The sequence below is a fragment of the Propioniciclava sp. genome, from assembly GCF_047602245.1.
Lineage (GTDB): Bacteria > Actinomycetota > Actinomycetes > Propionibacteriales > Propionibacteriaceae > Propioniciclava.
Genome location: NZ_JASGHT010000001.1, coordinates 1818128 through 1874062, shown reverse-complemented (window position 1 = coordinate 1874062; position 55935 = coordinate 1818128). Strand labels below are relative to the sequence as shown.

58 protein-coding genes and 2 tRNA genes (1 of these 60 running past the window's edge) are annotated in these 55935 nt (G+C 69.0%); 32 read left to right on the top strand and 28 right to left on the bottom strand.

Annotated features, from left to right (window positions below):
• Positions 1 to 472, bottom strand: partial view of a mannosyltransferase family protein gene (locus tag QM708_RS08940; RefSeq protein WP_415107026.1) — the 5' end (the start) only. Its footprint begins 623 nt before the window's first position; only the first 472 of its 1095 coding nucleotides appear in the window; the start codon lies at positions 470 to 472; its stop codon lies beyond the left edge, outside the window.
• Between the two features lie 59 nt (positions 473 to 531).
• Positions 532 to 2775, bottom strand: coding sequence for a transglycosylase domain-containing protein (locus QM708_RS08935; protein WP_415107023.1), 2244 nt, complete (start codon positions 2773 to 2775; stop codon positions 532 to 534).
• Between the two features lie 223 nt (positions 2776 to 2998).
• Here QM708_RS08935 and QM708_RS08930 point away from each other — a divergent pair.
• Together QM708_RS08930 and QM708_RS08925 are read left to right on the top strand one after the other, a co-directional pair.
• Positions 2999 to 3071, top strand: a tRNA-Ala gene (locus QM708_RS08930).
• 368 nt (positions 3072 to 3439) lie between these two features.
• A complete protein-coding gene (locus tag QM708_RS08925; RefSeq protein WP_415107020.1) occupies positions 3440 to 3985 on the top strand; it encodes a putative immunity protein in 546 nt (181 codons plus the stop codon).
• Between the two features lie 52 nt (positions 3986 to 4037).
• Here the strand turns inward: QM708_RS08925 and QM708_RS08920 are convergent, their stop codons facing one another.
• The 7 genes from QM708_RS08920 to QM708_RS08890 form a co-directional block, all read right to left on the bottom strand.
• Positions 4038 to 4607, bottom strand: coding sequence for a dihydrofolate reductase family protein (locus QM708_RS08920; protein ID WP_415107017.1), 570 nt, complete (start codon positions 4605 to 4607; stop codon positions 4038 to 4040).
• Positions 4608 to 4637: 30 nt separating this feature from the next.
• A complete protein-coding gene (locus QM708_RS08915; protein ID WP_415107014.1) occupies positions 4638 to 5021 on the bottom strand; it encodes a VOC family protein in 384 nt (127 codons plus the stop codon).
• A 112-nt stretch (positions 5022 to 5133) separates the two neighbouring features.
• Positions 5134 to 5337 (bottom strand): helix-turn-helix transcriptional regulator, encoded by a 204-nt coding sequence (locus tag QM708_RS08910; protein ID WP_415107011.1) that lies wholly within the window; start codon positions 5335 to 5337, stop codon positions 5134 to 5136.
• A complete protein-coding gene (locus QM708_RS08905) occupies positions 5337 to 5813 on the bottom strand; it encodes a hypothetical protein (RefSeq protein WP_415107008.1) in 477 nt (158 codons plus the stop codon). Before QM708_RS08905 ends, QM708_RS08910 begins: the two co-directional genes overlap by 1 nt.
• A 133-nt stretch (positions 5814 to 5946) precedes the next feature.
• Positions 5947 to 7437 carry a hypothetical protein gene (locus QM708_RS08900; RefSeq protein WP_415107005.1) on the bottom strand — a complete coding sequence of 497 codons (1491 nt, stop codon included), beginning with the start codon at positions 7435 to 7437 and terminating at the stop codon, positions 5947 to 5949.
• A gap of 169 nt (positions 7438 to 7606) precedes the next feature.
• Positions 7607 to 7933: a glycine cleavage system protein H gene (locus QM708_RS08895; protein ID WP_415107001.1), complete on the bottom strand. Its 327-nt coding sequence runs from the start codon at positions 7931 to 7933 to the stop codon at positions 7607 to 7609.
• 66 nt (positions 7934 to 7999) lie between these two features.
• Positions 8000 to 8497, bottom strand: a complete 498-nt coding sequence (locus QM708_RS08890; RefSeq protein ID WP_415106998.1) for a hypothetical protein — start codon at positions 8495 to 8497, stop codon at positions 8000 to 8002.
• 184 nt (positions 8498 to 8681) lie between these two features.
• Between QM708_RS08890 and QM708_RS08885 the strand changes: the two genes are divergently transcribed.
• Together QM708_RS08885 and QM708_RS08880 are read left to right on the top strand one after the other, a co-directional pair.
• The gene (locus tag QM708_RS08885) at positions 8682 to 9134 is read left to right on the top strand and encodes a VOC family protein (protein WP_415106995.1); all 453 of its coding nucleotides are present in this window, start codon (positions 8682 to 8684) and stop codon (positions 9132 to 9134) included.
• Between the two features lie 133 nt (positions 9135 to 9267).
• Positions 9268 to 9990: a GntR family transcriptional regulator gene (locus tag QM708_RS08880; protein ID WP_415106992.1), complete on the top strand. Its 723-nt coding sequence runs from the start codon at positions 9268 to 9270 to the stop codon at positions 9988 to 9990.
• Here the strand turns inward: QM708_RS08880 and QM708_RS08875 are convergent.
• The 4 genes from QM708_RS08875 to QM708_RS08860 form a co-directional block, all read right to left on the bottom strand.
• Positions 9967 to 10911: a DMT family transporter gene (locus tag QM708_RS08875; RefSeq protein WP_415106958.1), complete on the bottom strand. Its 945-nt coding sequence runs from the start codon at positions 10909 to 10911 to the stop codon at positions 9967 to 9969. The two genes, QM708_RS08880 and QM708_RS08875, sit on opposite strands and share 24 nt — an antisense overlap.
• Before the next feature lie 18 nt (positions 10912 to 10929).
• Positions 10930 to 11703 carry an amino acid ABC transporter ATP-binding protein gene (locus QM708_RS08870; RefSeq protein ID WP_415106955.1) on the bottom strand — a complete coding sequence of 258 codons (774 nt, stop codon included), beginning with the start codon at positions 11701 to 11703 and terminating at the stop codon, positions 10930 to 10932.
• Positions 11704 to 11710: 7 nt separating this feature from the next.
• Positions 11711 to 12571, bottom strand: a complete 861-nt coding sequence (locus QM708_RS08865) for an amino acid ABC transporter permease (RefSeq protein WP_415106952.1) — start codon at positions 12569 to 12571, stop codon at positions 11711 to 11713.
• Between the two features lie 66 nt (positions 12572 to 12637).
• Positions 12638 to 13498: an ABC transporter substrate-binding protein gene (locus QM708_RS08860; RefSeq protein WP_415106949.1), complete on the bottom strand. Its 861-nt coding sequence runs from the start codon at positions 13496 to 13498 to the stop codon at positions 12638 to 12640.
• Positions 13499 to 13945: 447 nt separating this feature from the next.
• Here QM708_RS08860 and QM708_RS08855 point away from each other — a divergent pair, with 447 nt between their 5' ends.
• The 3 genes from QM708_RS08855 to QM708_RS08845 all read left to right on the top strand — a co-directional run bounded on the left by QM708_RS08855 (position 13946) and on the right by QM708_RS08845 (position 15758).
• Positions 13946 to 14293, top strand: a complete 348-nt coding sequence (locus tag QM708_RS08855; RefSeq protein WP_415106946.1) for a PadR family transcriptional regulator — start codon at positions 13946 to 13948, stop codon at positions 14291 to 14293.
• Positions 14290 to 14790: an HAAS signaling domain-containing protein gene (locus tag QM708_RS08850; RefSeq protein ID WP_415106944.1), complete on the top strand. Its 501-nt coding sequence runs from the start codon at positions 14290 to 14292 to the stop codon at positions 14788 to 14790. The genes QM708_RS08855 and QM708_RS08850 overlap by 4 nt, the downstream gene beginning before the upstream one ends.
• Positions 14791 to 14891: 101 nt before the next feature.
• A complete protein-coding gene (locus QM708_RS08845) occupies positions 14892 to 15758 on the top strand; it encodes a type II CAAX prenyl endopeptidase Rce1 family protein (RefSeq protein WP_415106941.1) in 867 nt (288 codons plus the stop codon).
• A 42-nt stretch (positions 15759 to 15800) separates the two neighbouring features.
• Here the strand turns inward: QM708_RS08845 and QM708_RS08840 are convergent, their stop codons facing one another.
• From QM708_RS08840 to QM708_RS08825, 4 genes are all read right to left on the bottom strand, one after another.
• Positions 15801 to 16817, bottom strand: a complete 1017-nt coding sequence (locus QM708_RS08840) for an LCP family protein (RefSeq protein WP_415106938.1) — start codon at positions 16815 to 16817, stop codon at positions 15801 to 15803.
• 348 nt (positions 16818 to 17165) lie between these two features.
• Positions 17166 to 17360, bottom strand: a complete 195-nt coding sequence (locus QM708_RS08835; protein ID WP_415106935.1) for a type II toxin-antitoxin system VapC family toxin — start codon at positions 17358 to 17360, stop codon at positions 17166 to 17168.
• A 61-nt stretch (positions 17361 to 17421) separates the two neighbouring features.
• Positions 17422 to 18612 (bottom strand): serine hydrolase domain-containing protein, encoded by a 1191-nt coding sequence (locus tag QM708_RS08830; RefSeq protein ID WP_415106932.1) that lies wholly within the window; start codon positions 18610 to 18612, stop codon positions 17422 to 17424.
• Positions 18609 to 19271, bottom strand: coding sequence for a TetR/AcrR family transcriptional regulator (locus QM708_RS08825; RefSeq protein ID WP_415106929.1), 663 nt, complete (start codon positions 19269 to 19271; stop codon positions 18609 to 18611). The genes QM708_RS08830 and QM708_RS08825 overlap by 4 nt, the downstream gene beginning before the upstream one ends.
• A 117-nt stretch (positions 19272 to 19388) precedes the next feature.
• Between QM708_RS08825 and QM708_RS08820 the strand changes: the two genes are divergently transcribed.
• Entirely contained in the window at positions 19389 to 20618 is a 1230-nt protein-coding gene (locus tag QM708_RS08820; protein WP_415106926.1) for a sensor histidine kinase, read from the top strand.
• 3 nt (positions 20619 to 20621) lie between these two features.
• Positions 20622 to 21278 (top strand): response regulator, encoded by a 657-nt coding sequence (locus tag QM708_RS08815; protein ID WP_415106923.1) that lies wholly within the window; start codon positions 20622 to 20624, stop codon positions 21276 to 21278.
• Between the two features lie 71 nt (positions 21279 to 21349).
• Here QM708_RS08815 and QM708_RS08810 read toward each other — a convergent pair whose 3' ends face one another.
• Together QM708_RS08810 and QM708_RS08805 are read right to left on the bottom strand one after the other, a co-directional pair.
• Positions 21350 to 22018 (bottom strand): hypothetical protein, encoded by a 669-nt coding sequence (locus tag QM708_RS08810; protein ID WP_415106921.1) that lies wholly within the window; start codon positions 22016 to 22018, stop codon positions 21350 to 21352.
• 325 nt (positions 22019 to 22343) lie between these two features.
• Complete coding sequence (locus QM708_RS08805; protein ID WP_415106918.1) at positions 22344 to 22748, bottom strand: hypothetical protein; 405 nt, start codon at positions 22746 to 22748, stop codon at positions 22344 to 22346.
• A 72-nt stretch (positions 22749 to 22820) separates the two neighbouring features.
• On the opposite strand from QM708_RS08805, the gene QM708_RS08800 reads away from it, so the two are divergent.
• The 11 genes from QM708_RS08800 to QM708_RS08750 all read left to right on the top strand — a co-directional run bounded on the left by QM708_RS08800 (position 22821) and on the right by QM708_RS08750 (position 34833).
• Positions 22821 to 24659 carry a threonine/serine ThrE exporter family protein gene (locus QM708_RS08800; RefSeq protein WP_415106915.1) on the top strand — a complete coding sequence of 613 codons (1839 nt, stop codon included), beginning with the start codon at positions 22821 to 22823 and terminating at the stop codon, positions 24657 to 24659.
• Positions 24660 to 25427: 768 nt separating this feature from the next.
• Positions 25428 to 25922: a beta-class carbonic anhydrase gene (locus tag QM708_RS08795; protein ID WP_415106912.1), complete on the top strand. Its 495-nt coding sequence runs from the start codon at positions 25428 to 25430 to the stop codon at positions 25920 to 25922.
• Positions 25923 to 26040: 118 nt separating this feature from the next.
• Positions 26041 to 27618, top strand: coding sequence for an FTR1 family protein (locus tag QM708_RS08790; RefSeq protein ID WP_415106909.1), 1578 nt, complete (start codon positions 26041 to 26043; stop codon positions 27616 to 27618).
• Positions 27615 to 28262: an iron transporter gene (locus tag QM708_RS08785; protein ID WP_415106906.1), complete on the top strand. Its 648-nt coding sequence runs from the start codon at positions 27615 to 27617 to the stop codon at positions 28260 to 28262. Before QM708_RS08790 ends, QM708_RS08785 begins: the two co-directional genes overlap by 4 nt.
• 22 nt (positions 28263 to 28284) lie before the next feature.
• Positions 28285 to 29553: a Fe-S-containing protein gene (locus QM708_RS08780; protein ID WP_415106903.1), complete on the top strand. Its 1269-nt coding sequence runs from the start codon at positions 28285 to 28287 to the stop codon at positions 29551 to 29553.
• Complete coding sequence (locus QM708_RS08775) at positions 29553 to 30833, top strand: ABC transporter permease (protein WP_415106900.1); 1281 nt, start codon at positions 29553 to 29555, stop codon at positions 30831 to 30833. Before QM708_RS08780 ends, QM708_RS08775 begins: the two co-directional genes overlap by 1 nt.
• 4 nt (positions 30834 to 30837) lie before the next feature.
• Positions 30838 to 31980: an ABC transporter permease gene (locus QM708_RS08770; RefSeq protein ID WP_415106897.1), complete on the top strand. Its 1143-nt coding sequence runs from the start codon at positions 30838 to 30840 to the stop codon at positions 31978 to 31980.
• Position 31981: 1 nt separating this feature from the next.
• Positions 31982 to 32707 carry an ABC transporter ATP-binding protein gene (locus QM708_RS08765; RefSeq protein WP_415106894.1) on the top strand — a complete coding sequence of 242 codons (726 nt, stop codon included), beginning with the start codon at positions 31982 to 31984 and terminating at the stop codon, positions 32705 to 32707.
• Positions 32707 to 33144: an FMN-binding protein gene (locus QM708_RS08760; RefSeq protein WP_415106891.1), complete on the top strand. Its 438-nt coding sequence runs from the start codon at positions 32707 to 32709 to the stop codon at positions 33142 to 33144. Before QM708_RS08765 ends, QM708_RS08760 begins: the two co-directional genes overlap by 1 nt.
• The gene (locus QM708_RS08755) at positions 33141 to 34115 is read left to right on the top strand and encodes an FAD:protein FMN transferase (protein WP_415106888.1); all 975 of its coding nucleotides are present in this window, start codon (positions 33141 to 33143) and stop codon (positions 34113 to 34115) included. The genes QM708_RS08760 and QM708_RS08755 overlap by 4 nt, the downstream gene beginning before the upstream one ends.
• A 40-nt stretch (positions 34116 to 34155) precedes the next feature.
• Positions 34156 to 34833, top strand: coding sequence for a response regulator (locus QM708_RS08750; protein WP_415106886.1), 678 nt, complete (start codon positions 34156 to 34158; stop codon positions 34831 to 34833).
• On the opposite strand, the gene QM708_RS08745 is transcribed toward QM708_RS08750, so the two are convergent.
• Positions 34775 to 36967 carry a histidine kinase gene (locus QM708_RS08745; RefSeq protein ID WP_415106883.1) on the bottom strand — a complete coding sequence of 731 codons (2193 nt, stop codon included), beginning with the start codon at positions 36965 to 36967 and terminating at the stop codon, positions 34775 to 34777. The two genes, QM708_RS08750 and QM708_RS08745, sit on opposite strands and share 59 nt — an antisense overlap.
• 430 nt (positions 36968 to 37397) lie before the next feature.
• Between QM708_RS08745 and QM708_RS08740 the strand changes: the two genes are divergently transcribed.
• The 4 genes from QM708_RS08740 (at position 37398) to QM708_RS08725 (ending at position 42434) form a co-directional block, all read left to right on the top strand.
• Positions 37398 to 38102, top strand: a complete 705-nt coding sequence (locus QM708_RS08740) for a response regulator (RefSeq protein WP_415106880.1) — start codon at positions 37398 to 37400, stop codon at positions 38100 to 38102.
• Between the two features lie 235 nt (positions 38103 to 38337).
• Positions 38338 to 39723, top strand: a complete 1386-nt coding sequence (locus tag QM708_RS08735) for an MATE family efflux transporter (protein ID WP_415106877.1) — start codon at positions 38338 to 38340, stop codon at positions 39721 to 39723.
• A 68-nt stretch (positions 39724 to 39791) separates the two neighbouring features.
• Positions 39792 to 40532 (top strand): phosphotransferase enzyme family protein, encoded by a 741-nt coding sequence (locus QM708_RS08730; RefSeq protein ID WP_415106874.1) that lies wholly within the window; start codon positions 39792 to 39794, stop codon positions 40530 to 40532.
• Between the two features lie 495 nt (positions 40533 to 41027).
• Positions 41028 to 42434, top strand: coding sequence for a sugar transferase (locus QM708_RS08725; RefSeq protein ID WP_415106871.1), 1407 nt, complete (start codon positions 41028 to 41030; stop codon positions 42432 to 42434).
• Between the two features lie 124 nt (positions 42435 to 42558).
• On the opposite strand, the gene QM708_RS08720 is transcribed toward QM708_RS08725, so the two are convergent.
• A complete protein-coding gene (locus QM708_RS08720) occupies positions 42559 to 43086 on the bottom strand; it encodes a glycine cleavage system protein R (RefSeq protein ID WP_415106868.1) in 528 nt (175 codons plus the stop codon).
• A 78-nt stretch (positions 43087 to 43164) separates the two neighbouring features.
• Here QM708_RS08720 and QM708_RS08715 point away from each other — a divergent pair, with 78 nt between their 5' ends.
• Entirely contained in the window at positions 43165 to 44406 is a 1242-nt protein-coding gene (locus tag QM708_RS08715; protein ID WP_415106866.1) for an MFS transporter, read from the top strand.
• Here the strand turns inward: QM708_RS08715 and serB are convergent.
• Entirely contained in the window at positions 44345 to 45547 is a 1203-nt protein-coding gene (gene serB / locus QM708_RS08710) for a phosphoserine phosphatase SerB (RefSeq protein ID WP_415106863.1), read from the bottom strand. The two genes, QM708_RS08715 and serB, sit on opposite strands and share 62 nt — an antisense overlap.
• Before the next feature lie 88 nt (positions 45548 to 45635).
• Here serB and ilvD point away from each other — a divergent pair, with 88 nt between their 5' ends.
• Positions 45636 to 47498: a dihydroxy-acid dehydratase gene (gene ilvD, locus QM708_RS08705; RefSeq protein ID WP_415106860.1), complete on the top strand. Its 1863-nt coding sequence runs from the start codon at positions 45636 to 45638 to the stop codon at positions 47496 to 47498.
• Between the two features lie 93 nt (positions 47499 to 47591).
• Here the strand turns inward: ilvD and QM708_RS08700 are convergent, their stop codons facing one another.
• Genes QM708_RS08700 through QM708_RS08690 form a run of 3 tightly spaced genes read right to left on the bottom strand, consistent with a single transcriptional unit; the run spans position 47592 to position 49556 of the window.
• Positions 47592 to 48404: a rhomboid family intramembrane serine protease gene (locus QM708_RS08700; RefSeq protein ID WP_415106857.1), complete on the bottom strand. Its 813-nt coding sequence runs from the start codon at positions 48402 to 48404 to the stop codon at positions 47592 to 47594.
• A 17-nt stretch (positions 48405 to 48421) separates the two neighbouring features.
• Positions 48422 to 48811 (bottom strand): hypothetical protein, encoded by a 390-nt coding sequence (locus tag QM708_RS08695; protein WP_415106854.1) that lies wholly within the window; start codon positions 48809 to 48811, stop codon positions 48422 to 48424.
• A gap of 25 nt (positions 48812 to 48836) precedes the next feature.
• Positions 48837 to 49556, bottom strand: coding sequence for a hydroxyethylthiazole kinase (locus QM708_RS08690; protein WP_415106851.1), 720 nt, complete (start codon positions 49554 to 49556; stop codon positions 48837 to 48839).
• 149 nt (positions 49557 to 49705) lie between these two features.
• Here QM708_RS08690 and QM708_RS08685 point away from each other — a divergent pair, with 149 nt between their 5' ends.
• On the top strand, positions 49706 to 51112 hold the full coding sequence (locus QM708_RS08685; protein WP_415106847.1) for a DUF2252 domain-containing protein: 1407 nt from the start codon (positions 49706 to 49708) through the stop codon (positions 51110 to 51112).
• A 70-nt stretch (positions 51113 to 51182) separates the two neighbouring features.
• Here QM708_RS08685 and pdxH read toward each other — a convergent pair whose 3' ends face one another.
• Entirely contained in the window at positions 51183 to 51815 is a 633-nt protein-coding gene (gene pdxH / locus QM708_RS08680) for a pyridoxamine 5'-phosphate oxidase (protein WP_415106844.1), read from the bottom strand.
• Positions 51816 to 51922: 107 nt separating this feature from the next.
• On the opposite strand from pdxH, the gene QM708_RS08675 reads away from it, so the two are divergent.
• The gene (locus tag QM708_RS08675) at positions 51923 to 52612 is read left to right on the top strand and encodes an NUDIX domain-containing protein (RefSeq protein WP_415106841.1); all 690 of its coding nucleotides are present in this window, start codon (positions 51923 to 51925) and stop codon (positions 52610 to 52612) included.
• Between the two features lies 1 nt (position 52613).
• Here the strand turns inward: QM708_RS08675 and QM708_RS08670 are convergent, their stop codons facing one another.
• On the bottom strand, positions 52614 to 52916 hold the full coding sequence (locus QM708_RS08670; RefSeq protein WP_415111359.1) for a beta-propeller fold lactonase family protein: 303 nt from the start codon (positions 52914 to 52916) through the stop codon (positions 52614 to 52616).
• Between the two features lie 38 nt (positions 52917 to 52954).
• Positions 52955 to 53635 (bottom strand): lactonase family protein, encoded by a 681-nt coding sequence (locus tag QM708_RS08665; RefSeq protein WP_415106838.1) that lies wholly within the window; start codon positions 53633 to 53635, stop codon positions 52955 to 52957.
• A 146-nt stretch (positions 53636 to 53781) separates the two neighbouring features.
• On the opposite strand from QM708_RS08665, the gene QM708_RS08660 reads away from it, so the two are divergent.
• The 4 genes from QM708_RS08660 (at position 53782) to QM708_RS08645 (ending at position 55866) form a co-directional block, all read left to right on the top strand.
• Positions 53782 to 54582: an META domain-containing protein gene (locus tag QM708_RS08660; RefSeq protein ID WP_415106835.1), complete on the top strand. Its 801-nt coding sequence runs from the start codon at positions 53782 to 53784 to the stop codon at positions 54580 to 54582.
• A gap of 7 nt (positions 54583 to 54589) precedes the next feature.
• Positions 54590 to 55042: an META domain-containing protein gene (locus QM708_RS08655; RefSeq protein ID WP_415106832.1), complete on the top strand. Its 453-nt coding sequence runs from the start codon at positions 54590 to 54592 to the stop codon at positions 55040 to 55042.
• A 64-nt stretch (positions 55043 to 55106) separates the two neighbouring features.
• The gene (locus tag QM708_RS08650) at positions 55107 to 55688 is read left to right on the top strand and encodes a DUF4203 domain-containing protein (protein WP_415106829.1); all 582 of its coding nucleotides are present in this window, start codon (positions 55107 to 55109) and stop codon (positions 55686 to 55688) included.
• Positions 55689 to 55792: 104 nt separating this feature from the next.
• Positions 55793 to 55866: transfer RNA gene (locus tag QM708_RS08645), tRNA-Ile, on the top strand.
• Positions 55867 to 55935 lie beyond the last annotated feature (69 nt).

Genomic DNA, 55935 nt, shown 5'->3' with positions numbered 1-55935 from the left:
GCAGCGCCGCCTGGCCCCAGCGACGCTCGGTGGCCCGCTCCCAGGCCCAGAAGGCGGCCGCGCAGAACGGAGCCTCGGTGTAGGCGACGGCGGTGAACACCGCGGTCGGGGCGAGCAGCCAGGCGATCGCCCCCCACAGCCCCGCGATTCGTTTGAGGGCGAAGGCCGCGAGCAGCGAGCACACCAGCGCGATCCCCGCACCGGCGAGCGCGGGCTGCAGACCGAGCGCGCTGAACCCGCGCAGGATCAGCGGCCACCCGGGAAAGAACGCCATCTCCTGCGGATCGGCGTACCCCTCGGCCGCGATGCGCAGGAAGTGCCCGACATCCCACCCGCCGATCACCGACTCCAGCCGCCGCCCGCCACCGAGGGCGATCGCGACCGCCATGATCGCGAACAGCAGCCGGGTCACCAGCCACACCTGGACGATCCGCAGGTTCTCGTCGCTCGGACGCCTCACCGAGGTCGCCACGATGCCTCCGTCCGGACAGTTACGGCGTCACCCGATCCGGACGCCGCACGACCGCCCATCTAGCCGCGTCCGTCGCGTCCGGTCTGCCCATTCTGGCCGCCGTCGGCGGTCTCGCCCTGCTTGGTTCCGCCGCCCGGGGCGGCACCTCGGTCGTTCGAGCGGGTGGGGCGTGCGGACGCCGCGGGGCTGGTCGCCGGCCCCGCGTTCTCGGCCGGGGCCGACGGCGGGGGCGTGGCGGGCGCCGCGCTCTGCTTCGGCGCCGACGACGCCGACGGGGCGGTGCTCTTGACGCTCGTCGAGGGCTTGGAGGTCCGGGGCGCCGCCGGGGCGGTGAACCGTCCGGAGCCCTTCTGCTTGGCCGGACCCGGGAACCGCTCCTTGGGCAGGTCCTTCATGGCGACGCGCATGTACTCCAACCAGCCCGGGGCGGCGTAGGTCGAACCGTAGATCTGGCCGAGGTTGCCGTACCCCGTGGGCCCCACCGTCAGGACGACCGCGGTCGAGATCTGCTTGGTCGAACCGATGAACCAAGTCGCTTTGGTCTCGCGGATAGCCGAGTTGTAATAGGTGCCCGTCTTGCCGGCCACCTGGTGGCCGAGGGCGCGGATGCTCGTCGCGGTGCCGTCCTGGACGACGCCGGTCAGCGCATGGACCGCGTTCTGCGCGACGACCGGATCGATCGTCTGTTCGGCGGCGATCATCGGCTCGTAAATCACCTTGCCCTGCAGATCTTTGACCTGCGCGACGATGTGCGGGGTCGTCCGCTTGCCCTCGTTGACGAGGGTGGCCAGCCCGCGGGCGGCCTCCAGCGGCGAGACCTCGGCCATGCCGAGCGCAACCCGGTCGGTGATCACCTCATCAGGCATCGGCGTGGTGATGCCGACATCGCGGGCCACCTGCAGCACCTTGGCCGGACCGTCCTTCATCTGCCGAACCAGGTCGACATAGGCGGAGTTGATCGAGGACGTGGTCGCCTTTTCCAGAGTGACCGGGCCATAGTTGCGGCCACCGTTGGTCACCGGCGTCCGGCCACCGCGCGGAGTGAACTCGTTGCCGTTGAAGCGATCGTAGAGGGTGGCGCCGTCCCGCAGACCGGCCACCAGCGCCCACGGCTTGAAGGTCGAACCGGTCGGACGCGGCACCTCGGCCCAGTTCTTCTGGTCGGCGCTGGCAGTGGCGTCCGCGCCGCCGTACATGGCGAGGATGCCGCCGGTCTTGGTGTCGATCGAAGCCAGAGCCGGGTTATAGGTGAGCGGATCCTGACGGCGCGGCTTCGCGATGCGCTGGGCCATATTCTGCGCGGCCTTGACCGCCGCCTCCTGCATGCGGGCGTCCACCGTGGTGACGATGCTGAGGCCGCCACCGCGAATCTGCGCGGGAGTGAAGCCCGCCTCCTGCAACTCTTTCTCCACCTTGAACAGCAGGAATCCCTTCGGGCCGCCGAAGCGAGAGTCGGAGGGAAGCTTCGGGAAGTCGGGCAGCGTGAAGTAGATCTCGTCCTTCTCGGCCTCGGTGATGTAGCCGACCTTGACCATCTGGTTGAGCGTGTACTGGTAGCGCTCGAGCAAGTCGGCCGCGTGCTTCTCGCCGCGAGCCGGATCGAGGTTGTTGGGCGAGTTGATCACCGACGCCAGCGAGACGGCCTGCTGCAGGTTGAGATCCTTGGCGTCGATGCCGAAGTAGGCCTGCGCGGCCGCCTGGATGCCGTACGCACCGCGTCCGTAATACACGGTATTGAGATAAGCCGCGAGGATATCCCCCTTGCTCATGTCCTGGCCGATCTTGAGCGACAGGATGATCTCGGTGAGCTTGCGGGTGAGCTTCTTGTCTTGGGTGAGGTAGAGCACCTTCACGTACTGCTGGGTGATCGTCGAGCCGCCGACGGTGTCAACACCGGGCGTCAGCGCCGTCTGCACCGCGCGCATCAGGCCGGGCAACGAGATGCCCGGGTCGGTCCAAAAACTCTCGTTCTCGCCGGCGACGACGGCCTGCTTGACGTTCTCGGGCATCTCGGACAGGGGGATCGAACGCCGGTTGTGCACCGCGAACTCGCCCATCTTCTCCGAGCCGTCGCGGTAATAGACGGTGGTGACGTTGGTCTGGAAGTCCTCGTTCGGATCCGGGATGCGCGTGGTGGCGTAGATGACACCGAAGACGCCGCCGCCGAGCACCGCGAGCGCGAGCGCGACGATGCCGATCCACTTGAACACGGACAGTGCCCTGTCGCCCGCCGTACGCGGGCGGTCGCCGCGCTTGGAGCGCCGGGCGCCACCGCGAGTACCGGTGTCCTTCGGATCAGCCATACACGTCCTTCTCTACTGCCCACCGGGCGCGGCGAAGCCCGCTCGCGCCGCCCGTGGATCGTGGTCGTGTGGCCCGAAACCCTTACCACACCCGTTCTAGCTTAGATGGCTGGCGCGCCATTACGAAGACGGACGTCCCCCGCCCCCGCGATTCACAGGTAACAGTCCGGACATCTCCCCGGTTGTCGAGCCGCCCGCCGGGTGCCGTACACTGGTCCGGCCAGGGCCCATGGCGCAATTGGTAGCGCACCTGCTTTGCAAGCAGGGGGTTGGGGGTTCGAGTCCCCCTGGGTCCACCCTTGTGATGTCTCGCGACATGTGTCTCATATGTCGCGAGACATCTGTCGTTTCTGGGGCCATCGGCCGGGTGTGGTGAGTTGGTTTCGCCAGTAGCCTCGGGTGTGCTCGATGGTGTGTTCGCTGAGGATTTCGCCGGTGTCGAGGTGGATGACGGATGACTGTGATGTCGTCGGCGAGGAGCCAGGAGCATCGTGCTTTGGCACGCAGAAGCCGTCAATGTAGAGATGTGGCGAGTAGACGCACCAGGATTTTGCATTGATGACGCGGACACCGTCGTGGTGTTCAAGCGATGACATTCACCCACGTCCCCATCGGGATGGACGCAGCGTTTTCGAGAGCACGCGCATCGTGCGAGAGTTGATCCGTGGCGTCACCGCAGGCTCTCAGCGAGACCGATCGACGTCTTGTCGCCTTGTGGGCGGCGGACTGCGCGGAGCGGGTTCTGCCTCTGTTCGAGGCTGAAGCTCCGGACGACGGCCGCGCACGCGACGGTATCGACCGCGCGCGGGCGTTCGGACGAGGGGAACTCGCCACGGCCGAGGAGATCCGCCAACGGTTCGTCGCCGGGCGCGCCGCCCAGTCGGCGAAGTCGCCCGCGGCGGCGGCCTCGGCCCGATCCGCCGGGCAGGCCTCGGGGGTCGCGCACATGGGCGCCCACGCTTTGGGGGCGGCTGCCTATGCGGCGATGGCTGCCGCACTCGCCGCGACCGACCCGGAAGCCGCCCGTCGCGATGAGGTTCGCTGGCAGCTGGATCACATGACGGCGGGCGTCCGTCACGCCTTGTCGCGCCTGCCCCTCCTCGGGGAGAACTCCTCCGGACCGTTGGGGCAGGGACTGCTGGCATCGGGAATGCTCGCCAGGACCATTCGCGAGATCCAAGCTGAGCTGGCAGCGCCGGCCTCCGGCTGACCAGCACCCAGGCCCGTGCCGGAGAGCCCGCAACAAACGGGAGGCGACGAGGTCAGTCCGCACTCTCCGCGGGCCGGTAGCGCAGCGCGATCGCCCCGGAGCGGAACTCCTGACGATCCACCAGCTCAAGCTGGATGCGCTCGCGCAGTCCGGCGAGCAGGGTCGGTCCGCGTCCGGCGAGGACCGGCTGCACCACGAATTCATACTCGTCGATCAATCCCAGATCCGCCAGCGCCAGGGGCAGGGTCACTCCGCCCACCCACAGGCCGCCGCCCGGCTCCTGCTTGAGCCGCCGGACCGCTTGCTCCAGGTCTCCGGTCACCAGTTCGGCGTTCCAGTCGACCTCGGTCAGCGTGCTCGACACGACATGCTTCTTCGCCCGGTCGATGGCCTCCGCGAACGGGATCTCCCATTCCTCCATCCAGCCGGGCCATCCGCCTGTGGCCGGCTTTCGCCACGCCGACTCCATCATCTCGTAGGTCACCCGGCCGAAGAGCAGGGCGTCGGCGCGCTCCATCTCCGCGGTCCAATAGCTCATCGACTCCTCGTTCGGCGGAATCCCCGCCTCGTGATGACAGCAGCCGTCGAGCGTCGTATTGATCGAGTATCGAAGTGGTCTCATCTGGTCACGCTCCGTCTCGTTGGGGTGATGTCAGCGCTCGTCGGCGAGGTAGCGGATGGCTCCGACCGGGTTCCCGGACGGGTCGGCCAGCCATACGAGGTCGCCGACGCCGTCGATGGTCGTCCGCTCGCTCAACACCTCGCCGCCGTTGGCCTGGGCCGCCGCAGCAGCCGCATCCACGTCGTCGACGGCGAAGGTGACCTCGAAGCCGACGACCCGGCGTCCGTCGGCGAAGTCGCGCCGCGCCTGCAAGGCGGCGAACAGCGGCACGCGCGCGGCGGCGTCCCGGATGTGGAAGAAACCCGGCGGGCCCCAAGCGTCGAATTCGAAGCCGAACACGGCGGCGTAGAACCGCTTGCTGGCTTCGGGATCGTCAGCGTTGATGGCGAAATGGGCGAACGGTGCGGCGGGCATGTCGACAGGATCGCGCACCGGGCGCGCCGCGTACAGACTCCGGGACGACGGGGTACCGGACGCCACGAGTGAGGGCGCCACCCGCGGTGGGTGACGCCCTCGGTAGTTGGGTTCAGTTCGTAGTGACATCGGGGAAGAAGATGTCTTCGATGGATCGTTCGAAGGTGGCCGCGATCCTGAAGGCCAGCGGGAGCGAGGGATCGAAGCGTCCCTTCTCGAGCGAGATGACCGTCTGCCGGGAGACCCCCAAGGAGTCGGCGAGATGCTGCTGGGACCAGCCTCGCTCGGCTCGCAGATCCGGGAGCGAGTTGCGCATCAGCGTTCCTTCCGCTTGATCAGCTGATACTGCAAGCCGAAGTCGGCAAGGGCGATCAAGGCCAGACCCAGCAGGACGTACTGGGTCGGGATGGCGACCTCAATGAAGGAGAAGACGCCAGCCCCCAGACCGATGATCGCGAACAGGTGGTTGAACGAGGTGGCGCCGGCGCGGTCGAGCCACTGTCCCTCGATGGACGACTCGGGATCGTCCGGCGCATCAGTCAAGGTCGTGCGGTCGATCAAGGCGATCCACACGATCATGGCCGACACGGGCAGCATCACGATCGCGCTGATGACGAACAGGACGCCGTCCAGGGCCGGCCCGGTCTGTAGGAAGGTGATCAGCAAAGCGAACAGGAGCGCGAGGACGGCCCCGGCGACCAGGCAGGTGACGATCAGCGCCCGGCTGCTGCCGCCGAACCGCGAACGCCCCCAGTAGGACCGCTTCTTCGGTGTGTTCTTCTCGGTGTTCATGTCAGTTCCCTCCTCCGAGGATCGGTGTCAAGTGAACTGTACAGTCAAGCTCGTTTGACGTCAAGCGTGCTTAACAAAACCCGAGGGAGACCCTTCCCACCTCACCCACGGACCGGGCAAGACGCCGCCTCGCTCAGAACCAGACGCTGTCGTACCAGCCGTGCCAGCAGGCGTTGTCGGTGCCGCGTCCGACGATGTCGAGGCGCTTGGGCCCCCACGACACCGCGTCGAGCCCGGACGAGAACTGGCCGCCGAGGGTCTCCCAGTCATGCCACCAGCCGTCGAACCACCTGTGCCAGCAGGCGTTGTCGGTGCCTCGCGCGACGATGTCGAGGCGTCCGGCGCGCCAGGACGCGATACCGGGCGAGCTCGTGATCACGCCGCCGAGCGACTCCCAGTCATGCCAGCCGCCGTCGAACCACGTGTGCCACAACGCGTCGTCGGTGCCGCGCGCCACGACGTCGATGCGCCGCTCGGCCCACGAGACCGCGGCGGGATCACTGGTGATCGTGCCGCCCAGCGACTCCCAGTCGTGCCAGCGCCCATCGAACCACCGATGCCACAACGCGCCGTCGGTGCCGGCAGCGAACACGTCCAGCCGGCCGGACGCCCACGACGACACCGCAGGCCCGGACGACAGCACTCCGCCGAGCGACTCCCAGTCGTGCCAGCGCCCATCGAACCATCGATGCCACAACGCGTCGTCGGTGCCGCGGGCGAAGACGTCGAGGCGTCCAGACCCCCAGGACACCGCCGCCGGATCGGAAGTGATGACGCCGCCGAGGGACTCCCAGTCGTGCCAGCCACCGTCGAACCACTTGTGCCAGCAGGCGTCATCGGTGCCGCGGGCCACGATGTCGAGGCGTCTGGAGGCCCAACTCGCGATACCCGGCCCCGAGCTGAGCCCTCCGCCGAGGGACTCCCAGCCGATCCCCACGGGCACCTGCGCCACCGAACCCGCGATCTGGTAGTCGACCCCGCTCGGCTGGTAGCGCAGATCCAGCGGGCGCGCTGCCAGCACCGGGACCGGCAGCGACATCGAGCTGTCGACGGCGACATAGAGCAGCGGCGTGATGCCGATCAGATCGTCGGGATCACCGAACGACTGCAGGAACAGTCCGATCTTCTCCAGCGTGGACGGCTCCATCGCCGCGCGGATCTTCTTGATCGCCGCGTCGATGCCCGGCCTCGGGTCGGCCAGGTTGAGGTTGCCGTCCTCGATGAGGCTCTTCAGTTGCGTCCGGGTGGCTGCCTGAAGGTCGTTGATCAGCCCGCGCACGGCGCTGAACGGGGTGGCGTCCGATTCGAAGACGAGCACGAGCGCACCGAGCACCTCCGGCAGATCGCCGGCCAGCACTTGCTGCGCGGTCGGCCGGGTCACGTTGTCGAAGCGCACCACACCCTGTTTCCTCGGGATCGCCTTCGACCGGTTGCCGTCGATGCCGTTGGCCCAGTCATCATCCAGGACGCCGCTCCAGAACACCGTGGTCGAGCCCGGCGTGCGGAAGCGCGACCGGAATCCCACCATCACGATGTACGGCTCGTCGCCATCGCTGAGGAAGCCATCCTCGTCCGCGTTGTGGACGTGCAGCCTGTCGAGCGAGATCACCCATGATTCAGCCATGTTCGTTCCTTTCTCCCGGCCGCCGCGCGGCGGTCCAAGCCCACGGGGGCGCGGCGGCGTCCACCGAAGAAGAGGACGCCAGAACGCAGCCTGATACACCGACGTGATCATGCGGTCGAGCTTGATCCGGTCGGTGTGCAAGCCGCCTCCGTAGCGGAGACCCGCTCACTCAGCTTTCACGACGCAGGCGCACGATCCAGCCGCTGCGGTAGGGGTCGTCGTTGAGCAGCCTCGGGTGCTCGCCGAGTTCCGCGTTCACCTCGGCCACCACGGCCGTCAGCGGAGAGGCGATGTCCACGATGGACTTCGTGGTCTCGACGGAGCCAAGCGGCTCGCCGGCACGGACGCGCCGGCCCACCTCGGGCAACTCGACGAAGATGAAGTCGCCTGCGGCGTCGGCCGTCTCCTGGGTGATGCCTACGGTGGCCACACCGTTCTCGATCACGATCCACAGGTGTTCGAAGCCCGGGATCGGGGCTGGGTTGGTCTCCGCCATCAACCTTCCTTCCACGACGACGAGGCGCCCGCCACCGTTGGGCGAGCGCCTGGCCATCATTCCTCGTCAGCGGCTGTCTGCTCCACGGCCCGGGCCGCCGGCCGGCATCGGGCGATCGAAGTCGGGGCACTCGGCGGAGTTCTCAAAAACATCCTGCAGGTGCTGCTGGTACTCGGCCTCGAACTCGCGCTCGGCGAACCCGCGCGGGATGCGCTCCCAGTAGTAGTGCGGCGGGCGCATGCGCTTGCCCGGATCGGTGAGGCGATAGGAGAAGCAATCGTAGTAGTTGCCGTCGTCGCCCTTCACGGTCAGGAAGAAGATCTCGAAGTCGTCGAAGTCGCCGTAGATGCGATCCTCATTCACCTCCATGACCTCGCCACGGGTGATCTTGCCGTAGGTGCCCACGCTGGAGAGGTGGCACCAGCCGCGATCCTCACGGCCACTCGCCGTGCGGAACTCGATCTCGTAGTTCACCGCGGTGGCCTTCGTGATGCGCTTGGCCTCGGGGTAGTACTTGTCGAGCTCATTCTGAGGCAGGAAGGTGCAGTATGCGAAGTAGTACACGTCATTCTCCTTGATCGATGATCATGCAGATCCAGGATACACACCCGTACTCAAATCTGTATACAGAGCGATGGCCCGCTTCACCCTTTCGTAACATACTGCCCACTCACATTCGGATCGCGGCCCCCTCTCAGCACGCCAATCCTCTTCCCAGTCGTCGGGCACCAAACGTATACTGATCTGTATGCAAACTGACCCGAGAGCCACCCCGTTCCGCCGCTTGCACCACATCTGCGTCATCGTGCGCGACCTGGAGGCGTCCGTCGCCTACTACGAGAAGATCGGAATCGGACCGTGGTTCGACTATCCCAAGTCGAGCCCGTACATCGAACTCGAAGTCCCGAGTGAAGAAGGCACCAAGGCCATGCGGTACAAGTGCTGCGACCTGGAGAACTTCCAGCTCCAGCTGTGCGAGCCTTCCGAGCACCCGACACCACAGCGACGGTTCCTCGACGAACGCGGCGAAGGGGTCTTCCATATTGGATTCGACGTGGATGATTTCGAAGCCGAGGTAAACGCCGGCCGCGAACTAGGGCTCGACATCATCTCCCGCGGGCTGCGCGCCAACGGCACCGGATTCTGCTATTTCGATACCACCGCCGGTGCGGGCACGATTCTCGAGATCCGGAAGAGTTGATCCCCACCCGGGCCGTGGGGGCCTCACCCTCCTCGACTCGGGTGATACCCTCAGCAGGCGTTCCACCTCATCGCTGCGGCGGTGACGGGAATATTCCTTGGCATGATGAACCGCGAAGGGCTGGGAGTAAGTGATGACGTCGCCACACGGTCAGGGCACGGGTGATTTCCGCCCGATCAATGGGAGGCGCCACGCGACGTCCGCCCACGCCGATCAGACCGAGACCTCGGCGGATGCCGCCTATCGACGCCTCCGCGACGCCATCCTCGCCGGAGACCTGAGGCCGAACGAACGGCTGGTCGAGGAAGACCTCGCCGAGGCGTTGGGCGTGAGCCGCACACCCGTACGCGAGGCATTGCTGCGACTCAAGCAGGAGGGCCGCGTGCTCCAGCGCAAGGGATGGGTGGTGCGGGACCACGACCCCTCCGAGGTGCTGGAGTATCTCGAGGCGCGCGCCGAACTCGAATCAGCGACCGCGGGCCTGGCCGCGACCCGAATCGACGATGACACCGTGGCACGCCTGGAGGAACTCCTCGACGAGATGCGACGCGCCCCGCACAGCCACGAACTCAATCGCCTCAACAGCCGATTCCACGCGCTCATCACCGAGGCCGGCGGAAACCCGCTTCTCGCCTCCTTTGCGCGGAACACCGACATCAACTATTGGACGTTCTCCACCCCTGTCCGGTTCAGTGAAGCCGACAACGCTGTCGTCGACCAACAACATCGCGAACTCCTCGAAGCCATCAAAGGCCGAGATGCGGTCACCGCGGCGCGCGTGGCGAAGGAACATGTTCTACACACGAAGAGTGTTCTCGCACGCTCCCTCAATCTAACTCCCCGTTCTGGTTGGTAGGCGCCCTCGGCGATCTCGAAGGCTCGTCCAGCCGAATGTGCCGATGCCGAGGACGATCACGCCGAGTGCGACCCAACTCGCCGAAGACATGCGTTCCCCCAGCACCGCCACACCCAACAGCACACCCACGACCGGCTGAAGATAGGTGTTGAGCGAGGTGGCCGTGGAACCCCAGGTGCGAATGAAGAAGAAAAAGAGGACATAGGCGAACCCGGAGCCGAGAATTCCGAGTTCGAGCAGGGCCACGACCGAGATGGGACCGACGGCGTCGATCACCCAGGATCCCGTCAGGGTGGTCACCGGAATCATCCACAGCGCACCGAAGCTCATTTGCAAGAACGCAACGACCATCGGATCGACGTGACTGACGAACACCCGTACATAGACATTCGCGATCGCGTAGATCGCCGAGGCCACCACCACCACGATCGGCCAGATCACACTCCCCTCGAAACCACCCCCGTCGAAAGTCAACAACACCACACCACCGAAACAGAGCGAGATTCCCAGCATTTTCGTCAACCGGAAACGCTCTTTCTTCAAGATCACGGCGGAAATCAGGAAGACGAAGACCGGCGTCGTCGAGGAGAGCACGATCGCCATCGATGAGGGAACCCAGACCTGTGCCCAGGTGAGCAACGAGAGCGGGAGCGCGATCCCGATCGCACCGAGCACGATGAAGTGCCACCACATGACCCAGGTCCTGGGCAGCGACCGCCGGGCCATCATCACGAACAGCCCGAGCACGGCGCCGGCCAGGATCAGCCTCAGCTCAACCAGGAGCAGCGGGTTGAATGATCGAAGCGCCAGGGAAGTGAAGAAGAAGCTGGAGCCCCAGATCGTCACCATCAAGGCGTACAAGGCGATCCTGCCGCCCGTCACCGACGAATCCGGGGCCACCAACCGTCCGTGCGCTGGCATCGAACCTCCTGGGCGCTCTCACTCGCCCATCGTTGTCAGGAACTGCAGCGTGCGCTCACTCTTGGGCGCGTGGAGCACCTGTTCGGCGGGACCGGACTCCTCGATCCGCCCATCGACCATGAAGATGATGTGATCGGCGATGTCTCGGACCAGGGGGATGTCGTGCGTGGCCATCAGCATGGTTCGCTGCCCGGAGGCCAGCCCCTTGATCACCCGCGCCACCTCCACGCGCAGTTCGGGATCCAGCGCGCTGGTCGGCTCATCGAGCAGGATCATCTCCGGATCCATCGCCAGAGCCCGCGCGATCGCCACCCGCTGCTGCTGCCCACCCGAGAGCTGAGCCGGATAGTGGCCGTCCTTACCCTGAAGGCCTACCTGGGCCAGCAACTGGAGGGACCTCTCCTTGGCCTCCTTCTTGGAACGACCCAGCACCTCCACCTGGCCATAGCTGACGTTCTCCAGTGCGGTCATGTGCCGGAACAGATTGAAGTTCTGGAAGACCATGCCCACCTTCGCCCGCTGTGCAGCGGCCTGCCGGTCGTTGAGTTCACGAAGGCTGTCACCCACCTTCGTGTAGCCGATCAGCTCGCCCCCGACCTCGATCGTGCCCGAGTCGATCGGCTGCAGGTTGTTCACGCATCGCAGGAACGTCGACTTGCCGGCACCCGAGGGCCCGATCAGCGCGACGACCTCACCCTCGTACACCTTCACCGAGACGTCCTTCAACACCGTGTGAGAGCCGAACGACTTGAAGATGTGCTTGGACTTCATTTTGAGAATACGTTCAGACATCGGACACCTATCTCGCGGGGAACTTGGTCTCGAGAATATGCTGCAGAGCCGTGATCACGGCGGTCAGGACGAGATACCAGAACGCTGCGACGAGCAACAGCTCCAGGTACTTGAAGTTCGCGTAGTAGACACGGCTCACATTGAGGAGAATCTCCATGTAGCCGATCGTGTAGGCCAAGGAGGTGTTCTTGATCATCATGATGTACTGGTTGGCCATCGACGGCATGACGATCCGCAGCGCCTGCGCCAACACGATCTGGAGCATGATTTTGCCCTTGGTCACGCCGAGCGCACGCGCCGCGTCCCGCTGACCCGCATCAACGCCCAGGATTCCCGACCGGATCACCTCCGCCATGTAGCCCGTCTCCGCGAAGGACAGCGCGAAGAGACCAGCCACGAAGGGCGTGAAGAACGTGCTCGCGGGCTGATCCACGAACACCGTGTTCGTGAAGGGGATACCGATGGTCACATGCCCGATGACGCGTGGGATCGCGTAGAACCAGATCAGAAGCTGAACCAGCATCGGGGTGCCACGGAACACGAAGACGTAGGCCTGCGCCACCGCGGAGACCACCTTGTTGTTGGAGATCCTCATCAGCGCGACGACCGTGCCGAGCACGATGGCGATCGCCGTCGACAAAGTGGCGAGCGTCAGCGTCGCCCATACGCCCTGAAGAATCTGAGGACCGAACAGGTACTGCCCGACTGTGGGAAGATCGAACACCCCTGATCCGACGAACGCGCTCAGAACCCAGACGACGATCACGACGACGATCACGGCCTGAACGATCTGGCCCCACGGAGTTGATTTTCGTACGGGGAAGTAGACCTCTTGGGTCAATGATTGCGATTCCGATGACGCAGTCATAGTTGTCCTTTGATCCTGGGTAGGGGCCCGCCCGACGGCAGGCGGACCCTCCACCAATCGGTCTGGTTAGGGAGTGGCGTCGTAGTTGCCGTTGAGGGCGGGCTTGGACAGGCGCCCCTGGTCGATGCCCCACTTGTCGAGGATCTTGTTGTACGTTCCGTCGCTCATCATGTCCTGAAGCGCCTTGTAGATCGCATCACGCAACTGGACGTTGTTCTTTGCGAAGGTGAAGTTGATCAGGTATTCGACGAGGGTGTAGTCGCCGATCGGGACGAAATCATTCGGGTTCTGGCTGACGATGTACTGCGTCTGCGCGACGTCCGGGGTGTAAGCGGCGATACGACCCGACAGCAGACCCTGCAAGCCAAGCGGCGTCGAGGTGTAGTACTCCACGCGGATCGGATCGCCGCACTTCTCGTTCTCCCGCTTGACGGCGGCCTCAAGGGTGGTCGACCCCTCCAGCATTCCGATCGTCTGACCACAGAAGGACTGTGCGTTCTGGTACTTTCCGGCGTCCTTCTTGTTGAGGACGAAGGTCGCCCCGGAGTTGAAGTAACCCACCATGTCGACCTGATTGAGGCGCTCGGGATTGGGGCTCATGCCACCGGATCCCATATCGAACTGGTTGGACTGCAAACCGGTGATGATGGCCGAGTAGTCGATCTGGACCCATTCGGTCTTGAGCCCGAGGCGCGAGGCGATCTCAGTGAGGATATCGACGGTGAATCCCTCGACCTGAGTGCTGCCCTCCTTGAAGAACTCTCCCGGAATGTAGGACTGCTGCGATCCGATCTTGAGGACGCCGTTCGTCACCGTCCGGATTCCCGACGCATTTCCGCCTCCCGTGCCGCCGCTCGGGGAACCATTGCTTGTACCGCACCCGGCCAGCGCGAGGCTGAACGCCGCAGTGGCGGCCGCGATGGCCACCGCACGACGAGAGAAGAGTTTGCGCATTTACTCGGTCCTTTCGGATCGCGGGGAGCACCAGAAGCTCCCTCAGTTCTCTAATGGCCGCGACTGCGGCTGGCGAGGAGTCGTATGGACGTACGCCCCCTGGGGTCACCACTTCGCCAACAGCGAAGAAAGACCGTATACAGAGTTGTATTATGTCTCGTATACAGAATACGTCTATAGTCATGTCGGGATCGTGACCATACTGTTACGGTCGTGATAAATCCCCAGCCGGGGAACCACACCGCCCGGCTCGCCAAGGAGATCAGCCCCACGAATAGGCGGCCAAGCGCGCCACGGAGGTAGGTATTGGCAGACGGGGACGCCTCCCGCACGACACCACCGGGCGACTCAGTAGCCATCCCTAGATCTCCGCATAACTCAGTACTTGACATTGCATACTAGCTGGCCTAGTGTACGAGCATGAAAGCCGAAGAACGCGACCCCCAGCTACTCAAGGGGGTGCTGCCGATCCTGGTGATCGGATTGCTCGACCAAGCCGAAAGCTACGGCTACGAACTGGTCACGCGGCTGCGCGAGTCGGGGCTGCACGACGTCTCCCCGGGCACCGTCTACCCGGTGCTGGGGCGGCTCGAGCGGGAGGGACACCTGTCATCGAGGCTGGAGGCTTCGGCGTCCGGCCCCGCACGCAAGTACTACCGGCCCACACCGTCAGGGCAGGAGCGCTACCGCAGCGGCCTGCTCGCCTGGGCGGAACTGCGCAAGGTCGTGGACACCATCACCCAACGACGAGAGGAGACGAACTCATGAGCACGCACCTGACCCTGTCCGACCGGTGGCGCCGGTGGTCCTACCTGCAGGATGTCGACCTGTGGCTGTCTCCGCTCTCGGGGCGGCAGCGGCGCACCATCAAGGACGAACTGAAGCGCAACCTGGCCGAGGCCGCCGGCGAGAACGGCATGGCCGAGGCGATCGCCGAGCTCGGCACCGCCCGCTCGCTGGCCCGCGCCTACCTCGACGAGGAGCCGCGCCGCGGCCCGAACTGGTTCGCCGGAGCCATCGGCGCGGTGATCACCTTCGGCCTGGGGCTGTACGCGGTGATGATCTACACCTTCGGCATGCTCGACGCCCTCGGTGCTTCCGGGGGCGGCACCGCGACGGTCGATGCCCTGGGCGTCCGTATCGATGCGATCAATACCGCGCACGAGATCTCGGCGAACTACGGTGGATTCTCCTGGGTGTGGCTGCTCGCCGTCGTCCTGGTCTGGCTGGTCAGCGCCCGCGCCTGGCGCCTGTTCGCCCGATAGCGGGCCACCCTCCCCAACCCCGCCCACAGCGCCGCCGGTCGTCCTAGGCTGGAAGAACGAAGCGACGGAGCCCACCCGCTCGCTCGGCCTGGAGGGACATCATGTCGACACAGGACGCCACACCACGGCCCGTTGCGCGCCCCAGGGCGGTGGTGGAGGTGCTCGGCATCGCGACCGCCGCGATGGGCACGTTCTGGCTGGCCCGCCTGGTGGCGCCGGGATGGCTGCGCTGGGAACAGGACACCCTCGGCGGGCCGTGGCTGATCCAGGTGCTCGCGCTCATGGTGGTGCCGCTGATCCTGGTGCGTCTCCTCGGCTTGCGATCCGGACGCCTCGGGGTCACCTTCGGCCAGATCGGACGCCCCCTCGAGACGGCCCTCACCGCGCTGGCCGTGATCGGCCCGATCAGCGGGCTAGCCTTCCCGCTGCTGGGAGTGCTGGGCTGGTCGCCGTTCGACTGGACGGGAGGCCTGGTGCTGGCCGCCGCCTACGCCGCGGCCCTTCCGCTGACGGGCGTGGTGATCCGCAAGATCCGGCCCAGCACCGCCGGCTCGCTCGCCGCGCCCCAGGTGGCCATCGCCGCCGCCGTGCTGGCCGGTGGCGTGGTGGCGTCCGCCCTGACGGCCGACTCGTTCCCGCTGCTCTCACGCATCCTGATCGCTCTGCTCGTGGTCGGCCCGGGCGAGGAGTTGCTCTTCCGGGGCATCATGCAGACCCGCCTGGATCAGGCGTTCGGACGCCCCTGGCGCATCTTCGGCACCGACCTGGGCTGGGGCTGGGCGCTGGCCTCGGTGATCTTCGGCCTCGCCCACTATCTGTCGGCGTCGGCACCCTTCCAGGGCGGCTGGGCGCTGTGGACGGCCGTCTCGGGTCTGCTGTTCGGCTACGTCCGCGCCAAGGGCGGCAGCTTCGTGGCGTCCGGCCTCGTCCACGGCGTCCTGCTGGCCATCGCGGCCGTGTTTGCCTGAGGCGGACGCCCCCGCGCGGGCAGGAGGGACGTGAGCTCGTCGTCAGCGGCCGGCGAAGGGCTGGTTCTTGTAGCGGTCGTAGTAGTCGCCCATCGAGCCGGCGCGAATCGCCTGGGCGAGTTCGCCGAGCTGTTCCTCGTTGACCAGATCGATCGCCTGGCCATCGGATGACGTGCTGAACCCGCCCAGAGGTGCCTGGAGAATCCTGATGTCGGCCGAGGACGTCAGCCGCATGCTCGTCGCGATCGAGAAGAGCGCATCGTTGGTGAGCCCGCTGTCGAGGGTGACGTAACGGCCGACCTTACCCATGAAGTCGTTGAAGGCGAGCGGATTCGCCAGGACATCCGCGCTCATCGCCTTGACCAGGATGGCCTTCGCCACCGCACGCTGCCGCTCGGCGCGATCCAGGTCCCCGCCCGGCAACTCCTTGCGCTGACGCACGTAGCGGAGCGCCTCTTCGCCCTGGATCGTGATCTCTCCCCTCGGCCACCAGTACCGTCCTCTCTCGGCGCTCGAGGCGACACGATTGTCGAGGGTCACCCCACCCAGCGCCGTGGTCAGGCCGATGAAGCCGTCGAAGTCGATCTTCACGGCATGGTCGGCGCGCACGTCGAGCATCGACTCCAGCGTGCTGATCACCAGCTGGTCGCCACCCCAGGCGTAGGCGGCATTTATCTTCGCGTACCCGCGTCCGGGAACATCCACCCACATGTCGCGCGGGAAGGACACCAGATACACGTGATCACGCGCGGGCGGCACATGCGCGAGCATGAGCACATCGCTGCGGCCCTGCTCGTCGTCGCTGCGCGCGTCGCTCCCCATCAGGACGAAGTTGAGCGAGCCCGCGGCGCTCGCCTCCGCCGGAGGCCGCCCCGACGCCGTCGGCAGCAGCGTGTCGCTGCGCTCGAACTCGTTGACGGTCGACCACACCCGCCATACATAGAAGCCGGAGGCGATCAGCCCCAGCGCGACCAGCCCGCCCACGATGGCGAAAAACCAGGTCGCGAATCCACGCTTGCGCCTGGTCGGCTCGTCAGCGTCTTGTGCGGGCACGCCCATGCCGGTCACTCTTCCTGTCGAATGCGAACCTCAGCCGCGAGTCGCGTCGGCCCAAAGCCGGACGCCGCGGGCCCGCTTCGCACGTTGCGCGTAAACGAACGTCGCCAGCGCCGCAATCAACGCGATCCACCCCACGGCCTTCACCCCCACAGTGTAGGTCGGGGCGCCGGTGAGGCGTCCGCACACCCCCGCACTGGGACGGGTGCTTGGCCGGTCTCTAGGCTGGAAGCGATGAACACCGCCGACTCGCTCACCGCGCCAAGGGGCGGCAGCTTCGTGGCGTCCGGCCTCGTCCACGGCGCCCTGCTGGCCGTCGCGGCGGTGTTCACCTGACGCACCCGATCCGCACTACAGAAGTCGCACCGGGCAGGAAGCCACTCCCGACCGCAGGATCCTGGCGTCGGCGGTGACCAGCGCACAGCCCCGCGCTTCGGCAGCGGCCACATAGCCGGCGTCGTAGGCGCTCAGCGACGACCGGAGTTCCCACATCCGCGGGAGCAGCATGTCGGTCGGGTCGACGTCCACCACCATCTCGCCGAGCACCCGGAGGGATTGCCGGGCCTGCTCGTCATCGAGCTTGCGCCCGAGCCACGGGCCTCCCCCCTCACGCGCCGGACGCCAACCCTTCGGCGAGGGAGCGCATCGCGCCGACGGTGTCGATCTCGTCCTGTTCGGTGCCGTGGTCGCTGAGTTTCACGATGACGGTACGGGCGTCCGGGTTGATGTAGATGTACTGGCCGAAGACGCCGAGAGCGGTGAAGTCACCATCGCCGGCCGGCGGATGCCACCACTGCGCGGAGTAGCCCCATTCGCCGATCGGCAGTTCCGACGGCGTCGAGATGCGCCGGATCCAGGCCTGGGGCACCACCTGGACGCCGCCGGCGCGGCCCTCGTCGAGCACCAGCTGACCGATCCGGGCGAAGTCGCGTGCGGTCGCGTTGAGGCAGCAGAACCCCTTCTCGGTGCCGCCTTCGCGGTCGAGATTCCAGTTCGCGCCGGCCTCGGCGCCCAGCGGCGTCCACAGGTCTTCGGACGCGATCTGGCCCAGCGGGCGTCCGTCCACCCGGGCGAGGATCAAGGCGAGCATCTGGGTGTCGACGCTGCGGTATTCGCCGCGGGTTCCCGGGGTGAAGGAAACCTCACGGTGCTCGCCGAGGTAGCCGGGCAGATCGGTGCTCAGCAGCAGCCGCGCGGTGCCGGTGACCGGCCACCACGGGTTATAGTTCTCCGAGACGGCGATGCCGGAGGCCATGTCGAGCAGATCCCGGACGGTGATCGTGTCGTATTCGCCCCCCGCACGCAGTTCGGGGAGCAGGTCGACCAGCCGGTCGTCCTCCGAGAGGGCGCCGCGCTCGATCGCCTGGCCCACCATCAGCGAGACGACCGACTTGGCCACCGACCACGACGAGAGCCGGGTTCCGGCATCGACGCCGTCGGCGTACCACTCGTGGACGATCTTGCCGTCCCGCAGCACAACGAAGGCGCGACTGTGGGTGAGGTCGAGCATCTTGTGCACCGAGATCTCGGCTCCCTTCCACGGGACCGTCGCGGGCAGCCGTCCATCCGCCGCCACCTCGAACGGCCGCGCCTCGCCGGAGGAGACGACCGGGCGCGAGGCGAACACCTGGCCCTGCGCCGACGGCGGCGTGGTCTGCAGCCGCACCAGGGCGTGCGGCGGGGGCACGCGCAGCACCGCGGTGGCGCCGTAGGCCAGACCGGCGAGCACCAGCAGCGCCGTCGCGGTGATCGTGAGCCGGCGCCACACACGCCGGGGCGGGGTGGTGCGCGCCGTCACTTCACGCCGCCGACGGTGTCGATCACGCCACGGACGGCCGCCCACAGCGCGGCCAGCAGGGATTCGAGCACGTCATCGTCGGTGACCGCGGCCAGATCCGTCACATGCCGGGCGATCGCCGGATGCGTCTGCGGCGACACCGTCGCGTAGGTGCCCATCCAGGCCTGCTGGTCGCGCTGGCGGATCTCTTCGGACAGCAGCGCCTTGCTGGCGCGCAGCCCGGCATAGCCGAGGATCGTGTCGGCGAGCGTCCGCTGCTGCCGCGCGCACTGCTCCGCAGGCACCCCGGCCTCACCGAGCGCCTGCAGCGTGAACTCGACCATGGCCAGCTCGCCCTCGCCTTGGGTGGTGCGGCCGGAGATCGCGGCACCGACGTGAGGGTGCGCGACGAAGGTCCCGACCACCGAGCGGGCGAGCGCCATCATCCGCTCGTGCGGCGCCAGCCTGGCCGGGACCGCGTCGAGCGCCATCCGCAACAGCCGGTCACCGACCGCGCGCAGCAGCGCGTCATGATCCTTGAAGTGCCGCCAGACCGCCGACCGGTCGACGCCCAGCTCGGCGCCGAGGACGCGGCCGGTCAGCCCGTCCGGTTCAGCCCGTGCGGCGATCGCGACCGCCGCGTCGACGATGGTGGCCGGGGTGAGAGTTCTGCGTGCCATGTAGACGATGATGTCATCATTGATGACATCATCGCAAGTGTGCCCCTTTTCTCCGGCGCGGCATCCGGACGCCCCCGCACCGCGCGAAGGCTTGGGCCGGTCTCTAGGCTGGAAGCGATGAACACCAGCGACGCCCTGTTTCCCCCGGGCGCGACCCAGCGCGACTGGGTCGCCGACGGGTTCCTCGCGGTGTCGCTGACGCTCGCCTCAGTGGTCTACCACCTGTTCAACCCGCCGCCTGGCTACTATTCCGGGTTCATCTTCCTCCTGCTGACCTCCAGCATGACCATGCCGTTGCTGCTGCGCCGTCACGCACCGCTGGTGATGCTCGTGCTCTGCACGCTGGCCGGATCGGCCCACCTGGTCGTCTTCGACGGCCCGACGGTGTCGCTGATCGCGGTGCCGATCGTCTCCTACAGCGTCGCCCGGTGGGTGCCGGGGCCGTTGTCGCGCAGCGTGATCGTCATCGGCGCCTTCGCCTCGGTGCTCGGCCCGATGCGCTGGTTCGTGAACTCCGCCACCAACCCGAGCGCCGACATTCTCTTCTGGGCCGCCTGCTTCGGTGCCGTACTCACCCCGTACGCGATCGGACGCCGCTCCCGCGAGGTAGCCGACGCCCGCATCCGGCAGGTCGAGGCCGCTGAGGAGCGCTACACGCTGCTGCTCGCCGAGCGGGAGCAGCAGGCCCGGCTGGCCGAGGCATCCACCCGCGCGATGATCGCCCGCGAACTGCACGACATCGTCGCCCACTCGCTGTCGGTGATGATCGTCCAGGCCGAAGGCGGGCGGGCCGCGGCGACACGCAAGCCCGAGGTGGCGGCCGAAGCCCTCGACACGATCGCCGAGACCGGCCGCGAAGCGCTGCACGAGATGAGGCGGATCGTTGGCGTCCTGCGCGCCGGGCCGGACGCCGAGGACCGCCCTGCGTTCGCGCCGTCGCCGACGCTGCACGACATCCCCGACCTGGTGGCGCGCACCTCCGAACGCGCCACCCTGATCGAACACGGCACCCCGTACGCCGTCTCGCCCACCCTGGCCCTGACCGTCTACCGGGTCACCCAGGAGGCGCTCACCAACTTCCTCAAGCACGCCGGGCCGGGCGCCAACGCGACTGTCACGCTCGCCTACTCGCCCGGTTCGATCACGGTGGACGTCCTTGATGACGGCGACGGCGTCGAGAATCCGACCGACGGGGGAGGCAACGGCCTGCGCGGTATGCACGAGCGCGTGACCTCCATGGGCGGGGTCTTGCGCGCCGGGCCGCTGAATGATGGTCCCGGATTCCGCGTCACCGCCACGCTGCCCGCCGGCGACGTCCCGTCCACCCCACCCAGCCCAAGGAGTTGACCCATGCCGATCCGTGTCTTCCTCGCCGACGACCAGGCCCTCGTCCGCAGCGGGTTCCGGATGCTCATCGACACCGAAGACGATCTCGCCGTCGTCGGCGAGGCCCCCGACGGCGCCGAGGCCGTCCGGGCGCTCCAGGCTGATCCGGCCGATGTCGTGCTCATGGACATCCGGATGCCGGTGATGGACGGGGTCGAGGCGACCCGGAGGATCACCGAGGCCAACCTGCCCACCCGGGTGCTGGTGCTGACCACCTTCGATCTCGACGAGTACGCGTTCGCAGCGCTGAAGGCCGGCGCGAGCGGTTTCATGCTCAAGGACGCCCGCCCGGCCGACCTGCTCAACGCGATTCGGAACGTGGCCGCCGGCGACGCGGTCGTCGCGCCGTCCACCACTCGCCGGCTGCTCGATCACGTCGTCCCCACGCTCGCGCCGGCGCCCGGTGAACATGACCCGCGCCTCGCCCTGCTGACCGAACGCGAGCGGGAGGTACTGCTGCAGGTGGCGACGGGCGCAACCAACGCCGAGATCGCACGCACCCTTTTCATGGCCGAAGGGACGGTGAAGACGCACATCGGCCGGCTGCTGACCAAGCTCAACGCCCGCGACCGGGTCGGGCTGGTGCTGTTCGCGTTCGAGAACGGCCTCGCCGGCCGTTGACCCGGCGAGCATCCCACGCAGTGCCGGCCGTTGACCCGGCGAGCACCTCTCGCAGTGCCTGCCGCTGAGCGTCATCCCGCCACCGCCTCTCTGAGTTCGTCGCGTGCGGCCCGCAACGCGCGAACGCCCTTCGAACAGCGCCAGCGCACGGCGTCCGCCGAGACACCGAGCACCTGCCCGGCCGCGGCACTGGTGCGCCCGGCCAGGTAGACCGTGGCGAGGGTGCGGCTGGTGCGTGCGTCGATGACACCCAGGCGCACGCCCGCGGCAAGCACGGGCGCGGCATCGTCGAGCGGATCGACCGGTTCCCACACCAGCCCGGCGGGGCGCGGGGCGCGGGCCGTGGCGGTCACCGACTTGAGCGTGTCGAGAGCGAGGTTCGCCGCAATCGCCCGGCGGCGCCGCTCAAGCGGGTAGGTGACGATGCGCAGCCACAGCGCGCCGAGGTAGTCGTCGAAGCTCGATTCCGGGTCACGCCCGGCCATCAGCACCATCTTGGGCACCATCGCCTGGATCACCGCCCGCGCGGCCAGCGCGTCCCCACCGCGATGCAGGGTGAGCAGCGCCAGCAACGTCGCATCGGGCCGCTCGCGCACCCGCCGCGGGATGTCGCCGAGCGTGTCGCCCTCCTCAAAGCCGTCGTGCGCGAGCAGCCAGGGGGTGGGTAACGGCGAGGTACTCAGTTCCGCCCATTCGGCGTTGAGCATCTGGAGGGTGCGGGAGAGGCCGTTCCTGGTCATAGCGGCAGCCTGGCTTCGGGGTGTCTCCCGAGGTGTTGCCCGGCCCACGAGCGGTGTTGTCCGGCGGCTGCGTGGTGTTGTCCGGCTGACGACGCCGCTCAAGGAGCGGAAATAAGCACGGAAATCCTTGCCAATACCGAAGAAAATCCCAAGAGTTTCCTGAGTGAGTTTATTGCTCAACCAGACAAAGTCGCCGTATCCTGGGGGTGCCCGGGGGGCTGTAGGTAGGGGTGCCGCAGTCCCTCGGCGCCGTATTCACCACCGGGTGAACACCGCTCCGGACCCTCCGCACAGAACCGTTTCAGCGGACGACCGCCAACACCGGTCAGGGCAGCAACCGGTCCAGGAACTCGCTTAGGTCTCCGCTTTCGCCGTCGCGCGCACCGCGTCCGACCACCATCTCCGGCGGCGACGCCACCAGCGACACACCCTTCATCCGCCCCCATCGGGAGATCGTCGGCACCGTCAGCACGTACCACGAGCCGTCCTCGCCGATCGCGATGCTGCGGCTGCGGTTGAGATACCAGCCCGTCTTGTCGGTCTTCGCCGGACGCCCGTCCATCTGCGTGGCCACCAGCCGCTCCGGCTTCAGGCCGCGCGCCCGCGCCCGCACGACGAACTCGTCGATCAGGACCTGCGCGGACTGCGCCTCCGCGCGCTTGGCCGACTCCGCCATCTCCGCCATCCGGCGGGCCGCGTCACGGCGGTTGGTTGCGGGCTGCTCAGACATGACGTCAACCTACCGCGCTCACGACCGACCAGGTATCCGTAAATGTCAGACGCCACACCTAGACTCGCCGGCGTGAGCCGACCCCTCGCTCCACCCCCACGAACCGGACTCGTCCGGCGCTCAGCCATGCGCGCCGCGACGACAGCGATCGCCGTCGCGTGCGCGATGGGCCTGTGCGCGGCCCCGGCACGCGCCGAGACGGACGAGACGGCGCTCCCAGCAGTCCCGACGGCCCGGACCGAGTCACCAGTGCCGTCGGCCACACCCTCCACGCCGGTCGCCAGCGCGCCCCCGGTCGCGTCCGCGTCCACCTCCGCGACCGCCAGCGTCCCCGCCGAACCCGCGCCGCCCGCCCCGAGCCCGAGTGCCGTGGCCTCGCCGTCGGCGCAGGCGTCCGCCGCGGTTCCCTCCCCAGCGGTGAGCGCGCCTGCCACGGCTACCGCCAGCGCGCGGGCGAGCGCGCCGCCGGTGCTGCAGGGGTCGCCGCCGGCCTCGGCCAGCCGCACGACAACGCCGCTGACGTGGTGGATCGCGGTCATCGTGCTGGTGATCTGCGCACTGCTGGTGTCGGCGCTGCCCGACCGCCGCCCCCGCGGGGCGACCACGGCTCCCGACGGCGAGCCCCCCACGCAGTCCCCGGAGGAGCCCGGCGCGGATACCAACGCATCCATATCCCCGGCGCCCTCCGCCACGCCCGAGGAACTGCTGGCCAGCCTGGAGACGGCCGGCGAGGCGATGATCGATGCCGGCCACTCGGTGACCAGCGTCGAGATCGCGCTGGCCGACATCGCCCGGGTCAACGGGGCCGCCGGCACCGAGATCATCGTGCTGCCCACCGCGTTGATCATCTCGTCGCGGTCGATGACCGCGGTGCACACCAGCGCGGTCGTCAGCGGGCGGTCGGACCTGAACCTGGCCCAGATCGACGCCGTGGACACGGTGGTGGACGCCGCCCGCACCGGCAACCTCGCCCCCGCCCGCGTCCGCGCGCACATCGCCGCCGCCCGCGCGATGCCGCTGCCCTACACCTCCGCGCAACGGATCGCGGCCTACACCTTGCTGTCGGCTAGCCTGGCCGTGCTGCTCGGGGCGTCGTGGACCGGGACAGCGCTGGCCGCCGGACTCGGCCTGGGTGTCGGGACGGTGCTCACGTTGAGCGAGCATTCTCCGGCCCGCTACCGGGCACTCCTCACGGTGGCACTGTCCTACGTCGTCTCGATCACGGTCCTGGTGGTGAGCACCGTCGGGCTGGACCCCGGCGTGCTGCCCTCGCTCATCGCCCCCCTGGTGATGATGCTGCCGGGCGGCCTGCTCACCACGGGCGCGATCGAGTTGTCCACCGGCCAGATGATGTCGGGGGCCGGACGCCTCGCGGCCGGCTTTATGCAGTTGGCCCTGCTGGCCGCCGGCGTGGTGGCGGCGTCCGCCCTGGTCGGCGTTCCGCATCTCGACCTGAGCACCGCGCGCGACCCGATCGGGACGGCGGGTCCCTGGGTGGCGGTCGGCCTGTTCGGGCTGGGCATCACCGTCTACCGGTGCGCACGGCGGCGCGCCATCGGGTGGATCCTGCTGGTGCTGTACACCGCCTACGGCGTCCAGGTGGTCACCGATCTCGTCGTCGGCGGCATCATGTCGGCCTTCATCGCCGCGGTCGCGATCACCCCGGTGACCATCCTGATCGCGCGCCAGCCGGGCGGCCCCGCCCCCTTCGTCAGCTTCCTGCCGGCGTTCTGGTTGATGGTTCCCGGCGCCCTGGGCCTGGTCGGTGTCGCCAGCCTGCTGGACGGCGACACGGCCGGGATCAACACGCTGATCGCGACGGCGTCCACCATGCTCGCCATCGCGCTGGGCACCCTGGCGGGCACCGCGCTGATCGGCGGGCTGCGCGTCCGCGAGCGCTCCCTGCTGTGAACCGCCGCCACTCCCCAACTGGCCGGCGCGATCTTCCCGAGAGGGTTATCGGAACCTTGGACGTGCCCTAGACGCGGTGAGGTCCATGTCACGGTAGTTGGAGGTGAGAACGATCGGGCATGAGTACGAGCCCGATCCTTCTCACTTCATCCTCGCTCCAGCGCAGAGGCCCCAGAACCCGCGGACATGAGAACAATCGGGCTGGACTACCAACCCGGTCCTTCTCACCTCTTCTCTGGGCACCGGCACTGATGCACGGCGGCGCCAGTCGCCCATAACCGTGTTCACCCACCCCAAACGCCAGTCCGCCGTGGCGGCGTTCACGCCGACCTGCCTCAACGAGGGTGATGGAGCGTACGCTCGGTGATGCTGCTCTGCTTACCGCGGCGTGGCGCATGTTGCAGCATGCGCGCGGCGACCCTTTCTCACGCGCGGCGACGGAGCGCACGCTCCATCACCGGTCAATCGGGCAGACGCGACCACAGTGGCAGCAAGGCGGCGCCCCGGACGCCGACGCTCTGGTCGGAGGCGCCGCACGTCGCCCGGCCTCCGCACCGTCGCCCTGTTTCTTACCCGGGCGACGGTGACTACACCGGGCTACAGGCCGGGCGAACGTGACTAACCCGGGCGAACGCGACCCGGCGGACGCGCGTCCAACCCGGGCGAACGCGTCCAACCCGGGCGGCGTGACCGGGCCACTCCCCCAGAGTTTCCGACTAACCCTCAGAGTCTCGCGACGACAAGGCGGGGGAACCGTAGTCTGTGCGCGTGGACACCTCTTTCGACGCGCTCCTCGAAGCCAACCGGCGGTACGCGACCTCCGCTCCGCGCAACTTCGACGGCTACGCCCACGCGGGCGTGGCGATCGTCACCTGCATGGATTCGCGCCTACAGCCACTGGAGATGGTCGGGCTCTACCTGGGCGAGGCCAAGATCCTGCGCACACCCGGCGGCCATGTCACTCCGGACGCCCTCGCCGGGTGCGCGCTCGGCGTCCAGTTGTTGCGCGTGACGCACATCCTGGTGGTCGCCCACACCCGGTGCGCGATGGCCAGTGGCACCGACGACGACCTGCGCCGGCGCATCGCCGAAGCCACCGGAGCGGACGCCTCGGAGTTCGCGTTCGGCGCGGATCCCGACCAGGCCGGCAAGCTGCGCGCCGACGTCGACCTGCTCCGGGCACACCCGCTGATCGCCGGCCGCGCACAGGTCGGCGGCTTCCTCTACGATGTCGACACCGGGATTTTGGAACGACTCTGTTGACGTAAACCCCTTTCCACTACGCTGCGTAGGAGACAGGCGCAACTGGATTTGTGGTTCCCCTGCCACAGGCGGAGCATGAGCCAGTAAGGCTTACCTAATCAGCGAAGGAAGAGGGTCGATGCGACGGATCGTGATGGGGATCGGCGCCCTCTGGCTCGCGCTCTCGCTCGCCATCTCCGCAACACCGGCCGCTGCCGAGGACCCGTGGCAGGGCGTCGCCGGCACGGTCACCTCGCTGATCGAGCAGGTGCCCGGCCAGTACGCCGCCGGCGACGCCAAGGCCGTCGAGACGACACTCCGCAAGGCCTACTACGAGCACTATCAAGCCCAGGGGCTGGAGGATCAGGTCAAGCACCGGCTCGGCGCCGAGCGGTCCGCCGCCTTCTCCAAAGCGGTGGTCGAGTTGCGCAATATGACCCGCGACGGGGCCGCCCAGGCCGAGGTCGAGGCCGCGACCACCGCGCTGACCGCCCGGCTCGCCGCCGATATGCGCGACCTGGCCGCCGTCCCCGAGGTGAACGACCGGTGGAACCGCGTCGCCCAGAGCATCATCGAGGCCGCCGAGAACGCGCTGCGGCTATACGAGAGCGGGTCGTCCGGTCAGGCCTTCAAGGAGGCCACCCGCGCCTACCTGCAGCACTATGAGGCCGACGGCCTGGAGAAGGCGACCCTGTCCTACCTCAGCTCCGGCCGGGTCGCCCAGGTCGAGGGCGAGTTCCGCGACATCAGGGTCGGCGTCCGCGACGGCTGGCCGGCCGAGGAGGTACGCGGCCACGTCGAGAAGCTCAGCCAGATGGTCACCGAGGACGCTGCCAAGCTCGACGGCCTCGGCGCCAGCGAGTCGGTCGGCTGGAGCGGCTTCGTCGCCGCCTTCCTGATCCTGGTCCGCGAGGGCGTCGAGGCGCTGCTCGTGGTGGCGGCCGTGATCACCTACGTCGTCAAGACGGGCCGGCGCGATCAGCTCAAGGGCGTCTACCTCGGCATCGGCGCCGCCATCGCCGTCAGCGTCGGGCTCGCGGTCGCGTTCAACTCCCTGACCAGCAGCGCCGACCTCGGCCTGACCCAGGAACTGATCGAGGGCGTCGTCGGCGTGCTCGCCGCCGCGCTGCTGATCTACGTCAGCAACTGGATCTTGTCCAAGTCCGAGGGCGACAACTGGCACCGATTCATCAACTCAGCCATCGACAAGCGCGCCGAATCCGGCGGGCAGTGGGCGCTGTTCACCGTGGTCTTCCTGGCCGTGGCCCGCGAGGGTTTCGAGACGATCCTGTTCTTCATCCCCGTGTTCGGCGCAGCCCAAACCCCCGGCGACCGGCTGTTCATCTGGCTCGGCATGGGTGCGGCCGTGCTGCTGCTCGCCGTCATGTTCGTCGCCGTGCGCTACTTCGGCGTCCGGCTGCCGCTGCGGCCGTTCTTCCGCTGGATGTCAGTACTGCTGTCCGTGCTCGCCATCACCATCGCCGGCGGGGCGGCCAAGGAGCTCCAGGACGGAATGATCCTGGAGGTCACTCCCATCCCCGGTCTCCCGCAGGTCGACTGGCTCGGCTTCTACCCCACGGTCGAGACCCTCACCACCCAGGCCGTCGTGACGGCCATCGTGATCACCCTCATGGTCGTGCAGTTCCGTAGGACTGCCGCGGCCCAAACCCGCACCACCCTCAACGAAGAATCCAACGAAAGGGTTGAGACCCCATGAAGATCCCCTGGAAGGCCGCCGCAGGTGTGGCCGCACTCGCTCTCACGCTGACCGCCTGCTCGGGCACGCCCGCCGGCCCGTCGGCGGCGCCCAGCGCCAGCGTCGCCCCGCCGGCCGCGTCGTCCGCCCCGGCCGACAAGCCGAAGAGCACCAACGTCGCGGGCATCGACGAGAAGGATGTCGGTAACTCAGGCCCCCAGGACGCGGGCTACATCGAGGTCAACGCCGTCTACTTCCAGGCGGTCGACATGGAGCACGGTTCGATGGCGATGCCGCCGGCGTCCGACTCCGATATGCACTTCGAGATCGACATCAAGACGACGGACAAGGCCAAGGAGATCGGCTTCGAGGCCGGCCAGTTCCTGCCCTACCTGAAGATCACCCCGAAGCTGACCGAGAAGAACACCGGCGAGGTCGTCGAACTCGGCACGCTGATGCCGATGATCGCCGTCGATGGCCCGCACTACGGCAACAACATCAAGCTGAAGCCAGGCCTGTACAAGGTCGAGCTGACCATCCAGTCGCCGGCCGACGACTTCATGCTGCACACCGGCAATGACACCAGCGCGGTCGAGGGCCGGTTCTGGTCCGAACCGCTCAAGGTCACGTTCGACAACTTCGAATGGGACGGCCAGCTGCTCTGAGCTGACCCGGCATCGTTTTCCCATGCTGAAATTGTTCGTCGCAGCAGCAGAGCTGGCCCTGCCGCTCTGCCTGCTGTCGGCAGCGCTCATCGCCAACCGTTCCTACGCGCCCAGGCTCCGCCAGCGCGTGGGGCGGTTGACGGTGGGCCTTCTCGCGTCCGGCACGCTGGTCGCCCTCGTGGTGGCCTGGCTACGCCTGGAGACGCGCCACGTCCGGCTGCCGGTGGTCAACCTCTGGACGGGCGCCGCCATGCTGGTCGCCTTGGCTGCCTTCGTGGCCGCGCTGTGGCTGATGGGACGCCGCCGACTGGTGGCCGACGCCCACGGGTGGCGTCCGCGCCTGCTCACCGCCACCGCTCTCGCTGCCCTGCTCCTGGTCGCCTTCTTCTACGGCCTGCCGCTGTACCTGGCGGTCGACAAGGTGGTGCCGATGGGCGGCACGCTGTTCGCCAGCGATTCGCTGGTCAATCTGATCGGCTACCTCCTCGGCGTGGCTACGGCGCTCTTCGCCGGCATCGCCGTCGGGATCAGCCTGGGCCGGGTACCGAGCCTGGTCCGCCGCGGCCTGACCACCCTGCTGCTCGGCATCGCGCTGATCACGCAGTGGGCGCCGCTGTACCAGCAACTCGCCACCTTGAAAATCGTGCCGCGCAGCTCGGGGAACTTCCAGGCGCTGCTGTGGATTCAGCACCACGCCGCGGCGATCCTGCTCGCCTACGCGGCGGTCGTCGTGGTCACCTCCGCGGTCGCGGTGCTGGTACGCCGCCGCCAGGCGCCTGAAGGGGCTTCCCGGGCCGAGCAGCGCCTGGTGAAGGCCGATGGTTTGTCCCGCCGCCGCATGCTGGGCTGGTCGACGGCGCTCGGTGCGAGCTTGGCCGTCACCTACACGTTCGGCAAGCAGATCGCCGAGGCCGTCCCCGAGTTGTCGCCCATCGAACCATCGGTCGTCAATGGCGACCATGTCGAGGTGAGCCTCGAACTCGTCGGCGACGGGCACCTGCATCGCTTCGCCTATGCCTCCCGGGGTGGGACCGAGGTTCGGTTCATCGTGATCCAGAAGAACGCGAACGCCTACGGCACCGGCCTGGACGCCTGTGAGATCTGCGGCCCGTCGGGCTACTTCGAGCGGGACGGCAAGGTCGTCTGCCGCGAATGCGATGTGATCATGAACACCCAGACCATCGGGTTCCCCGGCGGCTGCAACCCGATTCCGATCCAGCACGAGATCACGGCCGGCAAGCTGCTGTTCCAGGTCGCCGAACTCGAGCAACAAGCGAGGGTGTTCCGCTGATGTTCTTCTTCCGGATGATCACCAAGGCGTTGCGCCGCCAGCTCGGCAAGCGCGTCCTGATCGCGGTCACCATCGCGCTGGGCGCAGCGCTGACCACCTCGATGATGGCGGTGATGCTCGACATCGGCGACAAGGTCAAACAGGAGCTGAGCAGCTACGGCGCCAATATCCAGGTCACCCCGAAGGGCGCCTCGGTGGTGTCCGAGACCTACGGCACCGATGACGCCCCGTCCGGCGCACTGAAGCAGGACGAGCTGCCCCGGTTGAAGTCGATCTTCTGGGCCTACAACATCGAGGAGTTCGCCCCTTACCTCGCCACGAAGGCCAGCCCCGCCGGCGCCGATCCGGCCCAGATCAGCGTGCAGGGAACCTGGTTCGAGCACACCATGCCCCTGGACGTCGGGGAACCCGTCCAGACCGGCCTGAAGCGGCTGCGCACCTGGTGGGACGTCGACGGCGCCTGGGCGTCCGACACCGACCCGCAGCAGGCCATGGCCGGCGCCAACCTGGCCGCCGCCCGCGGCTGGAACGTCGGCGACACCGTCGCCCTGACCGGCGACCAAGGTCAGGCGAGTGTCCGGATCGTCGGCATCTTCCACGGCGGCGGCGATGAGGACGACATCCTCTATACCCCGCTCGCGGCCGCCCAGCAGCTGACCGGGCGTGCGGGCGAGATCGACCGTATCGAGGTGCGGGCGATCACCACGCCGGAGAACGAGCTGTCGCAGCGCGCCGAGCGCGACCCGTCCAGCCTGTCGGTCGCCGACTGGGAGACCTGGTACTGCACCGCCTATGTCTCGTCGATCTCGTACCAGATCGAGGAGGCGCTCACCGACGCCGTCGCCAAGCCGGTGCGGCAGGTCGCCGACAGCGAGGGCGTGATTCTGGAGCAGACCCAGCTGATCATGGCGCTGATCGCCGTGCTCGCCATGGTCGGCTCCGCGCTCGGCATCGCCAACCTGGTCACCGCGAGCGTGATGGAGCGCGCCCCCGAGATCGGCCTGCTCAAGGCGATCGGGGCGCGCAACGCGGCCGTGGTGGGCCTGATCCTCGCCGAGACGATGGTCGTCGGCTTCGTGGGCGGCGCGGTCGGTTTCGGGCTCGGCGTCGGGCTGGCGCAGGTGATCGGCCAGATGGTGTTCTCGTCGTGGATCACGCTGCGGCCCCTGGTGCTGCCGGTGATGATCGCGCTGATCACCTCGATGATCCTGCTCGGCTCGCTGCCCTCGCTGCGCGCGCTGATGAAGTTGAAGCCCTCCGACGTCCTGCACGGGAAGTGACCCGATGACCCGCACCCGGATGTACCTGCGGATGATCACCCGCGCCTTCGCGCGCCGGATCTCGCGGGTGCTGATCGCCTCGTTGTCGATCATTGTCGGCGCCACCACCCTGTCGGCCCTGGCGATCATCACCTACACCGTGCCCGACCAGATCGCGCGCGAGCTGCGCTCCTACGGCGCGAACCTGGTGGTCTCGCCCGCAGGCACACAGACGGTCCGCATCGACGACATGACCACGATCAACGCCGCGCTGACCGACGCCGGCGTCCAGATCGTCGGCCATGCGCCCTACCGCCAAGACAATCTGCTCTACAACCAGCAGCCGTTGCCGGCGATGGCCACCGACCTCGCCCTCGCCACCGCGATGCGGCCCTACTGGGGCATCGATGGCGAGCTTCCCTCAGCGCCCGAGGAGATTCTCGTCGGCCGCGACCTGGTCCAGCGCTACGGGTTCGAGGTGGGCGATCAGATCCCGGTCGTCGGGCAGGCCGAGCAGGGCGTCGACTCACCGCCGGTGAAGATGACCATCTCGGGGCTGCTGCGCACCGGTGGGCCCGAGGACTCGATGATCGTGCTCGCGCTGGACGACCTGGAGTCGGTGCTGCCCTCGGACGGGCGCCTCGACATGATCGAGTATTCGGTGCTCGGCGACGAGGCGGCGCTGGAAACCATCGCGACCATGATCGAGGACACCGACGACGCGGTGAACGCGCAAGTGGTCAAGCGGATCACCCGGTCCGAATCGGGCGTGCTGCTCACCCTGCGCGCCCTGATCTGGATCGTCAGCATCGTGATCGGCGCCCTCACCCTGATCAGCGTCACCACCACCATGAACGCTGTGGTCAGCGAGCGGGCGACCGAACTGGCGCTGAAGAAGGCGCTCGGGGCGTCCAGCGAGCAGATCGTCGGCGAGTTCATCGGCGAGGGCGTGATCCTGGGCCTGTTCGGCGGTCTGTTGGGCGCGCTCGGCGGCATCGCGGTCGGCGGCCTGGTGACCAGCGAGGTGTTCAATATGAGCCTGCAGGCCAGCTGGTGGGTCGTCCCGGTCACCATGGCCGCCGCGGCGCTGGTCAGCGGGCTGGGCAGTTTCGTCACCGTCCGCCGCATCATCAACATCAATCCGGCCCTGGTGCTGGGGGGAGAGTGACATGAACTCACCGATCGTCTACGACCTGGCCGGTGTCAGCCGGCGCTACGGCGACCTCGCGGCCCTCGACAACGTCGACCTGACCATCCGCAAGGGCGAATGGCTGTCGATCGTGGGGCCGTCCGGTTCGGGCAAGACCACCTTGATGAACATCCTCGGCTGCATGGACTCACCCACCGCGGGCACCGTGCTGCTCGACGGCGAGCACCTGGACCGGCAGGGTGAGCGCGAACTCGCCATCATCCGGCGCCGGCGCATCGGGCTGATCTTCCAGAAGTTCCACCTGATCAAGCACCTCACCGCCCTGGAGAACGTGATGGTGGCGCAGTACTACCACTCGATCCCCGACGAGGCGGAGGCGCGCGAGGCGCTGGAGCGGGTCGGCATGGGCGACCGTGCCTCGCACCTGCCCCGCGAGATGTCCGGCGGTGAGCAGCAGCGCGTCTGCGTCGCGCGGGCGCTGATCAACTCACCGTCGGTCGTGCTGGCCGACGAGCCCACCGGCAACCTGGACGAGGCCAACGAGCGGATCGTCCTCGACCTGTTCCACCAGCTGCACGACGAGGGCACCACGCTGATCGTGGTCACCCACGACGCCACCGTCGCCGCACAGGGCCAGCGCCAGGTGATCCTCAATCACGGCCGGATCGCGCGCGTCATCGAGACCGAGGACTACGCTGCGGCCTTCGGGGCGTCCGCCTCGGCGAGCAGCGAGGAGGGTCGTTGATGGACAGGCATCGCACGCGCGCACTGAGCGTCGCCGCAGCGCTGGGCGTGGTGTTGTTCTCGGGGTGCAGCCAGCCCCCGTCCATCGCCACCCTGCCCGACGGCACCTTCACCGGCGCCAGCCAGCCCGACGACCAGGGTGCGGTGGGGCATGTGGAGTTCACCGTGAAGGACGGCACCATCGTCGAGGCGTCCTTCGTGGTGAAGGACGCCGACGGCACCCCGCACGACGCCGACTACGGGCTGTCCAAGGCGACCGGCCAGCCGGTCGACACCGCGTTCTACCAGCGCGCCCAGGCCGCAATCGCTGCCGAGGAGCAGTACGTGGCGCGGTTCAAGGAGGCCGGCGATGCCGACAAGGTCGAGGTCATCGCGGGCGCCTCGCTGTCGCACCGCCAGTTCCTCGAGGCCGTCGAGGACGCCCTGAGCCGGGTGTGAATCACGCACCAGGCGCGCCGGACGCCGTGCCGGACCCCGCGGGCGAGGCGTCCTCACGGCAGGCGCACTGGTCGGACTCCACCGCGATGGGCACCACCGTGCACGTCTGCGTGGTGGGCGACGCGGCGACGGACGCCCGGGCGGATGCGTTCGCCGGCGCCGCGCAGGACGCGCACACGACGATCGCCGATCTGGACGCCGCGCTCTCGCGCTTTTGTCCCGCCAGCGACGTCAGCCGGCTGAACGCCGCACCCGGAGCGTGGATCCCGGTCGGTCCACACCTGGTCGCGGTGGCGCGAGCGGCCGAGCACTACCGGGCGCTCACCCGTGGCGCCTTCGACGCCACGCTCCCCGCGGCGGCCGGCGCCGGTCCCCGGATCCGCTGGCGCGCCACGGCGTCCGGCGGGTGGGAGGCGTGGCTCGCCCCGGGGCACCTGATCGACTTCGGGGCGATCGCGAAGGGGTATGCCGCCGACCTGGCCCGCGACCGATGCCGGGAGCGAGCCGCCGGGGTGCTCGTGTCGGTGGGCACCTCGTCAATCGCGATGGCCGGGACGCCCCCGCACCGCGACGCCTGGCGGATCGCGCTCAGTTCGCCGTGGCAGGCCGTCACCGAGACGCTCGGCTACGTCGAGGCGTCCGCGGGGTCGTTCTCGCTCTCGGGCGTGCGCGGCGTCCGGATCAGTTCGGCCCCGCTCATCGCGCGGCATGTGACCGAGCCGCGCACCGGGCGTCCGGCCAGCACCGACGTGTGCTCGGTGGGTGTCCTCGGCGACGACGGCATGCGCAGCGAAGCGCTGTCGACGGCCTGCCTGGTGCTGGGTCTGCAGCGCGGGCTGGCCTTGTGCCGGGCCCAGGCGGTGGACGCGGTGTTCTGCACGGTGGACGGCCGGATCCTGGCCACCCCCGGCCTGGCGCCGCGGATCTCGCTCCGCGCCGGCATGCAGAAGAAGCTCGAGCACCTCCGGTGACCGCCGACGGTCGCGACGGAAGCGGACTAGGCTCGTCAATGTGAGGTCGCACCCTGCTCTGCGGGTTCTCGTCGTTGACGACGACGAGAACGTACGCGAGTCGTATCGCGCCATCATCGCTCGTCAGACCGATGTCGAACTCGCCGGCGAGGCAACCGACGGCAACCAGGCGGAGGACGCCTACGCGCAGCTTCTGCCCGACGTGGTGCTGATGGACCTCCAGATGCCGCAGATGTCCGGCATCGACGCCACCCGCGCCCTCGTCAGCCGCTGGCCTGAGGCCATCGTCGTCGCGATGACCACCTTCGGTAGCAGGGACTACGTCGTCGCGGCGCTGCGCGCCGGCGCGTCCGGCTACCTGCTCAAGGACGTGCATGAGGGCAGTTTCGTCGCCGCCCTGCGCCAGGCCGTGGCCGGCGAGATGCCGCTGTCGGCGTCCATCCGGCGGGCGCTGGTCTCCGCCGTGGTCGCCGAGGAGGCGAAGCCCCCCGCTCAACATGACCTCACCCCGCGTGAAGAGGAACTGATCCGGTGGCTGGCGCGCGGGCTGACCAACGCGCAGATCGCCCGGCAGATGCACCTGTCGGAGGGCTCGGTCAAGCAGTACATGGCGCGGGCGAGCTCCAAACTGGGCGTGGCCTCGCGCACCCAGCTGCTGATCAGCGCGATTCAATTAGGGGTGGTCGATCCGCTGAGGATTCCCCCTCCGCGAAGCTGACCGCCGGCAGGCGGGCGTCCACCACCCAGCGGCCGTCCCGGGGCCCGGCCTCCCACACGCCTCCGGTGAGGCGGAGGCGTTCGGCCAGGCCGAGCAACCCGAGCCCGGTCGAGTGCTCCGAGCGCCTGGCCCGCGCGGCCAGATCGTTGGACACGGTGAGCCGGAACCCTCCGGCGTCCCGGCGCATGTCGATCGTGCAGCCGGCCCGGTCGGGTGCGTAGCGCAGGATATTCGTGGTGGCCTCGCGGATGACCCGGACGAGCGTCTTGCGGGTGGTCGCGTCGGCCTCGTCCACGCCGGGATCCACGCGCAGGGTGACGGTGCGCCCCGACTCCCGCAGGGTGAACGCCGCCGCCTCGGCGGCACGCGCCGGGGTGAGCAGGGCGACCCCGCCGGGCGATTCGTCCGGGGACACGCCCTTGACCGCGTCGCGGGGCGCCCGCAGCACCCACAGCAGCAAGGTCAGGTCGGCCTGGGCCGAGCGCAGGATGCTCGCGATCCGGTCCAGCGTCCCGCTCAGCGCCTCCACGTCCCGGACGCCGCGGCTCGCGCTCACCTGCAGGGTGATCAACGTCAGCTGGTGAGCGACGATGTCGTGCAGTTCGCCGGCGAGTTCCTTGCGGACGTCGTCGCGGGCCCGCTCGTGCTTGGCGGTCACCTCGAGGAGTTGTGAGCGCTGCTGCGCTCGCATCCTGAGGAAGTGCCGGGCGCCCATGCCGAGTAGCGATCCGGCCACCGGCACGAAGGAACTGGTCAGGATCTTCAGCGGCTCCGCGGGGCCGAACCAGACGGTGGCGTAGATGATCCATGCGCTCGAGACCACCCATACCCAGCGCGTTCCGTGCGCCACCAGCAGCGCCGCGAGCAGGATGGCCTCGAGATTGGGGGGGCGCAGCAGATTCAGCTCGGCCGGTTCGTGCCGCAGGACGAACAGCAGCCGCCCCACGAGCGCCACGGCCACGACCCAGAGCAGTCCGCGCAGGATCAGATCGCGGTGCCGAGGCCAGGCCCACCGCCGTGGCGGCTCGGGCGAGGCAGCCACCGGCGCCGGAGTGGTCGGCACCAGGGCGCGCAGCCGCCAGTGGTCGGTCACGCTCACCTCGACGGTGCCGCCGGCCGCGACGATGCGTTCGCGGGCGATCTCCATCGCTGCCGGCTCGGACGCCGTCACCTCGGCCCGCGGATGGGTCACCTCCACTGCGGCGCCGTCCGGGGTACAGGTGACGGTGAGCGTGCAGGTGGCGCCGGGGGGCGCGTGCGCGGTCACCTGGCCGCCGCAGGCCCGGAGCAGGTCGCCCAGTAGGCGGCAGGCGAACGGGCTGGGCGACGAACCGTCGTCGGGCAGATCGAGTTCCACCACGTGCCCGTGCCCGCACAGCAGATCCTCGAACTCCTCGGCGACCTCGACCACGTCCGGCGCTGGACCGGTGAACTGTGTGGCGGAGCCGGGCCGTCCGCGCAGGGTTGACACCAGCCCGCGCAACTGAGCGAGCGCCTCGCGCGCACCGCGCTCGGCCCCTTCGAGAGCACCGGCGAGCGACGCCGGGTCGGTGATGCCCCGGCATCCCGCCACCAGCCGGTCCAGCTCAGCGAGCCCTTGCGCCAGCAGGTCGGACAGTTCGCCGGCCAGCGCACGCCGCTCGGCTTCCTGAAGGCGGACGGTGTTTTCCTCCAGCGCCCGGATCCGCGAGCCGACCCGCCACTGCCGCAGCAGCAGCAGGCGCAGGGCCAGCCCGATCACCACGGCGCACACCATCATCAGCACCACGATGGGCGCCCGCGTCTTGCCCGCCTGCTCGAGCGCGCCGGCATAGACCAGATAGAGGGTGAGCGTCACCGCGATCAGCGGCCAGCGCGAGCTGATACACACGGCCAGGGTCACCACGAAGATCGGGCTCGCGTCCTGGCCGAACGCCGGCAGCACCAGCCCGGCCGCGACAGGGGGCAGGCTCAGCACGAGCCCCCACCCCGGACGGAACAGCGCCACCACCGCGGCCAGCGATGCCAGGCCGTTGACGAGCACCACGACCGGGAACTCGACCCCGGCAAAAGGAGGCTGCAGGCCGAGGAAGAAGTCGAGCAACAGCGCCCAGCCCACCAGCCAGCGCGCACCCGACAGCGGGGCTGGGAGCATCACCACACCCCCCGATCGCTCGGTGCGTGCGTCGGTTCTCACCGGCGGGGGTCGCGTCACGGGTGCCCGGGTGCCGGCACGCGGTCGTCGAGAACGCAGCGGAGCCGCCGCGTCACTCGGAGCCGTCCTCTTCGCATAAGGAGGGGATGATCCAACAGATCAGTCTCCACCCCTGCGGCGCCGTCAGACCGCCACCGACCTCGGCGGTGACGACCACCGAAGAGAGGGTGATCACCGGGAGGAGGAGCAGTGATGTGAGCAATTGACGCACAGCAGGGCCTTTCTCGACGGGGGGAGGTGAAGGTGGTCGCAGGGCCGCGCCCGCCCCCTTCACTTTCACCCAGCATAAGCCACGCTCCAATCCACGCCAGCCGAGAACCTGGCCGTAAGTGAACTGTTCACACACGTAAGTGAAGCGTTGGATGGGTACATGACCATCCCATCCTCAGGAGCGACCCGGGTTCTCGTCGTCGATGACGACGCGTCCATGCGCCGGGTCTATCGCGCCTTGTTCAAGGACACTCCCGAGTTCGAACTCGTGGGTGAAGCGCGCAACGGCTTCGAGGCTTTCCTCCGTTTCGCACGGACACGACCCGACCTGGTGTTGATGGATCTGCAGATGCCGTTGTGCTCCGGAATCGACGCCACCCGGCGCATCTGCGCACACTGGCCCAGCGCCCGCGTCGTGGCCCTGACCACCTTCGGAACCCGCGAGAATCTGGTCGCCGCGCTCCGCGCCGGCGCGGTCGGCTACCTGCTCAAGGACATCGCGGCCCCGAGCCTGTTCGCCGGCATGCGCCACGCGCTGCTCGGTGACATGCCCGTGTCGAGGACGGTGCGCCGTCTGCTGGTCGACACCCTGCTCGCCGAGCCGCCCTCCCACCTCAAGTCCCTCGACCCCGGCCTGGCGGCGCACGAGATCGAACTGCTCGGCTGGCTGACCCGCGGCCTCACCAACGTCCAGATCGGGCGGAAGATGTACCTGTCCGAGGCGTCGGTCGAGCTCTACCTCGACCGGATCGCCGACCGGATGGGCACCACCTCGCGCATCCAGATCCTGATCAAGGCCATCCAGATGCGCCTGGTCGATCCTTACGCTCTGCCCGCACCGGCTCAGGCGCCACTGGCGCGCTGAACCAGCCCCTCAGCCACCTTTCGCGGCACCCCGCTAGGGCCGGACGCCGACTGCGGCGTCCGGCTCGCCGCGTGCGGGAGGGCGGGCGCCCCGGGGGCGACAGGGGCCGCTCCGTGGACCAGGCCCGCACCGCGCGGGGCCGAGGAGTAGGCTGGCCGCGCCCGGCCATCGTGACCGGACTTCCCTCGTCATCCACCCACGACCTGGCGCAGGCGCGCCCGGAGACTTCTTTTTCATGACCAAGACCCTGACGGTCGGCCCACCCACCCGCGTGATCGTGTTGTTCGCGATCCCTCTGCTGCTCGGCAACGTGTTCCAGCAGATCTACCACTTCACCGACGCCGTCGTGGTCGGCCGGTTGCTGGGGGTGAACGCGCTGGCCGCGGTCGGCTCCACCAGCAGCGTGCTCTTCCTGCTGCTCGGGTTCACCTTCGGCGCGGCCGGCGGCATGGCGATCCCGGTGGCGCGCGCGTTCGGCTCGGGCGATATCGCGGCGACGCGCCGCTTCATCGCGCTCGGCACCTGGGTCTCGGCGGTCATCGCGGCCGCCGTCACCGTGGCGGGCACGTTGCTGGCGGTGCCGCTGCTGAACCTGATGCGGACCCCGCCGGAGTTGATGGCCGACGCCACCATGTTCCTGCTGGCATCGTTCTGGGCGACGCCGGCGACGATGGCGTTCAACTACGTCACCGCGGTCATCCGCGCGCTCGGCGACAGCCGCACGCCCCTGGTCTTCCTGGTCGCCTGCAGCGTCCTCAACGCGGGGCTGGTGTTCTTCTTCATCGGCGTCGCGCAGTTGGGCGTCGGCGGTGCCGCGCTGGCGACGGCGGTGGCCCAGCTCGCCTCGACGGTCGGGTGCGCCTGGTGGGTGCTGCGCCGCAGCCCGCAGCTGCGACTGGTCCGCGCCGACTGGACGCCGCTGCCCGGCGAGGCGCGCGACAGCGTCCGTCCGGGTCTGGCGCTCGGTTTCCAGATGTCGGTGATCGCGATCGGCGCGGTCGTGCTCCAGCAGGCGATCAACGGGCTGGGGTCCGATGTGGTGGCGGCGACCACCACCGCGCTGCGGATCGATCAGCTCGCGATCGCCGCGCTGTCCTCGTTCGGGGTGGCGATGACAACCTTCGCCGCGCAGAACCAGGGCGCACGCCAGTGGGCGCGGATCCGCCGCGGCGTGCTGCAGATCAGCGGGGTCACCTGGGGGCTCGCCCTGGTGCTGGGCCTGGTGATGATCACCTTCGGCACCCCGATCGCCGAGCTGTTCATCGGCCGCGACGAGCCCGCGATCGTTCGGCTCACCCACGACTACCTGATGGTGCAGGCGTTCTTCTATCCCGCACTGGCCAGCCTGTTCGTGCTGCGGCAGTCGATCCAGGGGCTGGGGGCCACCTTCATCCCGACGCTGGCCGGATTCATGGAGCTGCTGTTCCGCTCGGCGGCTGGCCTGCTGCTCGTCGGCCCGCTGGGCTTCCTCGGGGTGGCGCTCGCGGCCCCGCTGGCCTGGGTGGGGGCGCTCATCCCACTCGTCTTCTCCTGGTTCGCCCACCGCCGCAGGCTGATCGCCCTCGAGGCCGAACCGGCCGACAGGGCCGTCCAGGACGCCCCCGCGCTGGCGTCCGTCTGAGCGCCCCAGACGGGCATCCAGGCCCAAAGGCGCGTGCCGGCAGGCTCGCGAGCGTTAGGCTTGCTCCCATGGCCAAGCCGGAGAAGCCTCTCGAGGGCAGCACCATGACCGAGGTCGCGCGCAAGGGCGGCCAGGTCCTGCGCGAGGCAGGGCCGTGGACGCCGACCATCCAGCGGCTGCTGGCGCACCTGCGTGCCGAGGGGCTCGACTGGGTTCCCGAGCCGATGGGATGGACGCGGGACGGCCGCGAGGCGCTCGCCTACCTCAAGGGCAAGGTGCCCACCTACCCGCTGCCCGAGTGGGTCTACGACGACCAGGTGCTGCGCCGAGCCGCGGAATGGCTGCGCACCCTGCACGATGCCACCGAGGGCTACGTCGACCCCGACCCGAAGTGGCGCGGTGCGCCGCGCAAGCCGGCCGAGGTCATCTGTCACAACGACTTCGCGCCCTACAACATGGTCTTCCGCGACCAGGAGCTGGTCGGCGTCATCGACTGGGACTTCGCCGCCCCCGGGCCACGCCTGTGGGATCTGGCCTATCTGTGCTACCGCACCGTTCCGCTGATGCGTCCCACCAACCCGGACGCACCCAACGTCACCATCGATCTCGGCGCCCGGATCAGGCTCGCCCTGGACGCCTACGGCTCCGACGCCACCGTGCCGGAACTCCTCGCGGTGATCGTCGAGCGCCTGGAGGATCTGGCCTCGTTCACCCATAGCCACGGCCTGGCCCGCAAGAACGACAAGCTGCTGGCCGACGCCGAGAACTACTCCAAGGACGCCACCTTCCTGGCGGGCCTGCTGCGCTGACCGGCACCGATACCGGATCGCCGGCCGCGACGCGTCCACGGGTGGATCGTTAACACTAATTCCCGTGTGAAGAATGGGCCGCTTTCCGGCCGCGCGCACCATTGACCGCAGCATTTTCACTTTTCGATTTTGCACTTGTTCCTACTTTCGAATGACCTCACTCAATGGCCATCGTCAGAAAGTACCTGGCCATAAAGCACCAAAGGCTGACCACAATGTGGACGGTCTCACCCCGCAGAAAAACGCAAATCCCCTTATGGAAGCGCTTTTGGCCCCACCGATGGAACTAAAGTGCCACTCTCGGCTTGCACGTTGGTACCAGTCCATGCTTGAATATTGACATCGGCCAGCCGCTGGGGGGCGTGCGGGCCGGGGTCGATCTTCCGGGGGGGGAGGTCGAGAACCGTTTGGTCTGAGCCGGGGGGGATCATGACCGTTATTGAATCGCAGTTGTCTGCGCTCGTTGGCAGGCGAGAAGTCGCTACCGCCGCTCGTATGAAGTGGATGGTGAGCGCCCGCGCCCAACGTCTTGTCCTGGGTGGCATCGATACCGCCGCCATCGCCGGAAGCGCTCTGGTCGCCTTGGCCGTCAGCGGCGCGATGCCGTTCAACACCACCGAAAAGGCGAGTTGGGGCATCCTGACCGCGATCGCCGCGATCGCCTGGATCACCAGCCTCGCTGTGTTCGACGCCTACAACCCGCGCCACATCCGCGCCGGTGTGATCGAGTACAAGCGCCTGCTGCTGGCGTCCTTCTCGGTCGCGGGCCTGGTCGGCGTGACCTGCTACCTGCTGGACCTGCGTTACCCGCCCACGATCTTCATGGTGTGGTTCGCGCTCGGCACGATCACCATGGTGATCGCCCGCTTCGTACGCCGTAACGCGATGCACCGCCTGCACCGCAAGGGCATGCTGCGGACGCCCGTCCTCATCGCCGGCTCCACGCAGCACGTCGACGAGGTGGCGCGTGTCCTGCGTCGCGAAAGCTGGCTGGGCTACGAGGTGATCGGCGCCGCGACCCATCGCAAGCACGACAACATCACCGGTACCGGGCTGCCCGTGCTGGGCACCATCGACGGGGTGCGTGAGATCGTCGGCGAGCACGAGGTCGAGGCCGTCATCTTCGCCGAGGGCTCCTTCGACAGCCCGGCCGAGTTCCGCCGGATCGCCTGGAAGCTCGAGGATCAGGATGTTCACATGATCGTCGTCCCGACGCTCACCGATGTCGGCTCGCATCGTCTCGATGTCCGCCCGATGGCCGGTCTGCCGCTGGTCGATGTCGAGCGTCCCCGGGCCATCGCGGCCGGTCGTTGGATCAAGCGGGCCTTCGACATCGCGGTGTCCTCGGTGCTGCTGCTGCTCGCCTCGCCGTTCCTGGCGCTCACCGCTCTCGCGATCAAGCTCGAGGACGGCGGCCCGGTGGTCTTCCGCCAGCGCCGCGTCGGTATCAAGGGCGAAGAGTTCGACTGCCTCAAGTTCCGCAGCATGTGCGTGGACGCCGAGGATCGCCTGGCCGCGCTGATGGAGAAGAACGAGGGCGCCGGCGTCCTGTTCAAGATGACCGACGACCCGCGTATCACCAAGGTCGGCAAGTTCATCCGCCGCTTCTCGATCGACGAGCTGCCTCAGCTGTGGAACGCCTTCCGCGGTGACATGAGCCTGGTGGGCCCGCGTCCGGCGCTGCCTCGTGAGGTTGCGCAGTACGAGTCGGACACCATGCGTCGCCTCGACGTCCGCCCCGGTCTCACCGGACTGTGGCAGGTCTCGGGTCGCTCGAACCTCTCGTGGGAGGACACGGTTCGCCTTGACCTCTACTACGTGGATAATTGGTCCATGACCCAGGACCTGATGATCCTGGCGAAGACCGCCAAGGCCGTCGTCGGATCGGACGGGGCCTACTGATAAGACCTGGTGGCGCTGTGCTCCTACCTCCCCCGGCCCGGCGCCACCAGGCCTCGCACTCGCGAGGCCAACCCCGCGGCAAACCCGCCGCACGAATGAAGTTGTCGAGAACGAACATCCCGCACTAGGCGGGGTGAGCAGAACCGGACTCGACAGTGACATCGACCATGAGCTCGGACGCCAGTCGCTCCAAATCGGAGCGGAGGGCGTCCGAGTTCGTTTGTGGGCCGACCTCGACGGCGAGCGAGGCCTCGAACAGGCGTCCGCCTGCCATCGGCGCGTCGTAGGTGACGGTGCTGAACTCCTCCATCGATACCCCGTGCGCGGCGAACACCCCCGAGAGTTCCTTGACGATGCCGGGCCGGTCGTTGCCGAGCAGGCCGACCGTGAGCCGCCCCAGCGGCCTGGCCGGGGCCGCGGCGTCCGCCTCGTGCACGGTGGCGGTCATGCCGGGCAGGGCCGCGACGGCCGCCGCGAAGGACGCCACCCGGGCCTGGGGAACCTCGACCAGCACGATGCCGGCGAACGCCCCGGCCAATTCGGTGAGTTGGCTGCGCTCCCAGTTACCGCCGTGTGCGGCGGTCACATCGGCGAGGGCGTTGACGATACCTGAGCGATCGGCGCCGATCGCGGTGACGACGAGCGTGGTCATGCCTCACCCTACGCCGCACCGGCGACCGCGAACCAGGCATCGGCGCCAACCGGGTCCGGGGCGGCGTAGGCTCCTGTGGTGACCCCCACCACCCCGCAGCCGGCCACCGCGACCCGGCCCCCGGTTCCCCGCGAGATCTGGGTCCTCATCGTGGCGGCGCTGATCATCGCGCTCGGCTTCGGGCTGATCGCACCGATCCTGCCCCAGTACGCGGCCAGCTTCGACGTCGGGGTCGCGGCGGCGTCCGCGATCGTGACGGTGTTCGCGCTGACCCGGATGGCCTTCGCGCCGGCGGCAGGCAGCCTGATCGGGCGGTTCGGCGAGCGGCGGGCCTATCTGGCCGGCCTGCTGATCGTGGCCCTCAGCAGCCTGATGTGCGTCTTCGCCGGCTCGTACCTCGAGCTGATCGCCTGGCGCGCCATCGGCGGGATCGGGTCGGTGATGTTCACCGTCTCGTCGATGGGGCTGATCGTCCGGCTCGCACCACCGCAGGCCCGCGGACGCACCTCGGCGCTGTACGGCAGCGCCTTCCTGCTCGGCAACATCATCGGCCCGGTGCTCGGCGCGTTCATGGCCGTGCTGGGCTACCGGGTCGCATTCGGCATCTATGCCGCCTCGGTCTTCCTGGCCTACCTGGTGGTGCTGATCTTCCTGCGGGTGAACGCCTCCGGGCCCACGCTCACCGACGAACGCCCGGCGATGACGCTGCGCGAGGGCCTCGGCATTCCCGACTACCGCGCGCTGCTGATCTCGGGCTTCGCCAACGGGTGGGCGACCTTCGGCGTCCGGATCGCGCTGGTGCCGCTGATGGCCGCGCATGTGCCGGCGATCGGCGCGCCGATGGCGGGGGTGTCGCTGACCGTGATGGCGTTGGGCAACGTCGCCGGGCAACAGGTAACCGGCCGGATCGTTGATGCGCGCGGGCGGCGTCCGGTACTGATGGTGGGCCTGCTCATCGCCGGGCTGGCCACCGTGGTCTTCGGCTGGTCGGTCTCGATCCCGGTCTTCCTGGGGCTCTCGGCGCTGGCCGGGTTCGGGGCCTCGATGATCCAGCCCGCCTCGCAGGCCTTGCTGGCCGACATCATCGGCCGCGACCGCAGCGGCGGCCAGGCGCTGTCGACCTTCTCGATGGCCTCGGATTCGGGCGCCATCATCGGCACCCTGGTCGCCGGGCTGATCGCCGACGCGTTCGGTTTCGGCTGGGCGTTCACCCTCACCGGCGTCGCCCTGCTGTCCTCGCTGCTGCCCTGGCTCTACGTCAGCCGCGGCCGGGGTGCGGGGAGCGCATCGCGGCCGCGTCCTCAACCTCTTCACGACTGAAACCGAGCAGATAGAGCACGGCGTCCAGGTAGGGCAGGTTGAGCGCGGTGTCAGCGGACGCCCGCACCGCCGGCTTGGCGTTGAAGGCGATGCCCAGGCCCGCCGCGGCCAGCATGTCCAGGTCGTTGGCGCCGTCGCCGATGGCGACCGTGCGCACCAGCGGCAGGCCCTCCTCGGCGGCGAACCGGCGCAGCGTCTCGGCCTTGGCGGCGCGGTCGACCACCGGGCCGGCGACCCGGCCGGTGAGGCGTCCGCCGGCAACCTCGAGTGAGTTCGCGTGCACGTGCTCGATGCCCAGGGATGCCGCGAGCGGGCCGACCACCTCGATGAAGCCGCCCGAGACCAGGCCGACGGCGAAGCCGAGATCCTTCAAGGTGGCCACCAGCGTGCGCGCGCCGGGGGTGAGCCGGACGGCCTCACCCACCTCGGCGAACACCGAGGTCGGCAACCCTGCCAGGGCGCGGACGCGCTCGTGAAGGGATGCGGCGAAGTCGAGTTCGCCGCGCATGGCGCGCTCGGTGACGGCGGCCACCTCGGCCTCGCGGCCGGCGTGCCGGGCGAGCAGTTCGATCACCTCGTCGCGGATCAGCGTCGAGTCGACGTCCATCACCACCAGCCGGCGGCCCTGGCGTCCGAGCCCGGCCTGGGCGACCGCGACGTCGAAACCGAGTTCCGCCGCGGCCACCGCCAGCGCGGGGCGCAGGTGGTCGACGTCGGCCTCGGAGACCAGCAGCTCCAGGCTCGTCATCGGCGTGCGGGACAACCGCCGGCTGCGGTCGATATTGCCGCCCTGGCTAGCCACGATCCGGGCGACCGCGGCCAGATGGGTGGCCCGTAGCGGGCGTCCGAGCAGCGTGACCACGACCCGGTCGCGGCGGGGCGGGTTGTCGCCCACCCCCTCGGTGATGGTCAGCCGGTAGCCGAGCCGCGCGCAGGTGCCGGCCAGCCGGTCCTCCAGCGTGTCGAGGTCGTCGGGCAGCGAGCCGAGCAGCAGGGCGAGGGTGGCCTGGCCGCGCAGCACCACCTGCTCGAAGTCGAGCACCTCGGTGCCCAGCCCGGCGATGGCGCCCATCAGGGCGGCGGTGGTGCCGGGGGCGTCCGGGCCGGTCAGGGTGGCGGCGAGAGTGAGGCGGTCGGTCACCTGCTCATCCTCCCACGAGGGCCGTGATGGACCGGTGGTCCTCCCACGAGGACTACTCTGGATAGGTACACCGCCCGAGGAGGATTCGATGGGTCAGCTCCGTTCCCGCACCACCACCCACGGCCGCAATATGGCCGGCGCCCGCGCCCTGTGGCGCGCCACCGGAATGACGGAGTCCGACTTCGGCAAGCCCATCGTGGCGATCGCGAACAGCTTCACCCAGTTCGTGCCCGGCCACGTCCACCTCAAGGACATGGGCCAGCTCGTCGCCGGCGCCGTCGCCGAGGCGGGCGGCATCGGGCGCGAGTTCAACACCATCGCCGTCGACGACGGCATCGCGATGGGCCACGGCGGCATGCTCTACTCGCTGCCGTCGCGTGAGGTGATCGCCGACGCCGTCGAGTACATGGTCAACGCGCACTGCGCCGACGTGCTGGTGTGCATCTCCAACTGCGACAAGATCACCCCGGGCATGCTGCTCGCGGCGCTGCGGCTCAATATCCCGGCCGTGTTCGTCTCCGGCGGCCCGATGGAGGCCGGGCGCCTGCTCGGCGACCGGGTGGTCTCCGGCGCCCCCGACGAGGGTGGCTCCGAACGGCTCGACCTGGTGGACGCCATGGTGAAGGCGGTCGATCAGAACATCAGCGATGACCAGATCATGGCGATCGAGCAGAACGCCTGCCCCACCTGCGGCTCCTGCTCGGGCATGTTCACCGCCAACTCGATGAACTGCCTCACCGAGGCGCTCGGGTTGTCGCTGCCCGGCAACGGGTCGACGCTGGCGACGGCGTCCGCCCGCAAGGGGCTGTTTCTCGAAGCCGGACGCCTCGCGGTCGAGCTGGCGCACCGCTTCTACGACGAGGACGATGACTCGGTGCTGCCGCGCTCGATCGCGACCAAGGCCGCCTTCGCCAACGCGATGCGCCTCGACATCGCGATGGGCGGCTCGACGAACACGGTGCTGCACATCCTCGCCGCCGCCCAGGAGGCCGGCGTCGACTTCACCATGGACGACATCGACGCGCTGTCGCGGGTCACCCCCTGCCTGAGCAAGGTGGCGCCGAACTCGACCAAGTTCTACATGGAGGACGTGCACCGGGCCGGCGGCATGCCGGCGATCCTCGGCGAGCTGCGCCGCGGCGGGCTGCTGGACGAGTCGGTGCACGCGGTGCATGCCCGCTCGCTGGCCGAATGGCTGGACGCCTGGGACATCCGCGGCGGCCAGGCCCCGGCCGAGAACACCGAGCTCTGGTACGCCGCGCCGGGCGGCGTCCGCACCACCGAGGCGTTCAGCACCAGCAACCGCTGGGCCGAGCTCGACACCGACGCCGAGAACGGCTGCATCCGGTCGGTCGAGCACGCCTACACCGCCGACGGCGGCCTGGGCGTCCTGAAGGGCAATATCGCCGTGGACGGCGCCATCGTGAAGACCGCGGGCGTGCCGGAGGATCAGTGGATCTTCCGCGGCCCGGCGAAGGTCACCGAGAGCCAGGAGGAGGCGGTCGAGGCGATCCTCGGCGGCCGGATCGAGGCCGGTGACGTGGTGGTCGTCCGCTACGAGGGCCCCAAGGGCGGCCCGGGTATGCAGGAGATGCTGTACCCGACCTCCTACCTCAAGGGCATCGGGCTGGGGCCGAAGTGCGCGCTGATCACCGACGGGCGCTTCTCGGGCGGCTCCTCGGGCCTGTCCCTGGGCCATATCAGCCCCGAGGCGGCCGCCGGCGGCGCGATCGGGCTGATCCGGGACGGCGACATCATCTCGATCAACATCCCGCAGCGGTCGATCGACGTCGAAGTGAGCGATGAGGAACTGGCCCGGCGCCGCGCCGAGCAGGACGTCCTCGGCTGGAAGCCGGTGGCGCGCGAGCGCGAGGTCAGCAATGCGCTGAAGATCTTCGCGATGCTCGCCCAGTCGGCCGACAAGGGCGCCGCGCGCCGTCAGCTGGACTGACCCGAGGTGCCCCAGGGGCGCCGTCATGCGCTGAGCCCCCGGCTCAGCGGGTCGCTGCTTCATCCACGCGCAGGTGCGGCGGGTGCCCGGTAGCTACTGCGATTTGCGGCGCTGGCGCAGGGTTTCGAGTTCCTTGCGCTCGGCGGGGGTGAGGCTGTGGATGCCCGATTGGCTGATCTTCTCCAGCAGTTCGTCGATGCGTTCGGCGTCGGAGACCCGGCGCTGGTGGGCGCGCTGCTGGGCACGCGAGACCTTCGGCGCCCGAGGACGCTGGGCACGAGCACGCCCCGGCACCCAACTGAGGCCGCTGAGCAGTCCGTAGCGTTTGCCGAGCAGGGCGGCGCCGACGAAGACGACGAGCAGGCTGACCAGTCCACCGAGGTTGCCGGCGCTGATGAATCCGAGCACCTGCAAGGCGACCAGGATGGCGCCGACCACCCAGGCGGGAATGTTGAACAGGAACGGGCGGCGCGGGTTCTCGGCGATCCACAGCAGCAGGATCAGGAACTGGATCTGGTCCAGGCCGATCAGCCGTCCGCCCCCGAGGGCGAAGCCCAGGGTGAGCGAGATGAGGGTGAGCATCGCCCATAGCCCGGTGTACAACCAGGCCATCGAGCGGCGTCCGATCTGTGCCTCGACGTCGCGGCCGAAGTACCACAGCAGCACCAGGGTGAGGACGGCCCACAGCGGGGCTCCCGCGACCACGGGCCAGGTGAACACCCGCCAGAGTTCGCCGCGCAGCACGGACGCCGGATCGAAGTACAGCAGCTGGCCGAGGCCGAAGGCGGAGAGCACCACTCCGACGGCGCCCACCATGACGAGCAGCACCGTCGAGGTGACGTCGAGGCGTCCGATACGGAACCAGGCGTCACCCGAACGATCCCGGGACACGTTGAACGAGGGCACGCGCCAAGCCTGCCAGATCAGGCGCCCGCGGCGTGGGCCGCCAGGCGCATCGACAGTGAGAACAGCGCGCCCGCGGCGAGCACGATGGCCAGGCCGAGGACGATGTGCGGGATCGTCCAGTACAACTCGCCCATCCCGTACTGGGCGATGGCCAGCACGAACACGCTGAGGCCGTGCATGCCGATGCCTTTGCGCCCGATCGCGCGGGCGTAGACGAACGAGACGATGCCCGCGACCAATGACAGCACCAGGAAGACCATCGCCAAGGTGGCGTGCACGCCGCGGACGCCGTCGGCGTCCATGAACGAACCGAGGACGCCGAGGGTGAGCGCCACCGCGGCGCTGGCGCCCGCGGCGATCCGGAACAACATCAGCGCGGCAGGCGCGGGAGAAGGAGTCGTCGTCACGGGGTCAGCCTACCCGGGGGTCCGGTCAGCCCAGGTGCAGGTATTCGGCGATCTCGTCGCCGTGGATGGTCCACAGTTCGTCGAGGAATGCCATCCGGTAGCGGGCCGGGCCACGGCGCTCGCCACCGGCGCGCTCGGACGCCAGCGCCATCCATGCGGCACCGGCGATGGCCGCCTCACGGGCCGGGGCGACCGCGGCGCAGGCGGCCACCAGGGCGGTCGCGGCGGCGCGGAAACCGGGAGTCTGGGCGAGCATCGCGTCCATGGCCGGCACCACCAGCGCGCCGCCGTCGAGCAGCACGCGATGGTCGGCGGTGATCAGGGCCAGTTCGGTGAGCAGCCCGTCCATCGCGTCGCGATCGACCTCGTCGGCGCGCACCACGCTCGGGCGATGCCCCGCCGCGGTCGCCAACAGGTCGGCACGCAGCGGTGCCCGGCCCAGCTTGGTGGCGTCCAGCACCCACGGGGTCCCCGAGTCCTGGGCGCGGGCGAGGGCGGGACCGACGGCGTCGGACCAGTCGGCGGACAGCGTGGCCAGATCGAGCGCGAGCGCGTCGGCCGTGGCCGCGGCGGCCAGGCCCCCACCGGTGGTCCCGGTGATCACCGCGCGGGCGCCGGCGGCGTGCAGCACGTCCGCGACGAACGCGGTGGCCTCGCGCGGTGCCAGGCAATGGACGACCGGGCCGTCCTCGCGCACCGTCTCGGCGGCCAGCCCGACCGTGAGGGCAAGGTGGTTGCTCTGCATCACTGATACTCCCTCACGCCGCGCAGGCGGTGGGGCCCCCGCACCGCTCGGGCCCAGTATGGCCGACTTTGGCCGCGCCGTCGCGGCGGCCCCCCGAAAACCGGTCCCGGCCCACTACGATGCCGCCAACACCGCACGAGGGGACCTCCATGACGACCCACAGCGACGAGGGCGCGCACTTCGCGGACGCCTTCACCTCCTTCCGGATCCCCGCCACCAACCGTTCCGCACGGGTGGCCCACGGCCGGTCCCTGCGCGCGCGCACCCCGCTCGCATCGTTGGGGGATTGGACGCCGACCCCCGACCGCCCGAACGTGGTCGACATCATCGAGCGATCGCACCAAGGCCGGCTCGCCTGGCTGAAAGGGGTGCGGATCGCGCGGATGGCGGCCTCCCCCTTCGGTCTGCTGCGTGGCACCGCGAACCTGATGGCGTGGGACGTCGCGCACCTGCCCTCCACCGGCGTGCACACCACCGCCTGCGGCGACGCGCACATCGGCAATATCGGCTTCTACCGCTCCCCCGAGGGCAACCAGGTCATCGACCTCAACGACTTCGACGAGGCTCACACCGGCGCGTGGGAATGGGACCTGCGCCGGCTGACGGCGTCCATCTGGGTGCTCGGCCGGGTCAACGGCGCCTCCGAGCAGCAGTGCGCCGAAGCGATCAGCATGTGCGTGGGGAAGTACCGCGATGAGGTCAGTTTCCTGTCCAAGCAGCCGCTGCTCGCCCGCGCCTTCGACCACCTGGACGTGGATCGCCTGCACGAGACGGCGACCGAGAAGACGCTGCGCGACGAGATCGAGCGGGCGGCGATCGCGGCCCGGCGCCGGACCTCGGACCGCAAACTGCCCAAGCTGGCCGGGGGATCGACGAACGCGACCCGGATCGTCGACGATCCGCCGCTGGTCACCCATCCCGACGCCGAGCAGTTCGAGGCGATCGCCCAGGGCCTGGACGCCTACCTGCCGACCCTGACCCCGCAGTGGCGGCGGATCGTCGGCGGCTACACGCTGGTCGACATCGCGCACAAGGTGGTCGGCGTCGGGTCGGTCGGCATGCGCGCCTGGATCGCGCTGCTGGTCGGGTCACGCCCCGACGACGTTTTGTTCCTGCAGGTGAAGCAGGCGCAGCGCTCGGTGCTGGCACCGTTCGTGCACGGCGACACCGCCTGGCACGCACACCAGGGACAGCGGGTGGTCGAGTACCAGCAGCAGCTCCAGACCGTGTCCGATCCGCTGCTGGGCTGGACGAGCGTGGGCGAGCACCAGTACTACGTCCGGCAGTGGCGCAATATGAAGGGCGGCGTCCCGCTGGAGGACATGACGCCCGAGGCGCTGGTCGACTACTCGGGCATCGTCGGCCACCTGCTCGCCAAGGGGCATGCCCGCACCTCGGGTGCTTCGATCATCTCGGGCTATCTCGGCAAGAAGGACACCGCGGTCGAGGCGTTCGTCCGCTGGGCGCAGGCCTACGCCGACCAGACCGAGGCCGACCATGCCGTCCTGGTGGCCGCCGTCGAGTCCGGGAAACTGCCGTACGAGCCGGGCATCTGACCCGCCCGGCCCTCCGGTCGGCCGTCCGCCCGGACGTCCGCGCGGCGGGGCCCGCGCACCATCGGCCGGGTCAGGGCGCGAGGCGCTCGCGAATCCAGGCGCCGCCGTCGCGCCGGTACCGGATCCGGTCGTGCAGCCGCGAGGCCCGGCCCTGCCAGAACTCCCAGGCCTCGGGCAGCAGCCGGTAGCCGCCCCAGTGTTCCGGGCGGGGCGGGTCGTCCCCATGACGGACGGCGGCCGCGTCCGCCTCGGCCTCCAGGGTGGCGCGGTCGGCGATCACCGACGACTGCGGGGACGCCCACGCGCCCAGCCGGGAGCCCAGCGGCCGGACGGCGTAATAGGCGTCCGACTCCTCGGGAGCGACCCGGACGACCGGGCCCTCCACGCGCACCTGGCGCTCGAGCGGCTCCCAGAAGAAGAGCACGGCGGCATGCGGATTCGCCTCCAACTCACGGCCCTTGCGCGAGGTGTAGTTGGTGTACCAGACCAGGCCGGCCTCATCGAAGCCCTTGAGCAGCACGGTGCGGGCCGAGGGCCGGCCCTGAGCGTCGGCGGTGGCCAGCGTCATCGCGTTCGGCTCGCGCCCCTGCTGGGTGCGCGCGTCGGCGAACCAGCGCGCGAACAGGGCTGTCGGGTCCTCGGGCAGGCCGGCTTCGTCGAGTTCGCCCGCCTCGTAGCTACGGCGCAGACCGCTGATGTCCATGGAGGCCAACCTAGCCCGCGGATGACCGGCTCGTGGAAATCCCCCTCGCCGCGACCGCGGCCGGGTTATGGTTGTCCCGACAAGAATCCCCGTGACAAGGAGTAACGATGGACCGGCAGCCCACCTACGTGTCTGTCGACGTCCTCGCACTCCGCTACAACCCCGAACTGCGCCGCGTCGAACTCGCCACCGCGGTGCGCCGCCACGAGCCGTATCGCGGCCAACTGGCGCTGCCCGGTGTCACGCTGCTGGAGGGCGAGCGTCTCGACGCCGCCGCCGCGCGCACCGTCGCCTCCAAGCTCGGCTTCGGCGTCCGCGCCCAAGGCCAGCTGGCCGTGTTCGACGAGCCGCACCGCGACCCACGCGGCTACACGCTCTCGGTGGTGATGTGGGCCGTCATCGAGGACGATGCCGCCGCGGAGGCCGAACTCGCCGCCGACGAGGAACGTGAGGGTGCCGGCCAGAGCGTGGTGCGCTGGCACACGTTCGGCGACGTGCCTGCGCTGGTGTTCGACCACAACACGATGATCAACGTCTGCTGGCCGCTGCTGGCCGACAAGCTGTGGCGCGACCTGGCCTTCACCCGCGCGCTGACCGGTGAGACGTTCCCGGTGTCGGCGGCGGTCGCCCTCACCCAGTCGCTGACCGGCGCCTCGCCCGACCGCGGCAACCTGAACCGCCGCCTGGCGTCGGTGCGCGGACTCGGGGTCACCGACCAGCGGGTCGCCGTCGGGCGCGGGCGCCCCGGCACCATGTGGGCCTGGCAGGACGCCGACATGCCCGCGGCCAGCGCCTGAGTCAGGCGAAACGCACCCAGTTGGCGCCGGCGCCCGAGGGGTAGCTGCCCTTGAGTTCCAGGGTGCCGTCGGCACGAATGCCGTAGTAGGACACCCCACCCGAGGCCTCGCCCGCCACGATCACCCCCGTGCCATCGGGCGTGACGGCGAAGCCGCGCGGCTGCTGCTCGGTGGGCGTGAACGCCACGATCTCGCCGAGCACCCCGTCCTCGACCCTCACCGTCGCGATCGTCGAGGCAGAGCGTTCGCTGCACAGCAGCCAGGTGTCGCCGGCGCTCAGGTGCAGGTCGGCGCCCCAGACCAGGCCCTCGGACTTCGGGTCGGCACCCCGGCGGCTGGGCTTCAGCCGGCGTCCGGATCGACCGCGCTGATCGCCTCGGCGCGGGTCAGGATGCCCGCCTCGTCGCGCAGGTAGTGGATGGCCTCGCCGCTGAACTCGGTGATCAGATAGGCCGACCGCTCGTCGGTCGACAGCACCAGGTGGCGTGCGCCCGCGCCGGTGGGGGCGTCCGCGACCGGACGCGCCAGCGGTGCCAGCGAGCCGTCGCCGCTCAGCGCGTACTGGGCGATCAGGTCCTCGCCGAGCGACACGAAGTAGGCGAACTCGCCGGCGGCATCGGTGATCACGCAGTGCAGCGCGTCGTGCTCGATGTGCGCGGTGGGGGCGCCGAGGCGTCCGTCGACCACCGGCCACACCTCACCCCAGCCGCCGTGGTAGGACGCGCCGAGCAGCAGCCCGCCATCGCGGGACAGGTGCAACGAGGCAAGCGGGTGCGCGATGGGCGCGCGCCCGGTCTCGGTGAGGACGCCGCTGGCGCGGTCCAGGCTGAGGGTGAGGATGGCGGGAGTCGGGTCCTTGGTGGCGCAGTAGACCAGAGCGCGCGCGGCGTCCACGGCGAAGGTCGAACAGCCGGCCCCGACCCGCGAGGTCGCGAGGGGTTCGAGGGCGTCGCCGCCGAGGCGATACGAGGTGAGGGTGCCGTCGGCTGAGTTGCCGACGATGACGATGCTCTGCTCTGCCATGACCGACATCGTAGGGTGCGCTGTCTGCTCCGCCCCGGGTGTTGAGACGCCGAACCGGACACCACCCACCCCGCCGGGCACCCCAACCCGTCCGGGACAAGGCACACTGGAAGTCACCCGAGCTGCCGATCACAAGCGGAGGCCTCATGTTCAAGAAGTCCGTCGTTGCCCTCATCAGCGCGGTGACGCTGGCCGCCTGCGTGCAGGCACCCCCGCGCATCACCGCCGAGGAACAGTTCGGCACGCCACCCCCCGACGCCCCCTTCGCGGGCAGCGTGTGGGGGCTGGTCGAGGTGGGCGGGCAGGCGTTGACCGCCTCGCGGGCGTCGCTCGAGTTCAGCACCGACGGACGCCTCGACGGCTTCGGCGGCTGCAATCCGTTCGGCGGCAGCTACTCCCTCGACGGCAGCACCCTGAGCATCGGCGACGACATGGTCACCGGCGCCGCCGCCTGCGCCGAGGAGTCCGGCACCGCCGCCGAGAAGGCCCTGCTGGAGGCGCTGCCCCGCACGCACACTTTCGAGGTGGCCGACGGACGCCTCACCCTCACGGCGTCCGACGGCACCACGACCCGGTTCGTCGCGATCCCGCAGACGCTCGGCGGCACCTCCTGGACGGTGAGCACGCTCGGGACCGGCACCGCGCTGACCGGGGTGATCGAGGGCACCGAGCTGACCGTCGCCTTCACCGAGGAGGGGAAGGCCAGCGGCAAGGCCGGCTGCAACGGCTTCGGCGGCGACTTCACCGACGTGGACGGCGTCCTGACCGTGACCGAGCTCGCCGGCGAGGCGGCCGCCTGCACCGAGCCCGAGGGGATCATGGAGCAGGAGACCGCGTTCCTGAACGCGCTCGGCTCACCGGCGTTCATCCATCGCGACGCCCGCGGGCTCACCCTGCGCGACGTCCAAGAGGGCAGCATCGTGATGCAGCTCGTCGCGAAGAGCTGAGCCGGCCATGATGGCCCGCCGACTGACCGTGGCGCTCGCGCTAGCGCTGCTGCTGGCCGGCTGCGTCTCACCACCGCCGCGCTCGCCGTCGGCTCCCGGCCCGTCCAAAGGCCCGGCCGGCACCTCCTGGATCGTCACCGGCATCCTGGACCGCCAGGCGGTGACCAGCCCGATCCCCGGCACCGAGCTGACCGTCGAATTCGGGACCGACGGCACCGTCCGCGGCTCGGCGGGCTGCAACGGCTACGCGGGCCCGTACACGGTCACCGACGGCGCGATCAGCGTCGGCCCGCTCGCCCACCAGGAGATGGGCTGCGTCTCCCCGGAGGGAATCATGGAGCAGGAAGCCGCATTCTTCGCGGCATTCGAGTCGGCCAGCACCATTGAGCGCCAGCCGGCCCTGCTGATCCTGCGGACGCCCGAGGGCGGCACCGCCCTGATTCTCACTGTGAAGAGTTGAAGATGCGGCGGTCTCCTCTTCTAGACTGAACCATCCCGAAGAGGGGAGGAATGCCTTGTCGGACATGGTCATCGGACTCGTCACCCTGCTGATCGGACTGTTCTTCTGCTTTCGCGGCCAACCGCTGGTGCGCGTCGCCCTCACCGTGTGGGGGGCGCTCATCGGCTTCAGCCTCGCGACCGGCCTGCTCAGTTCCGCCAGCGGAGGCTCCGCCCTGTCGGCGCCGCACGAATGGGTGATCGCCTGCGTCACCGCCCTCGTCTTCGGCGTCCTGGTGCACGCCTTCTATACCCTCGGCGTCCTCGTCGCGGCCGGCTCGGTCGGCGCATCGCTGGCGACGACCGTGTCCTCACTGGCCGGCTGGGCCGACGGCACCACCCGGATCGCGCCCTGGGTCGGTGCGGCGATTCTCGTCGTCATCGCGCTCGCGGTGAACCTCGCCGACCTGCTCATCGTGCTGGTCAGCGCTATCGGCGGGGCGCTGGCGATCGTGAGGGGCGCGGCCCTGGTGTTGCACCGCTTCGACACCGGCGACTTCGACACCGCGGTCGCCCTGCTGCGAGCCGGCTGGCCGCCGGTGGTCTTCGCGCTCTTCGCGATCGCGGGAGCAGCGGCCCAGCTGCGCCGGCGACAGCTGTCCCGCTAGCGGACGCCGGCCTGATCGTTGGTCTCGGTCGAGCCTGCGGTGGTTGGGCCCGATTTGAGCACGCGGCGTCCGGCGCTGTAGGGTAACGACCCGGTGCAAGACACGGGCCTATAGCTCAGACGGTTAGAGCGCCGCCCTGATAAGGCGGAGGTCACTGGTTCAAGTCCAGTTAGGCCCACCCACGGAACTCCCGACCACTGCGGTCGGGAGTTCTGCTGTTTTCTGCGGTCTCCATGGGCAGTCATGA

Coding starts and splice junctions, on each gene's coding strand:
- QM708_RS08935 (WP_415107023.1), bottom strand. CDS start 2,775: ATGGCTGATCCGAAGGACACCGGTACTCGCGGTGGCGCCCGGCGCTCC.
- QM708_RS08920 (WP_415107017.1), bottom strand. CDS start 4,607: ATGAGACCACTTCGATACTCGATCAATACGACGCTCGACGGCTGCTGT.
- QM708_RS08915 (WP_415107014.1), bottom strand. CDS start 5,021: ATGCCCGCCGCACCGTTCGCCCATTTCGCCATCAACGCTGACGATCCC.
- QM708_RS08910 (WP_415107011.1), bottom strand. CDS start 5,337: ATGCGCAACTCGCTCCCGGATCTGCGAGCCGAGCGAGGCTGGTCCCAG.
- QM708_RS08905 (WP_415107008.1), bottom strand. CDS start 5,813: ATGAACACCGAGAAGAACACACCGAAGAAGCGGTCCTACTGGGGGCGT.
- QM708_RS08900 (WP_415107005.1), bottom strand. CDS start 7,437: ATGGCTGAATCATGGGTGATCTCGCTCGACAGGCTGCACGTCCACAAC.
- QM708_RS08895 (WP_415107001.1), bottom strand. CDS start 7,933: ATGGCGGAGACCAACCCAGCCCCGATCCCGGGCTTCGAACACCTGTGG.
- QM708_RS08885 (WP_415106995.1), top strand. CDS start 8,682: ATGCAAACTGACCCGAGAGCCACCCCGTTCCGCCGCTTGCACCACATC.
- QM708_RS08880 (WP_415106992.1), top strand. CDS start 9,268: ATGACGTCGCCACACGGTCAGGGCACGGGTGATTTCCGCCCGATCAAT.
- QM708_RS08875 (WP_415106958.1), bottom strand. CDS start 10,911: ATGCCAGCGCACGGACGGTTGGTGGCCCCGGATTCGTCGGTGACGGGC.
- QM708_RS08870 (WP_415106955.1), bottom strand. CDS start 11,703: ATGTCTGAACGTATTCTCAAAATGAAGTCCAAGCACATCTTCAAGTCG.
- QM708_RS08865 (WP_415106952.1), bottom strand. CDS start 12,571: ATGACTGCGTCATCGGAATCGCAATCATTGACCCAAGAGGTCTACTTC.
- QM708_RS08855 (WP_415106946.1), top strand. CDS start 13,946: ATGAAAGCCGAAGAACGCGACCCCCAGCTACTCAAGGGGGTGCTGCCG.
- QM708_RS08850 (WP_415106944.1), top strand. CDS start 14,290: ATGAGCACGCACCTGACCCTGTCCGACCGGTGGCGCCGGTGGTCCTAC.
- QM708_RS08845 (WP_415106941.1), top strand. CDS start 14,892: ATGTCGACACAGGACGCCACACCACGGCCCGTTGCGCGCCCCAGGGCG.
- QM708_RS08840 (WP_415106938.1), bottom strand. CDS start 16,817: ATGGGCGTGCCCGCACAAGACGCTGACGAGCCGACCAGGCGCAAGCGT.
- QM708_RS08825 (WP_415106929.1), bottom strand. CDS start 19,271: ATGGCACGCAGAACTCTCACCCCGGCCACCATCGTCGACGCGGCGGTC.
- QM708_RS08820 (WP_415106926.1), top strand. CDS start 19,389: ATGAACACCAGCGACGCCCTGTTTCCCCCGGGCGCGACCCAGCGCGAC.
- QM708_RS08815 (WP_415106923.1), top strand. CDS start 20,622: ATGCCGATCCGTGTCTTCCTCGCCGACGACCAGGCCCTCGTCCGCAGC.
- QM708_RS08810 (WP_415106921.1), bottom strand. CDS start 22,018: ATGACCAGGAACGGCCTCTCCCGCACCCTCCAGATGCTCAACGCCGAA.
- QM708_RS08805 (WP_415106918.1), bottom strand. CDS start 22,748: ATGTCTGAGCAGCCCGCAACCAACCGCCGTGACGCGGCCCGCCGGATG.
- QM708_RS08790 (WP_415106909.1), top strand. CDS start 26,041: ATGCGACGGATCGTGATGGGGATCGGCGCCCTCTGGCTCGCGCTCTCG.
- QM708_RS08785 (WP_415106906.1), top strand. CDS start 27,615: ATGAAGATCCCCTGGAAGGCCGCCGCAGGTGTGGCCGCACTCGCTCTC.
- QM708_RS08780 (WP_415106903.1), top strand. CDS start 28,285: ATGCTGAAATTGTTCGTCGCAGCAGCAGAGCTGGCCCTGCCGCTCTGC.
- QM708_RS08775 (WP_415106900.1), top strand. CDS start 29,553: ATGTTCTTCTTCCGGATGATCACCAAGGCGTTGCGCCGCCAGCTCGGC.
- QM708_RS08770 (WP_415106897.1), top strand. CDS start 30,838: ATGACCCGCACCCGGATGTACCTGCGGATGATCACCCGCGCCTTCGCG.
- QM708_RS08765 (WP_415106894.1), top strand. CDS start 31,982: ATGAACTCACCGATCGTCTACGACCTGGCCGGTGTCAGCCGGCGCTAC.
- QM708_RS08760 (WP_415106891.1), top strand. CDS start 32,707: ATGGACAGGCATCGCACGCGCGCACTGAGCGTCGCCGCAGCGCTGGGC.
- QM708_RS08745 (WP_415106883.1), bottom strand. CDS start 36,967: ATGCTCCCAGCCCCGCTGTCGGGTGCGCGCTGGCTGGTGGGCTGGGCG.
- QM708_RS08740 (WP_415106880.1), top strand. CDS start 37,398: ATGACCATCCCATCCTCAGGAGCGACCCGGGTTCTCGTCGTCGATGAC.
- QM708_RS08735 (WP_415106877.1), top strand. CDS start 38,338: ATGACCAAGACCCTGACGGTCGGCCCACCCACCCGCGTGATCGTGTTG.
- QM708_RS08730 (WP_415106874.1), top strand. CDS start 39,792: ATGGCCAAGCCGGAGAAGCCTCTCGAGGGCAGCACCATGACCGAGGTC.
- QM708_RS08725 (WP_415106871.1), top strand. CDS start 41,028: ATGAAGTGGATGGTGAGCGCCCGCGCCCAACGTCTTGTCCTGGGTGGC.
- QM708_RS08720 (WP_415106868.1), bottom strand. CDS start 43,086: ATGACCACGCTCGTCGTCACCGCGATCGGCGCCGATCGCTCAGGTATC.
- ilvD (WP_415106860.1), top strand. CDS start 45,636: ATGGGTCAGCTCCGTTCCCGCACCACCACCCACGGCCGCAATATGGCC.
- QM708_RS08690 (WP_415106851.1), bottom strand. CDS start 49,556: ATGCAGAGCAACCACCTTGCCCTCACGGTCGGGCTGGCCGCCGAGACG.
- QM708_RS08685 (WP_415106847.1), top strand. CDS start 49,706: ATGACGACCCACAGCGACGAGGGCGCGCACTTCGCGGACGCCTTCACC.
- pdxH (WP_415106844.1), bottom strand. CDS start 51,815: ATGGACATCAGCGGTCTGCGCCGTAGCTACGAGGCGGGCGAACTCGAC.
- QM708_RS08675 (WP_415106841.1), top strand. CDS start 51,923: ATGGACCGGCAGCCCACCTACGTGTCTGTCGACGTCCTCGCACTCCGC.
- QM708_RS08665 (WP_415106838.1), bottom strand. CDS start 53,635: ATGGCAGAGCAGAGCATCGTCATCGTCGGCAACTCAGCCGACGGCACC.
- QM708_RS08660 (WP_415106835.1), top strand. CDS start 53,782: ATGTTCAAGAAGTCCGTCGTTGCCCTCATCAGCGCGGTGACGCTGGCC.
- QM708_RS08655 (WP_415106832.1), top strand. CDS start 54,590: ATGATGGCCCGCCGACTGACCGTGGCGCTCGCGCTAGCGCTGCTGCTG.
- QM708_RS08650 (WP_415106829.1), top strand. CDS start 55,107: ATGGTCATCGGACTCGTCACCCTGCTGATCGGACTGTTCTTCTGCTTT.